Annotated in this window: 52 protein-coding genes and 1 tRNA gene (2 of these 53 only partly in view); 28 read left to right on the top strand and 25 right to left on the bottom strand. The window is 57.5% G+C overall.

Annotation, left to right across the window (positions count from 1 at the left end):
* The 4 genes from JOD69_RS03410 to JOD69_RS03395 all read right to left on the bottom strand — a co-directional run.
* Positions 1 to 2,069, bottom strand: partial view of a CRISPR-associated endonuclease Cas3'' gene (locus JOD69_RS03410; RefSeq protein ID WP_168183891.1) — the 5' portion only. Its footprint begins 229 nt before the window's first position; the window shows 2,069 of its 2,298 coding nt (coding positions 1-2,069); the start codon lies at positions 2,067 to 2,069; its stop codon lies beyond the left edge, outside the window.
* A gap of 77 nt (positions 2,070 to 2,146) precedes the next feature.
* Complete coding sequence (locus tag JOD69_RS03405; protein ID WP_077731142.1) at positions 2,147 to 2,569, bottom strand: type II toxin-antitoxin system VapC family toxin; 423 nt, start codon at positions 2,567 to 2,569, stop codon at positions 2,147 to 2,149.
* Positions 2,566 to 2,862: a type II toxin-antitoxin system Phd/YefM family antitoxin gene (locus JOD69_RS03400; RefSeq protein WP_077731143.1), complete on the bottom strand. Its 297-nt coding sequence runs from the start codon at positions 2,860 to 2,862 to the stop codon at positions 2,566 to 2,568. Before JOD69_RS03400 ends, JOD69_RS03405 begins: the two co-directional genes overlap by 4 nt.
* A gap of 373 nt (positions 2,863 to 3,235) precedes the next feature.
* Positions 3,236 to 4,231, bottom strand: coding sequence for a WYL domain-containing protein (locus JOD69_RS03395; RefSeq protein WP_348529942.1), 996 nt, complete (start codon positions 4,229 to 4,231; stop codon positions 3,236 to 3,238).
* Between the two features lie 184 nt (positions 4,232 to 4,415).
* On the opposite strand from JOD69_RS03395, the gene groES reads away from it, so the two are divergent.
* Both groES and groL read left to right on the top strand, forming a co-directional pair.
* Positions 4,416 to 4,706: a co-chaperone GroES gene (gene groES, locus JOD69_RS03390; RefSeq protein ID WP_077731211.1), complete on the top strand. Its 291-nt coding sequence runs from the start codon at positions 4,416 to 4,418 to the stop codon at positions 4,704 to 4,706.
* Positions 4,707 to 4,748: 42 nt separating this feature from the next.
* The gene (gene groL, locus JOD69_RS03385; RefSeq protein WP_077731146.1) at positions 4,749 to 6,386 is read left to right on the top strand and encodes a chaperonin GroEL; all 1,638 of its coding nucleotides are present in this window, start codon (positions 4,749 to 4,751) and stop codon (positions 6,384 to 6,386) included.
* Positions 6,387 to 6,769: 383 nt separating this feature from the next.
* On the opposite strand, the gene JOD69_RS03380 is transcribed toward groL, so the two are convergent.
* From JOD69_RS03380 to JOD69_RS03365, 4 genes are all read right to left on the bottom strand, one after another.
* Positions 6,770 to 7,608 (bottom strand): IS5 family transposase gene (locus JOD69_RS03380; protein ID WP_139841180.1). Its coding sequence is split into 2 segments (ribosomal slippage): positions 6,770 to 7,242 and positions 7,242 to 7,608, totalling 840 coding nucleotides; the frame shifts between segments, so codons are not numbered across the junction.
* A gap of 57 nt (positions 7,609 to 7,665) precedes the next feature.
* Complete coding sequence (locus JOD69_RS03375; RefSeq protein WP_077731147.1) at positions 7,666 to 8,868, bottom strand: fatty acid desaturase; 1,203 nt, start codon at positions 8,866 to 8,868, stop codon at positions 7,666 to 7,668.
* A 244-nt stretch (positions 8,869 to 9,112) separates the two neighbouring features.
* The gene (locus JOD69_RS03370) at positions 9,113 to 9,661 is read right to left on the bottom strand and encodes a Slp family lipoprotein (protein WP_348529941.1); all 549 of its coding nucleotides are present in this window, start codon (positions 9,659 to 9,661) and stop codon (positions 9,113 to 9,115) included.
* Between the two features lie 33 nt (positions 9,662 to 9,694).
* The gene (locus JOD69_RS03365) at positions 9,695 to 10,282 is read right to left on the bottom strand and encodes a Slp family lipoprotein (RefSeq protein WP_077731149.1); all 588 of its coding nucleotides are present in this window, start codon (positions 10,280 to 10,282) and stop codon (positions 9,695 to 9,697) included.
* Positions 10,283 to 10,469: 187 nt separating this feature from the next.
* Here JOD69_RS03365 and JOD69_RS03360 point away from each other — a divergent pair.
* From JOD69_RS03360 to JOD69_RS03295, 14 genes are all read left to right on the top strand, one after another.
* Positions 10,470 to 10,546: transfer RNA gene (locus tag JOD69_RS03360), tRNA-Val, on the top strand.
* 53 nt (positions 10,547 to 10,599) lie between these two features.
* Positions 10,600 to 12,516, top strand: coding sequence for a threonine--tRNA ligase (thrS, locus tag JOD69_RS03355; protein ID WP_210023791.1), 1,917 nt, complete (start codon positions 10,600 to 10,602; stop codon positions 12,514 to 12,516).
* A gap of 21 nt (positions 12,517 to 12,537) precedes the next feature.
* Positions 12,538 to 13,062 (top strand): translation initiation factor IF-3, encoded by a 525-nt coding sequence (infC, locus tag JOD69_RS03350; RefSeq protein ID WP_077731150.1) that lies wholly within the window; start codon positions 12,538 to 12,540, stop codon positions 13,060 to 13,062.
* A gap of 22 nt (positions 13,063 to 13,084) precedes the next feature.
* Entirely contained in the window at positions 13,085 to 13,282 is a 198-nt protein-coding gene (gene rpmI / locus JOD69_RS03345; protein WP_077731151.1) for a 50S ribosomal protein L35, read from the top strand.
* Between the two features lie 29 nt (positions 13,283 to 13,311).
* Positions 13,312 to 13,659 (top strand): 50S ribosomal protein L20, encoded by a 348-nt coding sequence (rplT, locus tag JOD69_RS03340; protein ID WP_077731152.1) that lies wholly within the window; start codon positions 13,312 to 13,314, stop codon positions 13,657 to 13,659.
* A gap of 84 nt (positions 13,660 to 13,743) precedes the next feature.
* Positions 13,744 to 14,769 carry a phenylalanine--tRNA ligase subunit alpha gene (pheS, locus tag JOD69_RS03335; RefSeq protein ID WP_086135270.1) on the top strand — a complete coding sequence of 342 codons (1,026 nt, stop codon included), beginning with the start codon at positions 13,744 to 13,746 and terminating at the stop codon, positions 14,767 to 14,769.
* A 21-nt stretch (positions 14,770 to 14,790) separates the two neighbouring features.
* Positions 14,791 to 17,169: a phenylalanine--tRNA ligase subunit beta gene (pheT, locus tag JOD69_RS03330; RefSeq protein WP_086135271.1), complete on the top strand. Its 2,379-nt coding sequence runs from the start codon at positions 14,791 to 14,793 to the stop codon at positions 17,167 to 17,169.
* 4 nt (positions 17,170 to 17,173) lie between these two features.
* Complete coding sequence (locus tag JOD69_RS03325) at positions 17,174 to 17,527, top strand: integration host factor subunit alpha (protein WP_077731155.1); 354 nt, start codon at positions 17,174 to 17,176, stop codon at positions 17,525 to 17,527.
* Positions 17,528 to 17,591: 64 nt separating this feature from the next.
* Positions 17,592 to 18,623: an N-acetyl-gamma-glutamyl-phosphate reductase gene (gene argC, locus JOD69_RS03320; protein WP_086135272.1), complete on the top strand. Its 1,032-nt coding sequence runs from the start codon at positions 17,592 to 17,594 to the stop codon at positions 18,621 to 18,623.
* Between the two features lie 171 nt (positions 18,624 to 18,794).
* Positions 18,795 to 19,718, top strand: coding sequence for a 50S ribosomal protein L3 N(5)-glutamine methyltransferase (gene prmB / locus JOD69_RS03315; protein ID WP_156879554.1), 924 nt, complete (start codon positions 18,795 to 18,797; stop codon positions 19,716 to 19,718).
* A gap of 225 nt (positions 19,719 to 19,943) precedes the next feature.
* Entirely contained in the window at positions 19,944 to 20,555 is a 612-nt protein-coding gene (locus tag JOD69_RS03310) for an arylesterase (RefSeq protein WP_210023790.1), read from the top strand.
* Between the two features lie 43 nt (positions 20,556 to 20,598).
* On the top strand, positions 20,599 to 21,699 hold the full coding sequence (gene aroC, locus JOD69_RS03305) for a chorismate synthase (protein ID WP_156879555.1): 1,101 nt from the start codon (positions 20,599 to 20,601) through the stop codon (positions 21,697 to 21,699).
* Complete coding sequence (locus JOD69_RS03300) at positions 21,669 to 22,883, top strand: MFS transporter (RefSeq protein WP_348529943.1); 1,215 nt, start codon at positions 21,669 to 21,671, stop codon at positions 22,881 to 22,883. Before aroC ends, JOD69_RS03300 begins: the two co-directional genes overlap by 31 nt.
* A gap of 69 nt (positions 22,884 to 22,952) precedes the next feature.
* Entirely contained in the window at positions 22,953 to 23,492 is a 540-nt protein-coding gene (locus JOD69_RS03295; protein ID WP_077731213.1) for a DUF2058 domain-containing protein, read from the top strand.
* Positions 23,493 to 23,750: 258 nt separating this feature from the next.
* On the opposite strand, the gene sufT is transcribed toward JOD69_RS03295, so the two are convergent.
* Genes sufT through JOD69_RS03270 form a run of 5 tightly spaced genes read right to left on the bottom strand, consistent with a single transcriptional unit; the run spans position 23,751 to position 27,744 of the window.
* Positions 23,751 to 24,305, bottom strand: coding sequence for a putative Fe-S cluster assembly protein SufT (sufT, locus tag JOD69_RS03290; protein WP_077731161.1), 555 nt, complete (start codon positions 24,303 to 24,305; stop codon positions 23,751 to 23,753).
* A gap of 5 nt (positions 24,306 to 24,310) precedes the next feature.
* Positions 24,311 to 25,033: an SDR family NAD(P)-dependent oxidoreductase gene (locus JOD69_RS03285; protein ID WP_077731162.1), complete on the bottom strand. Its 723-nt coding sequence runs from the start codon at positions 25,031 to 25,033 to the stop codon at positions 24,311 to 24,313.
* Positions 25,030 to 25,707 (bottom strand): HAD-IA family hydrolase, encoded by a 678-nt coding sequence (locus JOD69_RS03280; protein WP_168183892.1) that lies wholly within the window; start codon positions 25,705 to 25,707, stop codon positions 25,030 to 25,032. Before JOD69_RS03280 ends, JOD69_RS03285 begins: the two co-directional genes overlap by 4 nt.
* Positions 25,708 to 25,711: 4 nt before the next feature.
* A complete protein-coding gene (gene ubiG, locus JOD69_RS03275; protein ID WP_086135276.1) occupies positions 25,712 to 26,422 on the bottom strand; it encodes a bifunctional 2-polyprenyl-6-hydroxyphenol methylase/3-demethylubiquinol 3-O-methyltransferase UbiG in 711 nt (236 codons plus the stop codon).
* On the bottom strand, positions 26,419 to 27,744 hold the full coding sequence (locus JOD69_RS03270) for a TRZ/ATZ family hydrolase (protein WP_086135277.1): 1,326 nt from the start codon (positions 27,742 to 27,744) through the stop codon (positions 26,419 to 26,421). The genes ubiG and JOD69_RS03270 overlap by 4 nt, the downstream gene beginning before the upstream one ends.
* Before the next feature lie 125 nt (positions 27,745 to 27,869).
* Here JOD69_RS03270 and JOD69_RS03265 point away from each other — a divergent pair, with 125 nt between their 5' ends.
* Positions 27,870 to 29,048 carry a pyridoxal phosphate-dependent aminotransferase gene (locus tag JOD69_RS03265; RefSeq protein WP_205781135.1) on the top strand — a complete coding sequence of 393 codons (1,179 nt, stop codon included), beginning with the start codon at positions 27,870 to 27,872 and terminating at the stop codon, positions 29,046 to 29,048.
* A gap of 22 nt (positions 29,049 to 29,070) precedes the next feature.
* Here JOD69_RS03265 and JOD69_RS03260 read toward each other — a convergent pair whose 3' ends face one another.
* Entirely contained in the window at positions 29,071 to 30,891 is a 1,821-nt protein-coding gene (locus tag JOD69_RS03260; protein ID WP_086135278.1) for an EAL domain-containing protein, read from the bottom strand.
* Between the two features lie 127 nt (positions 30,892 to 31,018).
* A complete protein-coding gene (locus JOD69_RS03255; protein WP_168183893.1) occupies positions 31,019 to 32,635 on the bottom strand; it encodes a methyl-accepting chemotaxis protein in 1,617 nt (538 codons plus the stop codon).
* A gap of 300 nt (positions 32,636 to 32,935) precedes the next feature.
* On the opposite strand from JOD69_RS03255, the gene JOD69_RS03250 reads away from it, so the two are divergent.
* The 6 genes from JOD69_RS03250 (at position 32,936) to JOD69_RS03225 (ending at position 42,727) form a co-directional block, all read left to right on the top strand.
* Entirely contained in the window at positions 32,936 to 35,017 is a 2,082-nt protein-coding gene (locus JOD69_RS03250; protein WP_086135280.1) for a carbon starvation CstA family protein, read from the top strand.
* Between the two features lie 372 nt (positions 35,018 to 35,389).
* Complete coding sequence (locus JOD69_RS03245) at positions 35,390 to 37,177, top strand: assimilatory sulfite reductase (NADPH) flavoprotein subunit (RefSeq protein WP_240507110.1); 1,788 nt, start codon at positions 35,390 to 35,392, stop codon at positions 37,175 to 37,177.
* Between the two features lie 10 nt (positions 37,178 to 37,187).
* A complete protein-coding gene (gene cysI, locus JOD69_RS03240; RefSeq protein ID WP_245245446.1) occupies positions 37,188 to 38,885 on the top strand; it encodes an assimilatory sulfite reductase (NADPH) hemoprotein subunit in 1,698 nt (565 codons plus the stop codon).
* Between the two features lie 619 nt (positions 38,886 to 39,504).
* Positions 39,505 to 41,019, top strand: a complete 1,515-nt coding sequence (locus tag JOD69_RS03235; RefSeq protein ID WP_077731171.1) for a PAS domain S-box protein — start codon at positions 39,505 to 39,507, stop codon at positions 41,017 to 41,019.
* The gene (locus JOD69_RS03230) at positions 41,016 to 41,444 is read left to right on the top strand and encodes a response regulator (RefSeq protein WP_077731172.1); all 429 of its coding nucleotides are present in this window, start codon (positions 41,016 to 41,018) and stop codon (positions 41,442 to 41,444) included. Before JOD69_RS03235 ends, JOD69_RS03230 begins: the two co-directional genes overlap by 4 nt.
* A gap of 8 nt (positions 41,445 to 41,452) precedes the next feature.
* Positions 41,453 to 42,727: a hybrid sensor histidine kinase/response regulator gene (locus JOD69_RS03225; protein WP_077731173.1), complete on the top strand. Its 1,275-nt coding sequence runs from the start codon at positions 41,453 to 41,455 to the stop codon at positions 42,725 to 42,727.
* 225 nt (positions 42,728 to 42,952) lie between these two features.
* On the opposite strand, the gene JOD69_RS03220 is transcribed toward JOD69_RS03225, so the two are convergent.
* The 5 genes from JOD69_RS03220 to yegQ all read right to left on the bottom strand — a co-directional run bounded on the left by JOD69_RS03220 (position 42,953) and on the right by yegQ (position 48,694).
* Positions 42,953 to 44,854 carry a diguanylate cyclase gene (locus tag JOD69_RS03220; RefSeq protein ID WP_139841148.1) on the bottom strand — a complete coding sequence of 634 codons (1,902 nt, stop codon included), beginning with the start codon at positions 44,852 to 44,854 and terminating at the stop codon, positions 42,953 to 42,955.
* A 335-nt stretch (positions 44,855 to 45,189) separates the two neighbouring features.
* Positions 45,190 to 46,128 carry a 4-hydroxy-3-methylbut-2-enyl diphosphate reductase gene (ispH, locus tag JOD69_RS03215; protein ID WP_077731175.1) on the bottom strand — a complete coding sequence of 313 codons (939 nt, stop codon included), beginning with the start codon at positions 46,126 to 46,128 and terminating at the stop codon, positions 45,190 to 45,192.
* Positions 46,129 to 46,189: 61 nt separating this feature from the next.
* Entirely contained in the window at positions 46,190 to 46,756 is a 567-nt protein-coding gene (locus JOD69_RS03210) for a cob(I)yrinic acid a,c-diamide adenosyltransferase (protein WP_077731176.1), read from the bottom strand.
* Positions 46,757 to 46,758: 2 nt separating this feature from the next.
* Entirely contained in the window at positions 46,759 to 47,244 is a 486-nt protein-coding gene (rraA, locus tag JOD69_RS03205; RefSeq protein ID WP_077731177.1) for a ribonuclease E activity regulator RraA, read from the bottom strand.
* 103 nt (positions 47,245 to 47,347) lie between these two features.
* The gene (gene yegQ / locus JOD69_RS03200) at positions 47,348 to 48,694 is read right to left on the bottom strand and encodes a tRNA 5-hydroxyuridine modification protein YegQ (RefSeq protein WP_086135282.1); all 1,347 of its coding nucleotides are present in this window, start codon (positions 48,692 to 48,694) and stop codon (positions 47,348 to 47,350) included.
* 92 nt (positions 48,695 to 48,786) lie between these two features.
* On the opposite strand from yegQ, the gene cysM reads away from it, so the two are divergent.
* Genes cysM through JOD69_RS03185 form a run of 3 tightly spaced genes read left to right on the top strand, consistent with a single transcriptional unit; the run spans position 48,787 to position 51,525 of the window.
* Positions 48,787 to 49,677 carry a cysteine synthase CysM gene (cysM, locus tag JOD69_RS03195; RefSeq protein WP_156879565.1) on the top strand — a complete coding sequence of 297 codons (891 nt, stop codon included), beginning with the start codon at positions 48,787 to 48,789 and terminating at the stop codon, positions 49,675 to 49,677.
* Between the two features lie 2 nt (positions 49,678 to 49,679).
* Positions 49,680 to 51,014: a 23S rRNA (uracil(1939)-C(5))-methyltransferase RlmD gene (rlmD, locus tag JOD69_RS03190; RefSeq protein ID WP_210023788.1), complete on the top strand. Its 1,335-nt coding sequence runs from the start codon at positions 49,680 to 49,682 to the stop codon at positions 51,012 to 51,014.
* A 7-nt stretch (positions 51,015 to 51,021) separates the two neighbouring features.
* Positions 51,022 to 51,525: a L,D-transpeptidase gene (locus JOD69_RS03185; RefSeq protein ID WP_086135284.1), complete on the top strand. Its 504-nt coding sequence runs from the start codon at positions 51,022 to 51,024 to the stop codon at positions 51,523 to 51,525.
* Between the two features lie 194 nt (positions 51,526 to 51,719).
* Here the strand turns inward: JOD69_RS03185 and dtd are convergent, their stop codons facing one another.
* From dtd to JOD69_RS03160, 5 genes are all read right to left on the bottom strand, one after another.
* Positions 51,720 to 52,175, bottom strand: a complete 456-nt coding sequence (dtd, locus tag JOD69_RS03180; RefSeq protein ID WP_086135491.1) for a D-aminoacyl-tRNA deacylase — start codon at positions 52,173 to 52,175, stop codon at positions 51,720 to 51,722.
* Positions 52,176 to 52,177: 2 nt separating this feature from the next.
* Positions 52,178 to 52,501 (bottom strand): rhodanese-like domain-containing protein, encoded by a 324-nt coding sequence (locus JOD69_RS03175; RefSeq protein ID WP_245245445.1) that lies wholly within the window; start codon positions 52,499 to 52,501, stop codon positions 52,178 to 52,180.
* Between the two features lie 135 nt (positions 52,502 to 52,636).
* The gene (sucD, locus tag JOD69_RS03170) at positions 52,637 to 53,527 is read right to left on the bottom strand and encodes a succinate--CoA ligase subunit alpha (RefSeq protein WP_077731181.1); all 891 of its coding nucleotides are present in this window, start codon (positions 53,525 to 53,527) and stop codon (positions 52,637 to 52,639) included.
* A gap of 6 nt (positions 53,528 to 53,533) precedes the next feature.
* Complete coding sequence (gene sucC, locus JOD69_RS03165) at positions 53,534 to 54,703, bottom strand: ADP-forming succinate--CoA ligase subunit beta (protein WP_086135285.1); 1,170 nt, start codon at positions 54,701 to 54,703, stop codon at positions 53,534 to 53,536.
* A 105-nt stretch (positions 54,704 to 54,808) separates the two neighbouring features.
* A complete protein-coding gene (locus tag JOD69_RS03160; RefSeq protein WP_077731183.1) occupies positions 54,809 to 55,774 on the bottom strand; it encodes a CoA ester lyase in 966 nt (321 codons plus the stop codon).
* 429 nt (positions 55,775 to 56,203) lie between these two features.
* Here JOD69_RS03160 and JOD69_RS03155 point away from each other — a divergent pair, with 429 nt between their 5' ends.
* Together JOD69_RS03155 and pip are read left to right on the top strand one after the other, a co-directional pair.
* Entirely contained in the window at positions 56,204 to 57,112 is a 909-nt protein-coding gene (locus JOD69_RS03155; RefSeq protein WP_240507111.1) for a hypothetical protein, read from the top strand.
* Positions 57,113 to 57,366: 254 nt separating this feature from the next.
* Positions 57,367 to 57,671 carry the beginning of a prolyl aminopeptidase gene (gene pip / locus JOD69_RS03150; protein WP_086135287.1) on the top strand. It continues 646 nt past the right edge of the window, so 305 of the gene's 951 nt are visible here — the first part of the coding sequence; its start codon is at positions 57,367 to 57,369; the stop codon falls past the right edge of the window.

The following is a 57,671-nucleotide window of genomic DNA, read 5'->3' as shown; positions in this document are numbered from 1 at the left end:
TCCGCCATCCGGAGGAGTTCTTCGAACAAGGCCATTTCTCCCTGGTAGGGCACTATTACGTTAATGGCATCCTGTTCGATCAGGCGGTAAGTGCGAGCAACATCCGGAAAGGAGCCTTCCCGGACATATTGGAGGAGTTCCTCCGTTTTTTTCGAAGCCTCCGGTTTTCCGATGTCGTAAAGCTCCCGATAGTAGGCCGTGATGAAATCGGGGTTATCCAATGTCATGCCTTCCGGCCCGAACCGCTGTAACAGCATCTTGGTGATTTGCGCAGCTTGGCGGTAACCGCCCGGTGGATAGTTTTCGTCTTCGGGCATGAATATCCGCAGCTCTCCCAAATCGACGAGTCTTCCCTCTCGGTTGCAACGGCCTTCAGCTTGGATGATAGCTTCGAGCGGGCCATAAGCGCGAAAAACCGATGGGAAGTCCAGGTCCACACCGGCTTCCACGCATTGGGTGGCGATCAGGCGTACTGGTTTATCCGTGGCAAGCCGTTCACGGATATCCGCCAACAACACTTGCCGGTGCGCAGGGCAAAGATTTGTGGAAAGGTGAAAGGTATTCGGATCGTCGAACTCTTCCCAAAGCTTACGCGCGTGACGCTTGAGATTGACGATGCACAGGATTTGCTGTTTTTCACGGATTTGCTCGGCCAATTCCGGCCAAACTACGGGCTGGCTTGGATCAGCCCATATTCTTTTAACTCGCTGCATCGGTGTAAATAGGCGCTCCGGTGCCGGAACGACTTTTTGAGGCTGCCAGTCCGCTGGCGCATGCGTTCGAACATGGGCGTGCAAATGCTCGAACGCCGGCTGCGTTGCCGTCGCGAACACGACGCTGCTCTTATGGGCGTGAGCCAAGTGAGTAAGCGTCGCCAGCGTCGGTACTGCCAGCGGCGCGGGCAGCGTTTGGACCTCGTCAAACAGAATCACGGACCGGGGCAGGCGGTGAAGCTTGCGGCAGGCGGACGGCCGGTTCGAAAACAATGATTCCAACATCTGCACGCTGGTCGTAACGATGATCGGCGCATCCCAGTTCTCCGAGAGTTGTCGCCGTCGGCGTTCGTCGGAGTCACCAAATTCCCCCTCCGCATCGGACTCGCACTCTTCCTTCCCCAAACCGGCCAGCGAGTGATGTTCCAAGACATAGTCGGTACCGAAGTGCGGTTCGAACAGACTTCGGTAAATGGCAGCCGTCTGTTCGATGATCGAGAGATACGGGATGACGACGACCACCCGTCGTAATTCGTATTTCGCAGCATGCGCCAGGGCGAAGGCGAGCATGGCGAGGGTTTTTCCGCTGCCGGTCGGTGCCGTCAGTGTGAATAGCCCCGGCGGATGTTCCGCGGCGCTCAGGCAGTCGTCGCGCAGCCATTGTCGGACTTTTGCCACTCCGGGATCGGCCTTCGAACTGCGGCCGAGTTTGTCGATATGGGCCAGCAGAATTTCCAGCGCATCGCTAGCTTGCAACTTCGGCCCGTCCGGCCGGTGGCGCTTGCCGTCCGGTCCGCCTTGGAAATGTGCTTCGGTGTCGAGGAAATCGGCATCGACCAGGGCGGAGAACAGCAGGCGAATGTCGAGCATAAGATCGAAGCCCGATCTGATTTCCGTTCCACAGACAGTTTTCTCGGGCTTTGCCGGAGTCAGACCGTCGGCGAGGAGGCGTGATTTGAGGGTTGCCAGATCCGTTTCACTCAAACTGAGTTGTTGGGGATGGCTTTGAACGAGCTTGGTCGGGTTTAGTTTCGCCAACTCGGACCCGCGCAAGTATTGCAGGCCAATGTGATGACCTTGAATCGCCAGCGCCGCAGCGACGGCTTGATAGTCCTTTTGTAGCGCCAGCCAAGCACCTATCGACCAGTGATCCAGTCCATGGTCCTTTCCTTCAAGCCGTGCCTGAAACCGATCGCCATATTTCCCGAGGTCGTGCAAGAGCCCGGCAAGGCCGGCTTCGTCCGCGAAGCTGGAAGCTTCCGCGAATTTTCCTGCGAGTTTCGAAACGTCCCGCAAATGCTCTGCTAGTGGATGCTTGGATCCGGCCTTGTTATCGCTGTGTGCATAGTAGATCACCGCACCTCCATACATTTACATGGACTCCAATAAGGGATTTGGGCCTTTTACATCGTCTTCGGGCAATGTGATTTCCTTCAGCCCGCCAAACCGAAAACTTTGAGATAACCTTCCCGCGCATACTCGGCGATCTTCTCGTCGGCGGTCATCAGATGCAGCCCCTTGACTCGCGCAATAGCGATAAGAAAACGATCAGCGGGATCGCCGTGGATCGATCCGGGAAGCTGGGTGCTTTCCACCGCGCTTTCGGCATCCAGAGGCAGTGATCGAAGCCCCGGTAGAGCCGTTGCGTGCTCGACCCAAACATTGAACGCCGCCGAGAGCGTAAGTCTGCGTTTGTTCTGCAACATGCCGATTTCCCAAATGGAAATCGTGGAAACGAATAGTCTCGACTGTCGGCGCATGGCTTCGATATGTGCGACCGCATCCGCCGGCAAGCGCTCGGAATTGCCTTCCGCGTACCAAAGCCACGCGTGGGTATCCAGCAACAGTCCGTTCATTTATTTGCCCGGCATCCATCGTTGGGTTGTCCACCCGGCGCGAGATCACGGTAGAGATCATCCTCGTCGCCCGTTAACGCGCTCCAGGGTTCGTCGATAGGGGAAACGACATCGCCCAGAACGGTGACCGTGCCTTTCATGTAACCGAATTGGGTTTCCGACGGTTCTTCGATCGGTACCAGTTTGGCAATCGGTTTGCCTCGCTTGGTGATGACGACGGGCTCATGGGTTTTGCTGACCTCGTCCATCAGTTTCAAACATTTGGCTTTGAATTCCGCTGCGGTGATTTCCATGATTGATACCTCGATACTATATGACCAGTTAATATGGTCATTGTATCGAATTCTCGGCTTGGTATTTATCGTGCCGTTCCGTGCTTGTTTCTTAGTTCAAGCTGCTGAGTTTGATACCGCGTCGGATGTACGTCGGAATATCGTAGTTGACGCGCGCCGAAGCATCCGGCGTTTGGCGGGATAACGGGCTCGGCTGTAAAGGACAGGCGGGATGGCTGGTGGCGGAGCTTGCAGAAGCCCGAGCGTTCCGGATTTTGCGGATGGAAGAGAAGACGTTGAACATAATCGTATCTCCGATGGGTGTAACGACGGAGATACTCTACGACAGGTAGTCGCTCAGGGTGTGAGCCACTAACCCTATCGGTAAAAATTTTTATTCGTAGCGGGCCGCCATTGCCCGAACCGTTTCTTGCAGTTTGCTCCTGAGCGATTCGGGAGCGAGGACTTCGACGTCCGCGCCGTGTTTGAGGATGTCCATGATCAGTTCGCGGTCGTCGGCGTAGGGGATTTCGAGGGTGTAACTGCCGTCCGGCTCGAACCGGGTCTTTTGCTTGGGATGCCAGATTTCATGGCTGACCCAGCGCGCGCGTTCGGGCGTAAAACGCAATTCCGCCCAGTGGATTTCGGCGCCGGAGAAGATGCCGTAACCGGATGCCAGTTCTCGATCCAACTCTTCGTCCGGGATGTCTACGGCGGGTTCGTTCAGCGCCGATGCGGAGCGGAGCGCATCCACGGCGAAACTTCGGATCGCTTCACGGAGATGGCACCAGGCGTCCAAATACCAGTTTTCGCGGTAGTGGATCAGGCGCTGCGGCGACACCGTGCGTTCGGATGTTTCATCGGTGCTGCGGTTGTAATGGACAATTCGCAGCCGGCGGCGTCTGAGCAGAGCCGTCGCAACCACTTCGAAATGCTGTAGATCCACCGTTCGCCGTGCGACATGGAACACCCGGACCCGTTTTTCGACTTCCTGCCACTCGTGATCGCCGGCGCCGAGCAGGGCATTGAGGCGGGCGAGCAGCGGCTGGATATGCGGTTCGAGCAGCCCGGGCTGAAGGTCTGCGAGCAGTTGGCGCATGGTGAGGAGAGCATGGATTTCCGAGGCATTGAACCAAAGGCCGGGCAATTCGTAGGCCGCATCGCCGCTATGGGGCCCGAAGCGGTAGCCGCGGGTTTTTCGGTCCCAAACGATCGGCGCGTTGAATCGATTGCGCATATATTCGATATCACGCTTGAAAGTGGCTGCCGATATACCCAATTCTTCAAGGAACGCCTTTTGAGAGACGTTTTCCCGCTCGCGGATCAGTTGATCGATTTTGTAGAAGCGTTCGGTGCGGTCCATGTTCTTTTCTCGAAGCTGGTTGCGCACGAATCTTAACCCAGGAAAAACGCGGATTCGCGCAACTCTTTCACATGTGGTGGGGGAGCGTTGATCTTGACATGAAATATTCGACGGCTATGATTAGCACTCGTTTTAGTCGAGTGCTAACAAAGCTAGGGTCTGGTCGACCGCTCGTCAGTCAATACATCATCAGTAGGAACAGGAGAGTATGATGAAAATTCGTCCTTTGAATGACCGTGTTATCGTGAGGCGCCTCGAAGAGGAGCGGACTTCGCCGGGCGGAATCGTGATTCCGGATACGGCTGCGGAAAAACCGATGCGCGGTGAAGTTCTTGCGGTGGGTAACGGCAAAACTCTGGATAACGGGCAAGTGCGCGCGCTGCAAGTCAAAGCGGGCGACAAGGTGCTGTTCGGCAAATATTCCGGCACCGAGGTGAAACTCGATGGCGAGGATATCCTTGTCATGCGCGAAGACGACATCATGGCTGTGCTCGAAGACTGAGCACGCCCGGAATTCAACATCAACCAACGAAGGTAAATCGTAATGGCAGCGAAAGACGTAAGATTCGGTGATGACGCGCGGATCCGCATGGTTCGCGGGGTCAATATTCTGGCACAGGCGGTGAAAGTGACCTTGGGTCCGAAAGGCCGCAATGTCGTGCTCGAAAAGAGTTTCGGCGCGCCGACCGTCACCAAGGACGGCGTATCCGTGGCGAAAGATATCGAGCTCTCCGACAAGTTCGAAAACATGGGCGCTCAGATGGTGAAGGAAGTCGCGTCTCAGACTTCCGATGTCGCGGGCGACGGCACCACCACCGCCACCGTTCTGGCGCAATCGATTCTGGTCGAGGGCCTGAAGGCCGTGGCCGCCGGCATGAACCCGATGGATCTGAAACGCGGCATCGACAAGGCGGTCACCGCCGCCGTCGACGCCATCCACGAAATGTCCGTTCCCTGCACCGACAGCAACGCGATCGCTCAAGTCGGCACCATTTCCGCCAACTCAGACGAGAGCATCGGCAAGATCATTGCCGAAGCGATGGACAAAGTGGGCAAGGAAGGCGTGATCACGGTCGAGGAAGGTTCGGGCCTTGAAAACAGCCTGGATGTCGTCGAAGGTATGCAGTTCGACCGCGGCTATTTGTCGCCGTACTTCATCAACAATCAGCAGAGCATGAGCGCCGAGCTGGAAAACCCGCTGATCCTCATCTGCGAGAAAAAGATTTCCAATATCCGCGACATGCTGCCGGTACTCGAAGGCGTCGCTAAAGCCGGTCGTCCGCTGCTGATCATCGCGGAAGATGTCGAAGGCGAAGCGCTGGCGACCTTGGTCGTCAACAACATGCGCGGCATCATCAAGGTTTGTGCCGTTAAAGCGCCCGGTTTCGGCGATCGCCGTAAAGCCATGTTGGAAGACATCGCTATCCTGACGGGCGGCACCGTAATTTCCGAAGAAGTGGGTCTGAGCCTGGAGAAAGCGAGTCTGAACGATTTGGGCAATGCCAAGAAGGTTCAGATCAGCAAGGAAGAAACCACCATCATCGATGGCGCCGGCGCTAAGGAAAGAATCCAGGGCCGTATCACCCAGATCCGTAAGCAGATCGAAGAGACCACGTCGGACTACGATAGAGAAAAGCTGCAAGAGCGCTTGGCGAAGTTGGCCGGCGGTGTGGCAGTGATCAAGGTCGGCGCGGCCACCGAAGTCGAGATGAAGGAGAAGAAAGCCCGCGTGGAGGACGCGTTGCACGCGACCCGCGCTGCGGTTGAAGAAGGCATCGTGCCGGGCGGCGGCGTGGCTCTGGTCCGCGCTCTGCAAAAGATCAAGGATCTGAAAGGCGTAAACCACGATCAGGATGTCGGCATCAGCATCGCCCGCCGCGCGATGGAAGAGCCGCTGCGCCAGATCGTGGCCAATGCCGGCGACGAGTCGTCCGTGGTTCTGAACAAGGTAGCCGAGGGTTCCGGAAATTTCGGCTACAACGCAGCAACCGGCGAATTCGGCGATATGGTCGCCATGGGCATTCTGGACCCGGCGAAAGTGACCCGTACCGCGCTGCAGAACGCCGGTTCCGTGGCGGGTCTCATGATCACCACTGAGGCAATGGTTGCCGAAGAGCCGAAGGAAGAGACTCCGATGCCGGCAGGCATGGGTGGAATGGGCGGCATGGGCGACATGATGTAATCGCCGACCGATCATTTAAGTGTAAAAAAGCCCCATCTTCGGATGGGGCTTTTTTTTGAAGCATTTTCAGCTTTGGGCCCGTGTCCTTGGCATCGCTGTCCAAAGCTACATGGATAAACCCGCGGAAATGCTTATTCCGGCTTACAGCGCTGCACGACTTGTAAGTCGAAAATCCTTTTTCTACGCAATGGGTTTGTCGCTATGGATTGCCGACCTAAGGACCGGTGCGCCAGTAAATCGGGGATTCTTATCAATCGCAAATGATCGTTGCGGAAGGCCGAGAAAGCCTGATCCTGGATGAACAGGTCGCTACTTTCCCGACCATATCATGACTCACATGAGACGCCGCACGGCAGCATGTGAGTGGTGCTTGGCTTAAGAGCCTATCCCAATAGGCCGGTGGCTCGCCAGGTGATGATGCCCAGTGTCAGATGCAACAGAGCGAGATAGGTATCCGCCCGCTTTTCCCAGCGGATGAGAATGCGCCGAAAGCGGTTCATCCAACTGTGCGTGCGCTCTACGACCCAGCGCCGCGCTGCGAATCCCGCGTCCCGCTTGATCGCTTGGGCCTCCTCGCCACGGGTTCGAAGGTGGGCCGTGAACCCGAACGCGTGGACAATATCCCGCACCTCGTCATAGTCATACCCTTTATCCAAACATAATCCTTGGGGCTGTTCCGGGGTCGGTTCGGGCCGCTGGGCTTGAACCGCCGCCAGCGTCGAACGGACCAGTTTCATGTCGTGGCGGTTGGCACCCTCGACCACTACGGCCAGTGGGATTCCATCCGCCTCGGTCAACAGGCTGCGCTTGACCCCCTGTTTGCCCCTGTCCGTCGGATTTGGCCCCGTTTTTTTGTGCCGGCCAGGGGCGCCTTGGTCGTGGCGCCATCCAGGGATAGCCAACTCCAGTCGATGCCCTTGAGCCGCTCGTATTCGAGCAACCCCTCCTGCCAGAAACGCTCGAAAATACCCGCCTCAACCCATTCCAGGAACCGGCGGTGGGCACTACTGCTGGAGCAGATCCCCGTCGCATTCAGGGCATTCCATTGACACCCGGTACGCAGGACGAACACAATCGCATTCATCGCCACACGGTCGTCGACCCGGCGACGATGACATCCCAGGGGATGCGGCTTGGGCACGTGCACCGGAAGCAGGGGTGACATCTTTTCCCATAAGGCGTCGGGAATCCGCCAGCCATCGTCTTCGGTAATGAGTCCCATGGGTCTTCTCCTCGGTTACCGGTTAAAGACGCTTATTATCGCCTATTGGGATAGGCTCTAAGTGCTGGGTAAATAATTGACGGACAGCCGATTTGTAATGGTATAGCCGTGCAACAAGTCGGCAAACTCATGAAGTGATTGGATGCCAGTCTCCTTCGCTCGTTGGCACCACTCTCTGAGCGACTGCACACGTGCTTCGTAGCCGACTGAAGAGTTCGCCCAAAGCTGTTTCAATTCCTCCTTGAATTGGTAAACGGTGTGAAGTGTTTGGCTCAAGTTCAGTGCTCGATCAAGGATGTGGGTGGCGGCCTCATCGAATTGGATATCCTCTCGAACCAAGAGCGGCTTTGCATCGCGGAGCAGGCGTCGGGATGCCGGGAGGGCAGTCTTTAATTCTTGACGCAGGACCGGAAGCACCACGCTACGGCCATATAAAGCCAGCACATGGACCCGGTTACGCATTACGGCCTGTATTGTCGCCAAATCGATCAATTTCTTGTCGTGAAGAATGCGAATTTTTGGAGCAACCCGGCGAACCGTTGCTAACTTCAATAGTTCCATCAGGCGAATGTAGGCCCACCCGATGTCCAATTCCCACCAACGGGAGGATAGCCGCGCCGAAGAGGGATAGGCATGGTGGTTATTGTGAAGTTCCTCGCCGCCGATCAGTAAGCCTATCGGGAAGAGATTGGTGGACGCATCGCGGGTTTCAAAATTGCGATAACCGGAGAAATGCCCCAGGCCGTTGATTACGCCCGCTGCCCAAAAGGGAATCCAGAGCATTTGTACGGCCCAAATGGTAATGCCGAAGAAGCCGAACAGCGCAACGTCGGCGAGAAACATAAGCGCGACGCCAAGACCGGGGTGCGGCGAGTAAAGTTTTCGCTCCAGCCAGTCATCAGGCGTGCCGTAGCCGTATTGATCCAAGGTTTCCGGATTGGCTGCTTCGGTCCGGTAGAGTTCCGCGCCTTCCCATAAGACCTTGCTTATGCCAAACACGCGAGGGCTATGGGGGTCTTCCGGGGTTTCACATTTGGCGTGGTGTTTGCGATGAATCGCGACCCAGGCCTTGGTGCCCATGCCAGTTGTCAGCCACAGCCAGAGCCGAAAAAAATGGCTGACCGCCGGATGAAGGTCCAAAGCGCGATGCGCCTGGTGGCGATGTAGGAAAATCGTGACGCTGGCAATGGTGATGTGGGTCAGACCGAGCGTAACGGCAATAAGTCCCCACCAGGGGAGGTCGAGTAAACCGTTAATCATTTTTTCACTATAAAAATAAAAAATAAGAGATGGGCATTAACTAACGATCCTTAAGGGGCTGCAAATCTTTCCATAGAGTTGCCTCAAAGAGCACGAATTGGAAAAAGCATCCGCCTTGGCGAATGCACGCGACGCCATTTTGGATAGCATCGAATGGATTTTCAATCCGCACGTTTTCTAACTGGTTTATCAGGTGGGATTGAGTGTTGCAGGGACCGGCAAGACGCGAGGCTATGATCATCGATCAAAAGCCAAATCCAACGCCTAAGCCAATACCGATCCGAGGTCCGGTGTCATATTCGGATAACAGTTTGATCTCCAAAGGACGTAACAACGGAAATGCACGAGTCGCTTCGCTGGTTTCCGTCGTGCGTTCGCCGATGACGCGACCGGCTGCAACAATTCGCCGGCCTTGTTCGTAGATGAGTGTGTCTAAATAGCCGGGATACAATATTAAGAATCGGCCCAATGCGGGCTCACTGAGTTCCGGCTCGCCTCGTCTATCGGTGGGATAGGTCAGTACTTCGACTAACGTGCCTTCCTGTAGATTTTCGGCGCTAAGGATAGTTCCGCCGATGAGAATGGCTTGGCCGATAAACGCTTTTGGGTTATTCAGGACAGTTTCCGGCGAAAGTTTCGGATCGACCTGGTCCATGGTCGCTCGCGACAGTACCGAGCCGCAACCGCTGAGTTGTAGCGTGATCGCAAGTAAGGCGGCCAGGCCGAGAAAGCGGGGCCAGGATATTGGGTAGCCGGATCGGATGTCCTTTTTCGAGATCCGAGATTCTCTCACAGTAGCGTTGCAGCCTTTTGAGTTGAATGAGTCTTACCAATAAGGGTACCAATAAGGGTAATAGCCGGGCCAGCCTCGCCACCAAGGATCGTACCAGTATGGCGTCGGATAATAGGTGTAAGTCGGCCGGTTGGCCCAAAGATGAATTTCCTTGCAACCGATTACCGGGTAGGTGTAGTTGATTTGATCGAGAGGCTTGGTTTCCTTGCCTTGGACCTCTCCGGCGACCGTCACTTCGCGTCCCTTCGCATAGACCGCCGAATCCAGGAAGCGGTTGCAGTGAATCAGGAATCGTCCGGCGGAAGTGTCGACGTCTTCCGGGCGATCCGAACTTTCTAGCGGTTTTTGCAAGACTTCGATTTCGGTGAACTGTGGGCGGTTGCTGGTTTGGACGATCACGCCGCCCAGCATGACCGTCCTGCCTTTGTAGGCGTCGGGGCGGGCGCTGATTTCCGAGAACGATGGCTGCGTTTTCGTCGCCGTCCGAATGGGTTTCGAAAACGGGCTGGTTGCGCACCCCGCTATGCTTAAGAGCGTTATCCATAACAATACTAATCGGAACAACTTCGATCTACCCAAACAAACTTCCGAAATCGAGGTTTCGATCGGTGACATGGCCATGTTTATCACCCTTGCGGAACTGCTTTCCTCTTAATTGGACAGAACTGCTCCTGCCGAATTCACATCTAGTGGCCATCATAACCAATTCCCGTCGTTGCCACCCGTGAAATTTTGCCGCTTAAATGCGATGAGAACGAAAGGCTTTAATTAAACAAAAAATAGCTCTATAATTGCGTCTCTTGATTTTAGGCGCGTAGCTCAGTTGGTTAGAGCACCACCTTGACATGGTGGGGGTCGTTGGTTCAAGTCCAATCGCGCCTACCAATTCCGAAAAGCATCGCTGGGCGATGCTTTTTTTGTTGAAGAGGTTTCGACTGATGCCCGTGATACGTCTGCCGGATGGTTCCGCTCGCACATTCGATCACCCCGTAACGCTTATGGAGGTGGCGCAGTCCATTGGTCCGGGATTGGCTAAGGCGGCATTGGCTGGTCGAATCGACGGGAAACTGGTCGATTTGTCGACTCTTGTCGAACATGACGCCGCAGTCGAAATCGTCACGGGTAAGGACGCGGACGGGCTGGAGATTATTCGCCATTCAACTGCCCATCTGCTGGCTCAGGCCGTTAAGTCGTTGTATCCGAGCGCGCAAGTGACGATCGGTCCGGTGGTGGAAAACGGGTTTTACTACGATTTCGCCTTCGAACGTCCCTTTACGCCGGAAGACCTCGAGGCAATCGAAAAGAAAATGACGGAATTGGCGGCAAAGGCGATTCCCGTCAGGCGGGAAGTGATGCGTCGGGAAGAAGCCGTCAAATTTTTCCGTGACCAGGGCGAGCACTATAAGGCCGAAATTATCGAAGCCATACCTCAGGGCGAGCAAATCTCCCTCTACTCGCAAGGGGATTTTACCGATCTTTGTCGCGGTCCCCATGTGCCGGATACCGGAAAGCTTAGAGCCTTCAAGCTCATGAAGGTGGCGGGTGCCTATTGGCGGGGGGATTCCCGCAATGCCATGCTGCAGCGTGTCTATGGCACCGCCTGGGCCGACAAGAAGGATTTGGACGCCTATCTGCATCGGCTGGAAGAGGCGGATAAGCGCGATCATCGCAAGATCGGCAAGCTGCAGGACCTGTTCCATACTCAGGAGGAAGCTCCCGGAATGGTGTTCTGGCATCCCAATGGATGGGCGCTGTATCAGCAGGTCGAGCAGTACATGCGCCGGGTGTTCCGTGAGAATGGCTATCAAGAAATCCGCTGTCCTCAGATTCTGGACGTAAGCCTTTGGAAAGCTTCGGGCCACTGGGACAACTTTCACGAGAATATGTTTTTTACCGCGTCCGAGAATAGAGAGTATGCGGTAAAGCCCATGAACTGCCCCGGTCACATCCAGGTTTTCAAACAGCATCTGCATAGCTATCGCGAACTGCCGATCCGGTTCGGGGAATTCGGTTCCTGTCATCGCAACGAGCCCTCCGGCACCTTGCACGGGATCATGCGTGTGCGCGGTTTCAATCAGGACGATGGCCATGTTTTTTGTACCGAGGATCAAATTCAGGCGGAAGTTGTCGCATTCATAGGTGTCTTGCGTAAGGTGTACGCGGATTTTGGCTTTACCGATATCCAGTACAAACTGTCCACGCGCCCGCCCAAGCGGCTCGGCAGCGATGAAATTTGGGATAAGGCTGAAGCTGCGCTGATGGCTGCTTTGGCCGCGCAAGACATCGAATACCAATTGCAGCCCGGTGAGGGAGCTTTCTATGGCCCCAAGATCGAGTTCACGTTGAAGGATGCGATCGGTCGGGTATGGCAGTGCGGGACGATTCAGGTGGATTTCATGATGCCGGGGCGTCTCGGTGCCGAATACGTGGGCGAAGACAATGCCCGCCATACGCCGGTCATGCTGCATAGGGCGATCATAGGATCGATGGAACGCTTCATCGGCATTCTCATCGAGCATTACGCAGGGTATTTTCCGCTTTGGCTGGCGCCGGTTCAGGCGGTGGTGCTCAACATTACCGGAAATCAAGCCGAATATGCCGCCGAATTGGCTGCGGAGCTTGTAAAACAAGGCTTTCGGGTAAAGTCCGACTTGAGAAATGAGAAGATCGGCTTTAAAATCCGCGAGCATACCGTGCAGCGTGTGCCTTATTTATTAATCGTCGGCGATAAAGAACTGGATTCCCGTACCGTTTCTGTTCGTACACAGAAAGGCCAGGATCTAGGCGGTTTCAGCTTGCCGGATTTGATCGGCAAGTTTACCGACGAGGTGGCGAGTCGCGCTGCGTTTCAATAATTGCGTTCGGAGGAATAGGATATCACTGCTGAAAGAAAAGAGCCGCGCCTGAATGAAGAGATCACGGCGCCCACTGTCAGGTTGATCGGACCCGACGGTAATCAAGTAGGAGTCGTGTCGACCAGAGAAGCCAGGCAAATTGCTTATGATGCGAATCTGGATCTGGTCGAGATTTCGCCGGCAGCCGATCCTCCCGTTTGCCGGGTAATGGATTACGGTAAATTCCGTTTTGAGCAGAATAAGAAGCTGCAAGCGGCCAAGAAAAAGCAAAAGCAGATTCAGGTTAAGGAAATCAAATTCCGGCCAGGTACGGACGAGGGCGATTACCAGGTCAAGCTGCGCAATCTCATTCGCTTTCTATCGGACGGCGATAAGGCAAAGGTCACTGTTCGGTTTCGCGGTCGAGAATTGAGTCATCGCGAATTGGGCATTGACCTTCTGAAGCGGATCGAGACGGACCTCGTGGAGCACGCCGTCGTAGAGCAGTTTCCGAAAATGGAAGGTAAGCAGTTAAGCATGACGCTTGCGCCGAAGAGAAAAAAATAATCTTGAGTTGTTGGAGATTTATATGCCTAAGATGAAGACCAATCGCGGCGCAGCGAAACGCTTCAAGCGTACTGCGTCCGGCGGTTTCAAATGCAATCATTCGCATCGTCGTCACATTCTGACGAAGAAGAGCACCAAGAGGAAGCGCCAACTGCGCAATCCCGCTGCCTTACACCCTTCGGATGTGCGGAGCGCGACTCGCTTGTTGCCTTATAGCTGATTTTTTCTTGCCCATCGAGAGAGAAGCCCATGCCTAGAGTAAAACGAGGCGTCACTGCGAGAGCCCGGCACAAAAAGGTTCTCAAGCAGGCGAAAGGTTATTACGGCGCCCGTAGCCGAGTTTATCGCGTTGCCAAGCAGGCGGTTATCAAAGCCGGCCAATATGCTTATCGGGATCGCAGACAGAGAAAACGCCAATTCCGTGCGCTTTGGATCGTGAGAATCAATGCCGCGGCGCGGGAATTCGGACTGTCTTATAGCCGTTTTATGGATGGCCTAAAAAAGGCGTCCGTCGAAATCGACCGTAAAGTTCTGGCAGATTTGGCTGTTCGCGACAAAGATGCGTTCGCTGAATTGGCCAAGATCGCCCAGGGTTAGCCCGCGCCTGATCTTCACGGGAAAGACTCGCCCCGAGTTTTTCCCGTTCTTCATTTCAAAACCGTTGTCCAAGCGAGCAAGGCTGTGAGTACACCCCTTGAAGAGCTTCTCGTGCAGGCCAGAAAGCAAGTGGCCGAGGCCGATACGCTCGGAAAACTCGATCAAGTGCGAGTACATTATCTCGGCAAGAAAGGTGTATTTACCGAGCGCATGAAAGAACTCGGTACGCTTCCGGCGGAACAGCGACGGGAGGCCGGAGGCCGGGTTAATCGGGCCAAAGACCAGTTTATAGCCGATTTGGAGGCCCGAAAGAGTGTTCTGGAGGCGAGCGAGCTGGAAGAACGTCTCAAGCGGGAAACCATCGACGTTACCCTGCCGGGGCGCGGGCAGCGTACGGGAGGGCTCCATCCGGTCACTCTGACGTTGCGGCGCATTAGCCAACTCTTCAAGAACGTTGGATTCGACATCGTCGAAGGCCCCGAAGTCGAGGACGATTACCATAACTTCGAAGCGTTGAACATACCCGCCCATCATCCCGCGCGGGCGATGCACGACACTTTTTATTTCGACGAGCACACCCTCCTGCGTACCCATACCTCACCGGTGCAGGTGCGGATCATGGAGACCCAGAGCCCGCCGCTTAGGGTCATCGCGCCGGGCCGCGTCTATCGCTGCGATTCCGATTTGACCCACACCCCGATGTTTCATCAAGTGGAAGGATTCGTCGTCGATCGGGACGTCAGCTTTGCCGACCTCAAGGGTATTCTCTACGAGTTCCTGACCTTGTTCTTCGAAAAGGACATGCAGGTACGTTTCCGCCCGTCTTATTTCCCGTTTACCGAACCGTCCGCCGAAGTCGATATCGAGTGCGTCATGTGCGGAGGCGAAGGTTGCCGCGTTTGCAAGCAGACCGGTTGGCTGGAGGTAATGGGTTGCGGGATGATCCATCCGCGGGTTTTCGAATTCGTCAAAATCGATCCGGAACGCTATACCGGTTTCGCCTTCGGTTTGGGCGTGGAACGGCTCGCGATGCTGCGCTACGGCATCAATGACCTCAGGCTGTTTTTCGAGAACGACCTTAGATTTCTTTCACAATTCGCGGCATTTTAAGAACAACATACGGTCCTTCCCATGCGCTTCAGCGAAGCCTGGCTACGAGAATACGTCAATCCATCGATAGACACGCAAAGACTGGTTCATCAGTTGACGATGGCGGGTCTTGAGGTCGATAGCGCCGAACCCGCCGCTGCATCGTTCAGCGGCGTTATCGTGGCCGAAGTCCTCGAGGTCTCGCCCCATCCACAGGCCGACCGGCTGCGAGTCTGTCTGGTGTCCGGCGGTTCCGGTGAGCCTCTTCAAATCGTATGCGGAGCGCCCAACGTCCGGGTCGGGATGCGTGTGCCACTCGCCATCGAAGGGGCACGTCTGCCGGGGGATGTTTCCATTCGGAAATCGGAGCTTCGCGGCATCGCCTCGTTTGGCATGCTGTGTTCGGCCAAGGAGTTGGGAATAGACGATCCCCAAACAGGGCTGATGGAATTGCCCTCGGATGCTCCAGTGGGGACCGATGTTCGGGATTATCTGAAACTGGACGATTGCATCATCGAGGTCGATCTGACACCGAACCGCGCAGATTGTCTAAGCGTAGAAGGCATTGCGCGCGAAGTGGCCTCGCTCAACGCTCTGGATTGGGCAGTACCGGACGTTCCTGCCGTTCCTACAACGATTCGAGAAGAGCACCCGGTGAGCGTTTCCGCACCCGAAGCGTGCCCGCGCTATTTGGGGCGGCTGATCAAAGGCGTATCGCGTACCGTTCAGACGCCGCTATGGATGCGCGAACGTTTGCGGCGCGCCGGTATCCGATCCCTAGATGCGGTAGTGGACGTTACCAATTATGTGCTCTTGGAAATGGGACAACCCTTGCACGCCTTCGACGCGGCCAAGCTGGAGGGCGGCATCCACGTTCGCTATGCGGCGCCGGGCGAGAAGCTGCGCCTCTTGAACGGCGAGGAAATCGCGCTGGACTCCGATATTTTAGTGATCGCCGATCAACGAAAAGCCTTGGCATTGGCGGGCATCATGGGCGGCAGCGACTCCGCGGTGGGCGATGGCACTGCCGATATTTTCGTCGAATGCGCTTTTTTCACGCCGAGCGTGATCATGGGCAAGGCTAGGCGCTACGGGCTGAATACCGAATCGTCCCATCGCTTCGAGAGAGGCGTTGATCCCGAGTTGCAGACTCGTGCCATCGAGCGGGCCAGCGAACTTATATTATCCATTGCTGGCGGAGAAGCGGGACCCATCGTCGAAGCGGCCAGCCCCCCGCATTTGCCGCGACGCGCGCCGATTCCGCTGCGTTACGAGAGGATTACCCGTCTGCTCGGCATGAGCATCGAACGACCGAAGGTCGCCGAAATTCTCAAACGGCTGGGAATGACTCTCGCGGACCATCCGGAGGGATGGTCCGTGACGCCGCCCGGATTTCGTTTCGATATCGCCATAGAGGCCGATCTCATCGAGGAGCTCGGACGGGTCTACGGCTACGAATCGTTGCCGCGCTGCCATCCGGTCATGGCGACGGCGATGCGTCCGGTGTCCGAACGAATACTCGATCTGGACCGGGTTAAGAACCTCCTGGTCGATCGCGGTTACCAGGAGGCGATTACCTACAGTTTCGTGGACGAAGCTCGGCAGGCGCTGATCGAGCCGGAAATTCCCTATCTGGCCTTGAAGAATCCGATTTCCTCCGACTTGGCCGTCATGCGCACCGGCCTTTGGTGCGGTTTGCTGGACGCGGCTCTCAAGAACACGTTCCGCCAGCAGAACCGGGTGCGCCTGTTCGAAGCAGGTCTGCGTTTCGCGAGGCGGGGCAGCGGCATCGAACAGCGGAAATCTATCGCTGGCCTGGCGATAGGGGCGGTACATGAAGAGCAGTGGGGAGAAGCGGCTCGCTCCGTGGATTTTTACGACGTGAAGGCCGATGTCGAGGGCATCGTCAAACTGACCGGCCGGGAGGCTGGTTTGGAATTTGTCGCCGCTGCTCATCCGGCACTTCATCCGGGGCAATCGGCGGAAATCCGGCTCGACGGCGAACGGCTCGGTTGGATCGGAATGCTGCATCCTCGCCTGGAAAAGCAACTAAGCTTCGAACAGAGCGTGTTTATGTTCGAGCTCGATCAAGACGTGCTGCTCGGAAGGCATATTCCGGTATTCCACGGAATATCGAAGTTCCCGCAGGTGCGCCGGGATATCGCGGTCATCGTTGACGAATCCGTCACGATCGATCGTTTGATCGAGTGCGTGAAAGAAGCGGATAGCTCTATCTTGCGCCAGGTCGTGGTGTTCGACGTTTACCGGGGGCAGGGTGTCGAGACCGGTCGGAAGAGCGTCGCTCTCGGTTTGGTGTTGCAGGATGAGGCCGAAACCTTGACCGACGCCAGGGTCGATGAAACGGTAGGACGCGTTTTGGAACGTCTGAGCAGAGAATTCAATGCTAGGTTGAGAGATTGAAAAGATGGCACTGACCAAAGCAGATATGGTTGAGAGGCTTTTCGAGAACCACGGCATTAACAAGCGGGATGCCAAGGAGTTGGTCGACCAGTTTTTCGAAGAGATCAAGGCCGCGCTGGCGCAAGGAAATTCAGTGAAATTGTCCGGGTTCGGCAATTTCGATCTTCGCGACAAAAATCAGCGGCCGGGCAGAAATCCGAAAACCGGTGAAGAGATTCCGATCACCGCGCGCCGTGTGGTGACGTTCAAGCCGGGACAGAAATTGAAGGTCAGCGTGGAAGCGTATTCGAGACAAAACGCCGAGAACGTTCGGCTAGAAAGCGAAGCGCCGAGTGCGAAAAAATCTCGAGGGTCGTGAGTTTTCTTGACCTGCTTCCTTCGCGGAAATCGTCCCTAATTCGTTTCGAACGAGAGAGCCGAGAATGATCCGAGTCGGCATTGTAGGCGGTACCGGCTATACCGGTGTGGAGTTGCTGCGGATTCTCGCGCTTCATCCTGACGTCGCCATAACCATCGTCACCTCGCGGGCCGATGCCGGAAAACGAGTCGACGAGTTGTATCCGAACCTGCGGGGTTTCGTCGATGCGATCTTCGTCGAGCCCTCGGCGGATGCGCTAGCCGGATGCGACGTGGTGTTTTTTGCGACGCCCAACGGTACTGCGATGCGGACGGCCGAAGCCTTGTTGGCGCGGGGCGTCAAAGTTATCGACCTGTCCGCCGATTTCCGCCTCAAAAACCCGGATGTATGGGCTCATTGGTACGGAGAGCCGCACGTTTCTCCCCAGCTGTTGGAAGAAGCCGTTTACGGGCTGCCCGAAGTGAATCGGGCACTGATTCGGTCGGCGCGGCTGATCGCATGCCCCGGTTGTTATCCGACTTCGGTTCAACTGGCATTATTGCCATTGATTGAGGCGAGGGCGATTCGCTTGGACCGCATCATCGCCGACGTGAAATCGGGTGTTAGCGGCGCCGGGCGCAAAGCAGAAATTCCCATGCTTATGAGCGAAACGGGCGAGAGCCTCAAGGCTTATAGCGTCAAAGGCCATCGTCATTGGCCGGAAATCAAGCAGGGATTGGACCAAGCCGCAGGACAGGACGTGGGCCTCACCTTCGTGCCCCATTTGATCCCCATGATTCGGGGTATTCACGCCACGGTTTATGCCGAACTGAGCGCCGCGCACGGCGACTTGCAGGCGCTATTCGAGGAGCGCTATCGAGCCGAACCTTTCGTCGACGTTCTGCCGGCGGGTTCCCATCCCGACACTCGCAACGTGCGCGGCGTAAACCGATGCCAGATTGCCGTCCATAGGCCTATGGACGGCAATACGGTGGTAATTTTGTCGGTCATAGACAATTTGGTGAAAGGTGCAGCCGGCCAAGCGGTGCAAAACATGAACCTGATGTTTGGCCTGGAGGAAACGAAAGGGCTCAGAAATATCGGGCTTTATCCCTAAAGCGGTTTCAATGGTGACGGGCAGAGACTCAAGTAGACCGTTCGCGTAAACCGTAGCTCTGGTGGTAACGTACCCGTTGGTTCTAGTGCGTCCGTCGGCGGATTTTCCATAAGCCTCGTCGGTACGGGGCGATTTTCCATTACAATACCGGGTCTACCGGAATCTTCGGCCATGTCGACATCACCCCATCCGTCCGTAACCTTAACCACCATCCGCGATTACATCCGTTGGGCCGCCAGCCGTTTCGTGCAAGCGGAGTTGTTTTTCGGCCACGGTACCGCCAGCGCACTGGACGAAGCCGCCGCCTTGGTGCTTCATACCTTGCATATGCCTTACGATCTCCCGGGCGGCTATTTCGCGGCCACGTTGACCATGGACGAGCGCGAGCGTGTCCTCGCACTCATCCAGCGCCGCATCGTCGAGCGCAAGCCTCTGGCGTATCTCGTTCACGAGGCTTCTTTTGCCGGTTTGCCCTTCTATGTTGACGAACGGGTACTGGTGCCGCGTTCGCCCATCGCCGAACTGATCGAAAACCATTTCGCTCCCTGGATCGAGGCGGACCGGGTGCACGACGTGCTCGATCTTTGCACCGGCAGCGCGTGCATTGCCATCGCTTGCGCTTACGCCTTTCCGGAGGCACGGGTCGACGCCGTCGATATCTCGTCGGACGCGCTGGAAGTGGCGCGTATCAATATCAAGAAGCACCACCTGGAAGACCGGGTGAACGCCATCAAATCGGACGTTTACTCCGAGTTGGGCGACCGGCGTTACGATCTGATCGTCAGCAATCCTCCTTACGTAAACCTCGACGAGTGGCGCGGCTTGGCGCCGGAATATCACGCCGAGCCGAGGCTGGGCCTGGAAGCGGGCGAAGACGGCCTCGATTGCGTGCGCCGCATCCTCCGGGACGCCCATCGCCACCTTAAACCGGAGGGCGTTCTTGTCGTCGAAGTCGGCAGCAGCGCCGAAGCCCTGGAAACCGCCTACCCGGAAGTTCCCTTCTACTGGCTGGATTTCGAGCGGGGCGGCGAGGGTGTGTTCCTGCTGACTGCCGAACAGGTCGACCGGTGTAACAAGCTTTTTCAGAAGAGTTAGAAGAAGCTGACAAGTCCGCCAGCGCTGGGACAATATTGCAATCTCTCATGGAATCTCTGCTAGCAGCAATCCGAGGCACGACTATTCTTGTCGGGGGCGATGAGTACGCGAACCGTATGCTTCGTTCACTATGCGGTTCCTCGTAACCACAGCCCAGGATTTGTTGCACGTTGATTCAACGTGATCGACTCGTTACTAACGAACAAGATCAAGCAGAGGGAAACAATGAGAGTTCAGTTAAAATTCGCCGGTATGTCTGTTCTGCTGTTATGGCTGGTGGCCTGTGGCTCTAGCGCGAAACTGCCGAAGCTTCCGACGGAGGCGAAGGTGCTCGCGTTTGGCGACAGTCTGACTTTCGGAACCGGCGCCGGTTCCGAGCAGAGTTATCCATCCGTATTGCAAGGCTTGATCGGGCGAGAGGTCATCAACGCCGGCGTGCCGGGCGAAACCAGTGCGGAAGGTCTGGAGCGCCTGCCGGCACTGCTGGACGAGCATCAGCCCACGCTGTTGATTCTATGCCACGGCGGTAACGATTTTCTGCGCAACTTGGGCGAGCAGCAGGCGGCCGACAACGTCCGGGCCATGGTCAAATTGGCCAGGGACCGCGGCATCGGCGTGGTTTTGATCGCCGTGCCCAAGTTCGGGCTGATGTTCTCGCCGCCCGAGTTTTATGCAAAGATCGCCGAAGAGTTCGCGATTCCCTTCGAAACCGGGACGCTGAGCAAAATCATCCGGGACAATTCGCTCAAATCCGATGGGGTACACCCGAATGGGCCGGGCTATCGGATGCTGGCCGAGGCAGTGGCGGATCGGCTCAAGGTGGCGGGGGCGATTTGAACCTTAATAGCTCCGTCGTTTAGGAACGTTTGAAATCTTTACCATGTCCGGAAACACCCTAGGCAAACTCTTTACCGTCACTTCCTTCGGCGAGAGCCACGGTCCCGCCATCGGCTGCATCGTGGACGGCTGCCCGCCGGGCCTGGAGTTGTCCGAGGCCGACATTCAGGGGGAGCTGGAACGGCGGCGCCCCGGCAAATCCCGGCATACCACGCAACGCCGCGAGCCCGACGAAGTGAAGATTTTGTCCGGGGTGTTCGACGGGCGTACCACGGGCACCCCGATCGGTCTTCTGATCGCGAACGTGGATCAGCGTTCCAAGGATTACTCCACGATCGCCGACTCCTTTCGGCCGGGTCATGCCGATTACACCTACCATATGAAATACGGCTTCCGGGATTACCGCGGCGGCGGGCGCTCGTCCGCTCGCGAAACCGCCATGCGGGTGGCTGCCGGCGCCATCGCCAAGAAATATCTGAAAGAACGGGTCGGCGTGACGATCCGCGCTTATCTGGCCCAACTCGGCCCGATCAAGATCGATCGGGTGGTTTGGGAGGAGGTGGACAACAACCCGTTCTTCTGCCCAGACCCCGAGAAGGTCGCGGAGCTGGAAGCCTATATGGACGCTCTGCGCAAAGAAGGGGAGTCCATCGGCGCGCGCATCAACGTCGTCGCGACCGGCGTGCCGCCGGGCTGGGGCGAACCGATTTTCGACCGGCTGGATGCCGAGCTGGCTTATGCCTTGATGAGCATCAACGCCGTCAAAGGGGTGGAGATCGGCGACGGTTTCGCCTGCGTCGAGGCGAAAGGCACCGAGTTCCGCGACGAGATGAGTCCGCAAGGTTTCCTGAGCAATCATGCCGGCGGAGTATTGGGCGGCATTTCCTCGGGACAGGATATCGTTGCCAGCATCGCACTGAAGCCGACCTCCAGCTTGCGCCTGCCGGGCCGTTCCGTGAACGTCAGGGGCGAGCCCGTGGAGGTGATCACCACGGGTCGGCACGACCCCTGCGTCGGCATCCGGGCCACCCCCATCGCCGAAGCGATGACGGCCCTAGTGCTGATGGATCATTACCTGCGGCATCGCGCCCAGAATCCGGACGTGAAGACGGAATTGGCGCCGATTCCATCCAGGGCTCCGTAGCCCCGAACGATCTTCCGCCAGCCATGCTCTCGGCGCGTAAAGTGCCTTACGGCCGGTTGTCCGGCTTTTATTTTTTCTATTTCGCGGCGCTGGGCGCCTTTTTGCCGTACTGGGCGCTTTATCTCCAGGACACGGGATTCTCTGCGGCGGAGATCGGCCAGTTGATCGCCATTACCGCTGCGACCCGAGTCGTCGCGCCGAATCTTTGGGGGTGGCTGGCGGATCGAACGGGGCGGCCCCTGTACCTGGTCCGGCTCGCCGGGTTTTTCACCCTAGTCGCTTTCAGCCTGGTTTTAAGACTACAAGGATTCGCAGGATTCGCCCTGGTCATGCTGGTATTCAGTTTCTTCTGGAATGCCATGCTGCCGCTTTTCGAAACCGTCACGCTCAATCACCTGCGCCATGATACGTATCGCTACAGTTGGGTGCGGGTATGGGGCTCGATTGGCTTCATCGCGGCGGTCGTGTCGATCGGCAAGGCTTTGGAGCGCGTCCTTTCGATCGGTTGTCTACCGCAGTTGATCGTGCTGCTGTTCGGCGGGCTGTGGCTGGTCAGCCTGGCTGTGCCGAGAGGTCCGAAGGAAATTCATGGCCCGGAACCGAGCTCTTTGTCGAATATCTTGAAGCGTGGCGACGTCATTGCTTTTTTCCTGGCGTGTATGCTGCAACAACTCGCACACGGTCCTTACTACGTCTTTTTCTCGGTATATCTTCGGGATCACGGCTTCAGCAGCGGCGAGACCGGTCAGTTATGGGCACTCGGCGTCCTGGCGGAAATCGTGCTGTTCGCGTTCTTGCACCGTTTACTGGCGCGCTACAGTCTGCGCCGGATCTTTCTGGCGAGCCTCGCCCTGAGCGTTGTGCGCTGGCTATTGATTGCCTGGGGTGTCGATAGCCTTGCGGCGATTTTCTCCGGCCAACTGCTTCACGCGGCGAGTTTCGGCTCGGCCCACGTGGCCGCCATCCATCTGGTGCATCGCCATTTCCGCGGTCCGCATCACGGCAAAGGACAAGCCCTTTACAGTGCCCTCAGTTTCGGTTTGGGCGGCGCGCTGGGTAGTCTATACAGCGGATACTTCTGGACGGCGTGGGGGCCTCACTGGGTTTATACGGCGGCGGCGGGCTCCAGCTTATTGGCCTTACTGGTCGCCTGGCCGTCCGTTGGGAAACGGGATGTGGATTGACCGTTCTGCCGTCGGTATTGAAAGATGTGGGTGTGGCATTGAATATGAGACGAAACAGGAGCCATGGGCATGAGTAACTCCCTGAGAGATCAGCTTCTAAAGGCGGGCTTGGTCAACGACAAGCAGGTCAAACAGGCCAGCAAGGAAGTACGAAAACAGGAAAAGCAGAATCGCCACGGAAATGCTGCCGCAAAGGACGAGAGCAAGCGCGCGGCTCAGGACGCTATGGCGGCAAAAGTCGAGCGTGACCGCCAGCTCAATCTGGAAAAAGCCAAAGAAGCGGAAAGAAAAGCGCTTGCCGCGCAAATCAAGCAGCTGATCGAGATGAACCGCGTCTCGCCGGGGGAGGACGAGATCGCTTACCGGTTCGCGCACGACAACAAGGTCAAAACCCTCTATGTGTCCAAAACGGTACATCAAAGTCTTGTGGCGGGCAGGCTTGCAATAGCCAGCCTGGAGTCTCGGTATGAGATCGTCCCGCTGCCGGTGGCCGAAAAAATCAAGCAGCGGGATGAAACCCGAATCGTTCTGCTCAATCAGCCCGATCAAGCGCAAGATGCCGACGACGAATATGCCGATTACAAGATCCCCGACGATTTGATGTGGTAGGCGCGTCTGGCGACGTGTGATCAGTTGTAGGTCGGGAATCCCACCCCAATCGCAAACGGACGCTCCGGCAGCGCCAGGACGTCGGTTCTCAACACAGCGGGTTGTCGGCAAGGGATTGCCGACCTACAACGATGCGCCTGGGCGGCCGAGTAGGTCGGGAATCCTTTCCCGACGTTTACAGATCGGCCAGAGGTTTTGTTGGCAAAGGATGGCCGACTTACGGGCAGCCTGGGGGACCGTACCAAACCGGAAAATGGTCTAGATCATTCCCAGCTGAAGTTTCGCCACCTCGGACATCATGTCGCGCGACCAGGGCGGATCGAAGACCACTTCGACGTTCACCCTGTTCACGCCCGGGAGATTTCTTACCGCCGCTTCGGCGTCGTATTGCAGGACAGGGCCCATGCCGCAGCCGGGTGCGGTCAGGGTCATGATGATGTCGACATCGTTCTTGCCCTCTTCGACGGGAGTCACCTTGCAGTGGTAGACCAGCCCCAAGTCGACGATGTTGACCGGTATTTCCGGGTCGAAAATGGTCCTCAGCACTTCCCAAACGTTTTTTTCGACGGATTCGGGATCCGTGCCGCTCACGAGATTGCCCATGATCGGCGGTTCTTTCCCGAGGGCATCGGCGTCGTTTCCGGCGATGCGCACCATCTGGCCCATTTCGGTGACCACGGTGAAGTTGCCGCCCAAAGACTGATACAGACTTACTACGTGGCCTTTCGGCAGTGAACCGGGGGTGCCGTCGGGGATCTGGACGACGTTGACATCCCGCTGAAGGACGATGCTTTCGCGACCGTAACCGTACATAAGTGTTATGCGTTGTTAATCAGATAAGCGTTTGAAGGTGTTTCGTTTGGACTCAGCAGGCGGGCGATTTGCTCCGCATGGATGTCCGGCAAAGGCAGCCCCGCCGGGTTCTCGGCCGGATAGGCGCGCCGGCGAAGCGGGGACTGCATGGGACCCGGCGAATACAGGTGAACGCGAACCTTGCGGCTTTCCAGCTCGTCCGAAAGGATTCGCCCGAAGCCTTCCAGGCCGATCTTGGCCACCCCGTAAGCACCCCAATAGGCTTTTCCGGTTCGGGCCACCGAGTCGGTGATGAATACGATGCCCGAATCGGGAGATTTCGCTATCAATGGCAGGAGTTCCCGGGTCAGCAGGAACGGCGCGGTCAGGTTGACGTGAAGCAGACGTTGCCACAGTCCACCGCTGATATCGCTTACCGGTCCGAGTGCGCCGAGCTCGGCAGCGCAATGCACCAGTCCGTGCAGCGCGCCGAATTCCCGCTCGACCGAGGCTGCGAGATCGCGGTAATCGTCCTCGGTAGCGCCGGCCAAATCGAGTGGATAAATCGCCGGTTGCGGTCCTCCGGCAGCTACGATGGCGTCGTAGACCTTCTCCAGCTTCGGTATGGTCTTTCCGAGCAGGATGACCGTCGCGCCCTCGGCGGCGCAAGTCTTCGAAACCGCCGAGCCGAGCCCGCCGCCGGCACCGGTAACGAGAATGACGCGGTCAGCAAGCATCGAGCCGCTCATGACAGCGCTCCGTCCAGCCAGGGCAGCAGATCCCGAGGTGTCGCAAGCAGGCCGTCGGCGCCCCAGTCATGAGGCGCATGCTCCGCCGCGATATAACCGTACAGCGCCGTGAGGGTCGTCATGCCGGCTCGGCAGCCGGCTTCCACGTCGCCGGGAGCATCGCCGATGTAGACGCACTCTTCCGGGGGGTGATTCAAACGCCGGCTGGCTTCCAGAAGGGGAAGGGGATGCGGCTTTTTTTCGGCGGTGGTGTCGCCACTGATGACGCATCCGGCACGGTCGGCCAGATTTAGTTTTTTCAGCAAGGGATCGGTGAACCTGCTCATCTTGTTGGTGACGATGCCCCAGGGAATGCCGCGCCGTTCGAGCTCGCCGAGCACGGATTCGGTACCGTCGAAGAAGCGGGTGCGGTCGGCGACATGGGCGTGGTAAAGCTCCAGCATCCGTTGCTGCACTCGGCCGAAGAGCGCCGGCTCGTAATCCCCGTTGAACGCGCAGCGCAGCATGACGGCGGCGCCGCCCGAGATGCAGGGCTTGAGTTCGTCCACGGAACGCGGCGGAATATCGGCCTCGGCGAGCGCGGCGTTGGCGGCAAAGACCAGATCGGGCGCGGTGTCGAGCAGAGTTCCGTCCAGATCGAACAGCACGGCGGAAACCGTCGGGTTTGCTGCCATGCGTTTATTCCTCGGGTCTGGCGAATGCCGCCAGGTAATTGACATCCAAATCGCGGCTCAGGGTGAACTGCCCGGTGATCGGGTTGTAGGCGATGCCCTCCATGCCGAGAAGCTCGAGTCCCGCTTCCCGTGCCCATCGGCTGAGCTCGGACGGTTTGATGAAGGTCGCGTAGTCGTGGGTTCCCTTGGGAATCATGTTCAAGAGGTATTCCGCGCCGACGATCGCGAGGAGATAGGCTTTGAGCTTCCGGTTCAGCGTCGAGAAAAAGACTCGGCCGCCCGGCTTGACCAGTTTGGCGCAGGCTCTGACGACCGAAGCGGGGTCCGGCACGTGTTCCAGCATTTCCATGCAGGTCACGATGTCGAAGCTGCCGGGTTCCGCTTCGGCAAGCGCCTCGGCGCTGATCCGTCGATAATCTGCCTCGATCCCCGATTCGTCCGCATGGGATTTCGCGATATCCAAAAGCTCTTCGGCTAGGTCGATGCCGACTACCTGGGCGCCGGCCCGCGCCAGTCCCTCGCTCAGTATTCCACCGCCGCAACCGACATCGACGACACGCTTGCCTTCGAGTTCCGCGAAGGAGCGAATGAACTGAATGCGCAAAGGGTTGACCGCATGCAAGGTCTTGAATTCCCCGTCGAGGTCCCACCAGCGATCGGCCAGCACGCCGAATTTGTGGATTTCGTGTTCGTGGACGTTTTCGGTGCTCGTCATGGCCGTTCCTGTACGCTGATTAATTTCTCCCGCCAGGCGGCGGCTTTCTGGAAAAGTTCTTCGGTGTTCAGAGTCGTGAGCTCGCGGTTTTTCAGAAGCTGGCGTCCCGCCACCCAGACGTCAGTGATCTGATGGCGTCCGGCCGCATAGACGACATTCGAAATCGGGTCGTACAAGGGTTGGGTTTCGAGTTCGTCGAGATGGATAGCCGTGATATCGGCAGACTTTCCGATTTCCAGCGAACCGATCTCCGCCTCGAGTCCCAAGGCCTTGGCCCCGTTGAGCGTCGCCATCCGCAATGCGGTATGGGCCGGAACCGCGGCGGCATCTCCCGATACCGCCTTGGCGAGCAAGGCCGCGGCACGCATTTCACCCATCAGGTCGAGATCGTTGTTGCTGGCCGCGCCGTCCGTGCCGATGGCGACGTTGATACCCGCCTTAACGAGCTTGGCGACGGGACAAAAGCCGCTGGCCAGCTTCAGATTCGATTCGGGACAGTGCACGACGCTGCCGCCGGATTCGGCGAATTGGCCGATTTCTTCATCCGTGAGCTGGGTCATATGTACCGCAACGAAGGACGGGCCCAAAAGATCCAGCTGCTGAAGCCGCTTCATGGGGCGCATGCCGTAACGCTGGCGGCCCTGATCGATTTCGTCCCGGGTTTCGTGCAGATGCATGTGGATCGGGCGGTCGAGTTCCGCAGCCAAGGTACGAACCTTCAGCAAGGGCTCGTCCGAAACGGAATAGGGCGCATGCGGGGCGAACGCCGTGGTGATCAAAGGGTTGTGGCGAAGTTCGTCGTACAGCGCCAGTCCCTTGGATAAATACTCGTCGGGGCCGCTCGCCCATGCGCTCGGAAAATCGATAAGGATCAGGCCGACCACGGCGCGCATGCCGCAACGTGCCGCCTGGCGGGCAGTAACCTCGGGAAAGAAATACATGTCGTTGAAGCAAGTGACGCCCCCGCGAATCATTTCCGCCATCGCCAGATCGGTGCCGTCGCGCACGAAGTTCTCGCCGACCCATTTCTGTTCCAAGGGCCAAATATGGTCGAGCAGCCATTCCATCAGCGGCCGGTCGTCGGCCACGCCGCGCAACAAGGTCATGGCGGCATGGGTATGGGCGTTGACGAAGCCTGGGATCAGAGCATGACGATCGAGCGACTCCACCGACGCGGCTTGATATTTAAGTTCGGCCTCGGAAATCGGCAGGATGTCCACGATCCGCCCGCCGTCTATGGCGAGAGCATGATGTTCCAGAACAATACGATCGGGCTCCACCGGGATGATCCAGCGCGCCTTTAGCAGAGTGTCGATTTGCATTCGATAACCTAGTGTTTCACTAAACTTTATCATGGGGCGTCCGGCTTGTGCATCCTGCGCCGAGCGAGAGGCATTTTAACCGATGCGGGAAAGCGCCTTACAATTCGCGTTTTTGGCAGTGTGACATGACGAAGCATCGACCGAAGGTCAGCCGGCGCATGAGCGCCGTGCAAGCCCCCATCATTCCGGTAATTGCCGAGTTGATCCGAAGCCATCCCGGAACGGTTTCGCTGGGGCAGGGCGTGGTGTTCTACGGTCCGCCAGCGGCTGCCCACGAAGCGATCCGCGGTTTCTTCGCGAAACCGGAAAATCAGAAGTACGGCCCCGTCCAGGGCATGTCTCGGCTGCTCGAGTTGATCGAGCGAAAACTGGCGGCAGAGAACGGTATCCGCGTTGGCGCAGAGCGACGCATCGTAGTAACGGCCGGCGGAAACATGGGTTTTCTCAATGCCCTGTTCGCCATCGCCGATCCGGGCGACGAAATCATCCTGCCGCTTCCGTACTATTTCAACCAGGAAATGGCGATCCGGATGCTCAACTGCACGCCGGTGTTCGTGCCGACGGACGAGAACTATCAACTTCGGACCGATCTCATCCGGGCCGCCGTTAACGATCGGACCCGGGCAATCGTCACCATCTCGCCGAACAATCCCAGCGGAGCGGTTTATTCGGAAGACGCCTTGCGGGCGGTCAACGCGATTTGCCGAGAACACGGGATATACCATATCAGCGACGAGGCTTACGAATATTTCACCTACGGCGCGAAGCATTTTTCGCCGGCCTCAGTGCAAAATTCCGAGCCGCACACCATCTCGCTGTTCTCGCTTTCCAAGGCTTACGGTTTCGCGAGCTGGCGCATTGGTTACATGGTGATTCCGGAGCATTTGTACGAGGCGGTGCTGAAAGCCCAGGACACCAATCTCATCTGCGCGCCCTCGATTTCGCAGCACGCAGCGGTCGGAGCGCTCGAGACAGGTTCCGGCTATTGCCGCGAGAAACTGGAGACCATCGGCCGGGTTCGCGAGATCGTTTTGGACGGACTGCGGAATCTGGCCGATATCTGCCGGGTTCCGGAAGCCCAGGGCGCTTTCTATCTTCTGCTAAAGCTCGATACCGAGCTCGACTCAATGATGGTCGCGGAACGCCTGATCCGGGAGCACAAGGTGGCCGTCATTCCGGGCAAGGCTTTCGGGCTGGAAACAGGCTGTTATCTGCGGGTTGCCTACGGTGCTCTGGAGCCCGAGACGGCCGCCGAGGGAACTCGGCGGCTCGTGGGGGGATTGCGCGCCGTTGTCGATGCGTGAGTCTGGGTGAGCAGCATCTGGGCTAGACGATGCCGGATTCGAAGTTCATTCGGCAATCGGGGCGGCTTAGGAACCATGCGGCGAAATGATCGGGCGGCACGGGTTTGGAAATGTGGTAACCCTGCACCTCGGCACAATCGTTCGCCGCAACCAAGGCCAACTCTGAGTTGGTTTCGATGCCTTCGGCGATGATTTCCAGCCCCAGATTTTTTCCGAGCGCCACGATGGCGCGCACGATGGCAAGGTTCGCCGGAACCTTGTCGATATTGCGGATGAACGACTGGTCGATCTTGAGTCGATCCAGAGGAAACTCCCGCAAGTAACTAAGACTTGAATACCCCGTACCGAAATCGTCGATGGCAAGCCTCACTCCCAACCGCCTGAGTTGGGCCAGAGAATCGATCGTAGTTGGCGCATCGCCCATGACCACGCCTTCGGTAAGTTCAAGTTCGAGGTATTCGGGCTTGATGCCGCTCTCCTCGATGATGCCTTTCACCAGGCCATGAAAATCCCTCTGGCGGAACTGCACGGCCGAAATGTTAACCGCTATGCGGATTGGGGGCAGTCCCTCGCCTTGCCAGGCCATATGCTGTCGGCACGCTTCACGCAGCACCCATTCGCCGATGGGGACAATGAGTCCGGTTTCCTCGGCAATCGGGATGAATTTGGCTGGGGAGACCAGCCCTAACCGCGGGTGATGCCAGCGTAGGAGGACTTCCACCCCCAAGACTTCGCCCGTGACTGCATTGCATTGAGGCTGGTAATGGAGTCTGAATTCCTTGTCGTCGAGTGCCGTACGTAGCCCTTTTTCGATGGTCAACCGTTCCAGCACCCCGTTCTCCATGTGCTCGTCATAAACAAGGCACTGTCCTCCGTAGTTTTCCTTCGCCTTATACATGGCGGCATCCGACTTGCGCATCAATCCGTCGGTAGTTAGATCATGGTCGGGGAAAAGCGAGACGCCGATGCTAGAAGTGATATGCAAGTCATTGGTCAATACGGAAAAAGGCCTGGCCAAGGCAGCCGTTATCGATTCGGCCACCAAGACGGCATCGGAGGCGTTGTGAAGGTTCTCGAGGATGACGGTGAATTCGTCGCCGCTCAGCCGGGCCACTGTGTCGCTTTTTCTGACGCAGGCAACGAGCCGTTCGGCCACGCCCTTTAACAGCAAGTCTCCGCTGGCGTGTCCGAAGGTGTCATTGATGAATTTGAACCGGTCCAGATCGATGAATAGCAGCGCAACCTTGCTGCCGTGTCTTTGCGCATTGAGACATGCCCGTTGCAGTCGATCTTCGAAGAGCAAGCGATTCGGAAGTCCGGTGAGTTGATCGAAGTGGGCGAGATAATAGAGGTGAGCCTGTTTTCTTCGAGTAATCTCGTCGAGCAGGTCGTGTCCGGTGCCCATGCCGGCATAGATGCCGTTTTTGGTAACGATATAGCCGTTAACCATGTGCCGCATTCCAGCGTCGACGATGATGCTGGCCAGATCGTCGATGCCAGTATGCGCTTCGACGACGATGGGGCTGGGGTCCATGAACTCGTCGATCGTTTTCTTGTAGTTCAGGTCGCGTGCAAAGGGCTGAATAAAGATTTCGACCAGGGAATGGCGATCGACGATGCCGATCGGCACGAGGTTTTCGTCCGTTATGGCAGCCGAATAAAGCTCCTGATCCTTGATGAACAAGCTCAAAACATCAAGGCAGCCGGTATTCCGCGAAAGAGGAGGTACGTATTTCAAGAGGCGCGCCACCGTCCCTTGGTGAATGACCTCAGAGACGTCCATGTCCGGAAATTTCTGCTCCAAATATTTGTGTACTGCCGGAAAGGGATGCATTGGACGCATGGGATTATCTCGCTGAAGATGGATGCAAGATGGCTTCGGATCTCAGTTGCCCCGAGAAGCTGCCAAAGGCTTACAACTTTGGAGCGTTCTGGGTGGCGACTCCGAAGCTGAGCATCCGTCGGAAGTTTTAGACCTTGAACAACGCCGTCACGCGGTTCATCGAATCGGCGGTCAGCGACAAATCGCGGGCGGCCTGGGCGGACCGGGTCGCGCCCTCCGCGGTCGAATTGCAGATGCGTCCGATGGCAACGATGTTGCGATTGATGTCGCCCACGACCGCCGTTTGCTGCTCGGCGGCGCTTGCGACTTGCGTGTTCATGTCGGTGAGCTGGCCGATCATCTGGGTGATGCGCGCAAGGGCTTCGCCCGCTTTGCCGGCCTCGGTTATGGTCGCTTTCATTTGATTGCGGCCGTCTTCCATAGCTTGGACCGCGGATTTCGCTTCCGCTTGAAGCTGTTCGATAGTGGCTTGAATCTCGGCGGTCGATTGCTGGGTCTTGCTCGCCAGACTGCGGACTTCTTCGGCGACGACCGCGAAGCCGCGTCCCGATTCGCCGGCCCGCGCGGCCTCGATGGCGGCGTTCAAGGCCAGCAAGTTGGTTTGATCGGCGATATTGCGTATCACATCCAAGACAGCGCCGATGCGTTCGGTCTGCTTTTCCAGAATGCCGACGACCTCGGTGGCTTTGCCCATATCGATCGCCAAGACGTCGATAGCTTCCGTTGCCTTGTCTACGATCCGTTTGGCGTTCTGCGTTTCCCGATTAGTCGCCTGAACCGCTTCGGCTGTGGCATGTGCCGTACGGGCAACGTCTTGAATCGCGACCGTCATCTGCTCCACGGCCGCAACCAGTTGGTGTATTCCGTTTTGCTGCTGCTGGACGCCCTGACTTGCGGAATCGCTGACGTTCAGCAAGTGTTTTGATTCCTGGTTGATCCTTTCGCTGCAGGCCAGCAGCTGATGCAAGGTGTCCTGGAGCTTGGCCGCGAAGCGGTTGAAGCTGCCGGCAATCGACGCGACTTCGTTGCGGCCTTGATCGTTCAGGCGAATCGTCAAGTCGCTGGTACCTTGGCTGATGGTCGAGAAATGGTCGGCGACCTTCCGTAGGGGAAGATAAACACCTTGGTACAGGTAAACACAGGAAAGCATTGATAAGGTCAAGGTCACGAGTCCGAAGGAGAGTAGCATCGCCAGCGCTTTTTCCTTGGAACGGTCGGCTTCGGCACTGGCCTCGTCGGCGGTATTTTCGATCATGCTGGACAAGGACGAGAGCTTGGTCTCGATGTCCCGGAACGTGCCCAGGAAATCGGGAGGAAGATCACGGGACGTTTCTCCGTCCGACAAGGCCCTCGAAACCAGTACATTGGCGTCGAACTCGTAGATCTCGATCAGCGGCTTGACCACGTCCAGTTCGTGCAATGCCGCTTCGGGAAGATTGTAGGTGCTGAGCGATGAGATGGATTGCCGCAGTCGTTCGCTGGTGTCCCGCAACACGCCTCGAATTTCCTCACGTTCTTCCGAAGCAGCGTCCGGGTGCAGCAACAACGCGCGGCTGACTGCGCCGAACAAGCCGTGATGCAACCGATCCGCTTCGGCGCTGCTTTTCAGCGCTTGAACTTTCAAGTGCAGCTTGGTGACGCTTTCGGACTGCGCAAACAGCCCCCAGCAGGCGAGCCCGGTAATCAGACCGACACAGGAAAAGCCAATTACGGCAGAGAGAAAAATTTTTTGTTTGAAAGTCATGAGTGAGACGTCTGCTTGAAACAGTGTTGCTAGTGCCAAGAATTTTGTGACGAAGATGTCACAGAAATATGACAGTTTTGAGGACAAGGCCGAGCACAGCGTTCTGATCATGTTGATTGCAAATTTTGTCAGGTGCCGATGGGTTGTATGACCGCTAGTAAATGAGCGCCGGATTCGAAGATAGTGGAAAGCTTTCAGGAACAGGCATATCCCAAATTCACGCTTTGGCTGGATTTGGCTTTATCCTATGGCGCATTTTGACGACGTTTGCCTCGGCTATTTCGGAAAAGAGCGCAAGAAATGAGAGAACAGGGTTCGAGTATTCAAAAATTGGCGATTTGGTTCTTGGTGGCTCTGATCGGAGCGGCGGCGTTCGGCGGGATCGCCTTGAATCGGGGGGAGAGCGTCAACAGCCTTTGGTTCGTGACCGCGGCGGTTTGCGTCTACGCTCTGGGCTACCGTTTCTACAGCGCCTTCGTTGCGGCCAAGGTTCTGGGTCTGGACGGCACGCGGGCGACGCCGGCTGAGCGTTTCAACGACGGGCGCGATTTCGTGCCGACCAATCGCTGGGTAGTATTCGGCCATCATTTTGCCGCCATCGCCGGCCCAGGACCTTTGATCGGTCCGACCCTCGCGGCGCAGTTCGGCTATCTGCCCGGCACCTTGTGGATACTGATCGGAGCCGTCATCGGCGGCTGCGTGCAGGACTTCGTGATCCTGTTCTGTTCGATCCGGCGCGACGGGCGCTCCTTAGGCCAGATGGCGCGCGACGAGCTCGGTCCCATCGGCGGTAACGCGGCGTTGCTGGGCGTCATGTGCATCATGATCATCCTTATCGCGGTGCTGGGCCTCGTGGTGGTGAACGCCATGAAACACAGCCCCTGGGCTACATCCACGGTGGCGGCAACCATTCCCATCGCCATGGTGGTCGGTATCTACATGCGGCATCTCAGGCCGGGACGAGTGATCGAAGCGACGGTGCTTGGCGTTAGCCTGCTGCTGCTGGCGGTTTGGGGCGGCGGCGCCATCGACGAGGTGGCGGGCCTCCGTGGCTGGTTCGACTACGAGGGACCGCAGTTGGCGCTCATGGTTATCGCTTACGGCTTTGCAGCGGCCGTGCTGCCGGTATGGCTGCTTCTGGCTCCGCGCGATTACCTGTCCACATTCATGAAACTGGGAACGATAGCAGCCTTGGCGGTGGCCATCGTCATCCTTCACCCTGAAGTGAAGATGCCGGCCCTGACCCGGTTCGTCGACGGCAGCGGACCCATTTTCGGCGGCAAGCTGTTTCCGTTCGTCTTTATCACCATCGCCTGCGGCGCCATCTCCGGCTTCCATTCCCTGATTTCGTCGGGGACTACGCCCAAGCTTTTGGCCAATGAAGCCGACGCCCGATTCATCGGCTACGGCGCGATGATGATGGAGTCGTTCGTAGCCATCATGGCCATGGTGGCGGCGACCGTCCTTGATCCGGGTGTTTATTTCGCCATCAACAGCCCCGCGGGCGTGGTGGGCAAAGATGCGGCGGAAGCGGTAGCGAAGATTTCCGCCTGGGGATTTCCGGTAACCGTCGGGCAGATGTATGCGCTGGCTCAGCAAATGGGCGAATCTACCCTGTTCGCCCGCACCGGCGGAGCGCCATCGCTGGCGGTGGGCATGGCATCTCTTTTTGCCAGCGCTTTCGGGCAGGGCTTGCTCTCGCTCTGGTATCACTTCGCCATCATGTTCGAAGCGCTGTTCATTTTGACCACCCTGGATGCCGGTACCCGCGTTGCCCGCTTCATGCTACAGGACGTGTTGGGTAACTGGATGCCCGCGCTTGGGCGGACCTCCTGGTATCCCGGCGTGATTCTGACGTCCGGATTAGTGGTGGCCGGCTGGGGGTATCTCCTCTACATCGGCACCATAGATCCCTTGGGCGGTATCAACAGCCTGTGGCCTTTGTTCGGTATCGCCAACCAGATGCTGGCGGGAATTGCTCTCTGCGTGGCCACCACCATCCTGGTCAAAACGGGGAAGCTTCGTTTCGCTTGGGTAACCGGCGTGCCGCTCGCGTGGCTTCTGATCATCACCACTTCGGCGGCATGGGAAAAGCTGTTCAGCCCGGAGCTTCGCATCGGGTTTCTGGCGCATGCACGGGATTTAAGCGACAAGCTGGCGGCGGGGCTGCTGCCCGAGGATCAAGCCGCCAAGGCGTCACAGCTCATCTTCAACGATTATCTCGACGCCGGGTTGACTGCGCTGTTCCTGGCCGTTTCCTGGATCCTGGCCGGTGACACCTTGCGGGTGTGCGGGCTGATTCTGGCCCGGAAACCCCATCCGCCGCTCAGCGAATCGCCTCACATACCGAGCCGGCTGATCGAGGATTGGGTGAGGGATTGATACTCGGTCTGCCGGGAAGGATTAGAGCGCACCCCCGGGTTCTGCGGCATCTTTTTATTCCGAAATGGTTTAATGAAATGAATTAATATTCTTTATCGTTATTCATGCATTTTTGATATATTTTTTCCCAATGTATTCAAGCCATGCCGACAGGGTGGCCGAAAGCCAGTGCGTCCGTGCGGGTCACTGGCTTTCGTTTGTCTTGTAGGGCGTTGGATCCTCAGGTTTCCTGTGGCATGGCGTTTAGTGGCGATTCGAATCCGACCGCGATGCGGCAAGGCCGCCGGCTTTAGGTCCATGATCGTGGCGTAGCAGGCCATGTGGACCGGTCTAATCGCCAGTTCGGCAGCAACTTCTTCAAGAGACTATTCAGTGAGCACACTCAGCGGCCCCTTGAACCCACAACAATGGGATATCTTGAGACGCTTGGCAGAAGGGCTTTCCCACGAGCAGAGAGTTTGGGCCAGCGGTTATCTGGCGGGATTCGGCGATGCCGAGCAGAAACGCATTCCATCACCTCCGCTTCGATCTTCGGAGGCGTCCGCGGGGGTAACCGTGCTTTTCGGCTCGCAAACCGGAAACGCCGAAAAGATCGCCAAAGCGCTGCATGCTCGATTGCAGCAAAGCGGCATCGCGGCGCGGCTGGAGGACATGGGCAGCTACCAGAGCGCCCAACTCAGACGCGACCGTTGCCTCCTCGTGATCGCGAGCACCCACGGCGAGGGCGAGCCGCCGGACAATGCCCGCCCGTTTTATGAGTTCCTGCACGGGAAGAAAGCGCCCAAGCTGGAGGGTTTGCGGTTTTCCGTCCTGGCCCTTGGCGATACCAGCTACGAATATTTCTGCAAAACCGGGCGCGATTTCGACAGCCGGTTGGAAGACTTGGGCGCGACCCGCCTTCATCCCCGTGCGGATTGCGACGTCGATTACGAGGAAACGGCGGAAGGCTGGATGGAGGGCGTACTGGCGGCCTTGGCCCGATCTCGGGAGCCGCGGGTGGAGGTATCGACCCCGGCCGCGTCGGATCAGGTATCCGCGTACTCTAAGAAACAGCCGTTCCCGGCTACCCTGCTGGAAAACGTCCGATTGACGGGACGAGGCTCCACCAAGGACGTGCGGCATATCGAACTTTCCATCGAGGGCTCCGGATTGCGCTACGAGCCGGGCGATGCTCTGGGCGTGGTTCCCTCGAACCGGCCGGAGCGGGCGGCCGATCTTATGGAGAGCATCGGGCTCGATCCAAGCGCAGCCGTTCCCGGCTCCGACGGCGTCGAAACCACGCTGGAAGACGCGCTTCTGCATCATTTTGAAATTACCACGCTTACCCGTCCGTTTTTGGAGAAGTATGCAGAGCTGTCCGGTTCCGCCGAATTGGCCGAATTGCTCAAGGACGAAAACCGGTCGCGTTTTCGGGATTTTCTCGGCGGTCGGGAAATCATCGATGTGGTGCGGCGCTATCCGGTGCCCGGCATCAGCGCCGATCGGTTCGTCACCATGCTGCGCAAACTTCCGCCCCGGCTTTATTCCATCGCATCGAGCCTTAATGCCAATCCCGACGAAGTGCATCTCACCGTCGGTGTCGTGCGCTACGAAAGTCACGGGATGGAGCGTCATGGCGTCGCGTCGACATTTCTCGCCGATCGGGTGGCCGAGGAGAGGCAGGTGCCGGTATACGTCGATAGCAACACCAATTTCCGGCTGCCCGAGGACCCTGGCGCTCCGATCATCATGGTCGGACCGGGAACGGGCGTGGCGCCTTTTCGCGCCTTTCTGGCGGAGCGCGAGATCGCGGGGGCCAGGGGCAAGAGCTGGCTGTTTTTCGGCGACCGAAATTTCCACACCGATTTTCTGTATCAGCGGGAGTGGTTAGCTCATCGGAGGAACGGTCTCTTGAGCCGGATCGATGTGGCGTTTTCGCGTGATGACGACAATAAGGTCTATGTGCAGCACAGGATGCTCGAACAAAGCCGTCAGCTGTATGCGTGGCTGGAAGAGGGGGCGTATTTCTATGTCTGCGGCGACGCTAAGCGTATGGCCCCCGACGTTCACGAGGCTTTGATCGCCGTCGTGGCAAAAGAAGGGGGCATCGACCGTGAACGGGCCGAGCAATATGTCCGGAACTTGCAGTCCTCGAAGCGCTACCAGCGTGACGTGTATTGAGGAGGTGATGATGGAAGAACGCATGCAAGCCAGCGAAGACGAAGACCTCAAGGCGCGCAGCCTCTATTTGCGGGGAACAATCGAGGAAAGCCTGGCCGATCGGGCGACCGGCGCCGTATCCCCGGAAGACGCCAAGCTGCTCAAGTTCCACGGCACCTATCAGCAGGACGACCGGGATCTCCGCAACGAGCGCCAGCGGCAGAAGCTGGAGCCGGCCTACGGCTTCATGGTCCGGGTGCGGATGCCGGGCGGCGTCTGCACGCCTCGGCAATGGCTGCAACTGGACGAACTGGCGCGCCGTTACGGCTACGGTTCGCTGCGCATCACGACCCGCCAGACCTTCCAGTTTCATGGCGTCTTGAAACGGCACCTCAAGGCGACTATCGCCGGCATCAATCACGCCTTGCTGGATACCATCGCCGCCTGCGGGGATGTTAACCGCAACGTGGTTTGCCACAACAACCCCTATCTTTCCCCGCTGCACGAAGAACTTTACGACTGGAGCAAACGCCTTGGCGCGCACCTGCTCCCGAAGATGCGGGCCTACCACGAAATCTGGCTGGATGGGGAGCGCATCGCCGGGACGCCGGCCGAGGAAGAACCCTTGTACGGCAAGCATTATCTGCCGCGGAAGTTCAAGATCGGCATTGCGTTGCCTCCCCACAACGATATCGACGTCTTTGCCCAGGACTTGGGATTCATTGCCATCGCCGAACGCGGAGAGTTGCTCGGTTTCAATGTCGCTGTGGGCGGCGGCATGGGCATGAGCCATAACGAGCCTTTGACTTACCCGCGTCTCGCCGAAGGCATCGGTTTTTGCCGGCCCGATCGTCTCATCGAAGTCGCCGAAAACGTACTCAAGGTGCAACGCGACTTCGGCGACCGGAGTAACCGCAAACATGCCCGGCTGAAGTACACCCTGGACGACCGAGGCACGGAATGGTTCAAGGCCGAATTGGAAACTCGGCTCGGCTGGCGGCTCGAACCGGCGCGGCCGTTTCGTTTCGAAAGCACCGGCGACCGCTTCGGCTGGGTGCGGGACGACCGGGGGCAGTGGCACCTGACGCTCGGCATCCTCAGCGGGCGTCTGAGAGATACGCCCGAGGCCGCCTGGCTGACGGGTCTGCGCGAAATCGCCGAGTTCCATGAGGGCGACTTCCGCTTGACCGCCAACCAGAATCTGATTATCGCCAAGATCGGCGAATCCGCTAGACCTAAGATCGAAGCCTTGCTCGACCGGTATCGAATTCCGGACGCCGAGCGCTGGAGCGGCTTGCGGCGGCAAGCCTTGTCGTGCGTGGCCTTGCCCACCTGTGGATTGGCCATGGCCGAGAGCGAACGCTGGTTGCCGGCGCTTCTCGCGCGGCTCGAGCCGCTGCTGAAAAAGGCCGGATTGGAAAGAGACGCCATTACTCTCCGGGTCACCGGCTGTCCCAACGGCTGCGCGCGTCCGTATCTCGGCGAAATCGGACTGGTCGGCAAGAGTTTGGGAAAGTACAACCTTTATCTGGGGGCGGGCTCCGACGGCAGCCGCTTGAACTCCCTGTACCGGGAAGGGCTTTCGGAAGACGAAATTGTGGATGCACTGGGTCCTATCATCGCGCACTATGCGCGCGAGCGCCGGACGGGAGAGTCTTTCGGCGATTTCGTTATCCGGGCGGGCTATGTACTCGAAGTCAAGGCAGGACGCGAATTTCAGCGGACCTAGACGGCTGAATTCCGCTGCTGCCATCATTGCAATCTTCAACCGGCGTGCACAATCGCGCCCACAATCCTGCAACTATGACCACGCCGGGGCAACAGCCCCGCTAAACCATTTTCATTCCGCGTTAACAACATTCGGTGTTATTCCATTCGGCATTCGAATGCACGTTAATCGTAGGGTGGGTTAGCGCAGCGTAACCCACCGGTCCGAGGTCGCTCGGTGGGTTACGGCGCACGCGAAGCGCAGTGATTGGCGGTCGATCAGTGCTGATGTGCGCCTAACCCACCCTACAAAAATTAATTCCTGATTGAAAGCGATTTGGAATTAAATGCACGTACAGGGACGACTCGATTGCCTTTACACCCGAATTGAAAGAGCGCTGGCTCGAGATTTTCCATGCGTTCCCGGAACGCGAATGAAAATAAATTGTCAGCGCATAATGATCAGAAACGCATGCAAATTTGTTTTCTATCATTCGTAACATCTGGTTGACCTTTGGGCAAAAATTTGATTCCCTAACAGGTCACTTGTTATTGATGGTCGATGCGCTTTCGACCGGGCTTGGGGCAACATAAGTCCCGCAATCTGTGACGCTTTAAATTCTCACTTCTCGTTTCTCCTCATGGATGAAGCAGGCAACAGACCAGAATCCTTCTTCCGTATGATTACGGAGAGTGCGCCATATGCGCTGGTGCTGGTCGACCATGACGGCAGGATCGTTTTAGTCAATGCGTATTTGGAGCAGTTGTTCGGTTATTCAAGAGACGAATTGCTTGGATGCTCGATCGACGTTTTCATTCCCGAGCGGTTTAGAATCGGGCACGAGGCATATCGCCAAAGCTTTAACAAGGATCCCGAGCGAAAACCCATGGGCATGGGGCGGGACCTTTACGGTTTGTGCAAGAACGGCGAGGAAATTCCCGTCGAAATCGCTCTGAATCCGATACATGTCGATAAGAAAAACTATGTGTTGGCAGCCATAGCCGACATCACTCAGCGCAAGCAGGCCGAAGAGATTGTGCGGCAAAGCGAAGCGCGTTTGAATTTGGCTTTGAGCGCTGCAAGGGCGGGAACCTGGGACTGGGACATACTTCAGGACAAAGTGATGTGGTCGGATGGCTCTTATCATCTGCTTGGGCTCAAGCCGGGAGAGTGCGAGGCGTCCGCCAAGAATTGGCTCGAAAGAGTGCATCCCGATGATCGAGCCGTCGTAAAAGAGGCTGTGGATTCGGTGATCAAACGGTTTATGACGCAAAGGAAGCAGGATGCGTTCAATCTGGAATATCGCGTCTTGCACACCGACGGCAGCATTCGGTGGGTCAACGATCGAGGCCAAGTCTTGTACGGTCGGTACGGTCGTCCCGTCCGCATGATCGGTATCATGCTCGATGTGACCGAACGCAAGACGGCGGAGGAGCAACTTGCCGCGCAAGCGCAGGAGCTGGCGCGCTCCAATGCCGAATTGCAGGAATTCGCTTATGTGGCTTCCCATGATCTACAGGAGCCGTTACGGGCAGTGGCGGGTTGCGTGGAAATCATTCGGCGGCGATACCAGGGAAAGCTGGACGTGCGGGCGGATGAGGTGATTTCGCATGCGGTGGACGGCGCCGCACGCATGCAAAACCTCATCAATGATCTATTGGCATATTCGCGTATCGGCTCACGGGATCAACCTTTTGAACCGACGGACTGTCAAGCGATCTTAAACACAGTCTTGGCCAATCTCGAAGTCCCCATTAGCGAAAGCGGAGCCAAGATAACCCATGACCACCTGCCCACGATTTCCGCGGATTCCGGCCAACTCATCCAACTGTTTCAGAATTTGATCAGCAACGCCGTCAAATTCCGCGGTGACCGAACACCACAGATTCATATCGGCGTAAAAAAACAAAACAACGAGTGGGTATTTGCGGTCGCCGACAATGGCATCGGTATAGAATCCCCTTATTTCGAACGGATATTCAGGATTTTTCAGCGATTGCACGCGCGGAACGACTATCCCGGCACCGGGATCGGACTCGCGATTTGTAAGAGAGTCGTGGAGCGACATGGCGGGCGGATTTGGGTGGAATCCGAGCCCGGCCGCGGTACGACCTTCTTTTTTACTTTTCCTACCAAGCTCAGAGCGATCCGATGAGACCCGTCAATATCCTGCTGGTTGAAGATAGCCCCACCGATGTGCTTCTCACCCAAGAAGCGCTCGAATCCGCAAAGCTGCTCACCGAGCTGTTTATCGTGGAGGACGGCGTGGAAGCCACCTCGTTTCTCCGGCGGGAGGGTAAATACGCTGATGCGCCACGTCCGGACCTAATTCTTCTCGATCTTAATCTGCCGAAGAAGGACGGCCGCGAGGTTCTCGCCGAAATCAAGAGCGATGCGAATCTAAAAATGATTCCGGTAGTGGTGATGACGGTATCCAAGGCGGAGGAGGACATTCTTCGGGCGTACGGATTGCATGCCAACTGCTACATCACCAAGCCGGTCCATTTCGACAGTTTTGTTAAAGTGGTTCAGGCCATCGAGAGTTTCTGGTTTACGGTGGTGAGCCTTCCTACCCGGTAGTTTAGCCTATGCAGCAGCACTACCACGTTCTCCTGGTGGAGGACAGCCCGAGCGATGCCTTCCTGGTCGAAGATGCGTTAGGCCAGGTCGGCATGGTGTGTTTCGATTTGGAACGGGCTGCTCGGCTCAGCGAAGCGAAGGAAATCCTAAGGCGGCAGCGGTTCGATGTGATCCTTTTGGATCTCAATCTACCCGATGCCGAAGGCGTCGATACGCTGTTGAAGATCCGCGATATGGCGGGTTCGGTTCCCATCGTCGTCTTCACCGGTCTGGACAATGAGGCTGTCGGATTTCGCCTGATCCAGGAAGGGGCTCAGGATTTTGTCATTAAGGGGCAGTTTCAGGGTAACCTGCTCATCCGGTCCATTCGTTATGCCATAGAACGCAAGCGAATCGAGGAGGCGCTGAAAGAGGCCGACCGCCGCAAGGACGAATTTCTCGCCATGCTGTCCCACGAGTTGCGCAATCCGCTCGCGCCCATCCGCAATGCGGTCGAAGTCTTGAAACAACCGAATGTTACGCCGTTTCACGTGGATTGGGCGCAGGGCATCATCGATCGCCAGTTGAGCCAGCTTACGCGCTTGGTCGACGATCTGCTGGACATGTCGCGCCTCACCTGTGGCAAGGTAACGCTCAAGCCTCAAGTCCTGGAGCTCACGACGCCTGTTCTGCAAGCCGTCGAAGCAAGTCGTCCGCTTATCGAGGCCAGTCAGCATGAGTTGTGCATACAATTACCGTCCGCGCCGCTTTGGGTGGAAGCCGATTTCGCTCGATTGACGCAGGTATTTTCCAATCTTTTGGATAATGCGGCGAAATATACGGACGAGGGCGGTGTTATCCAGTTGCTGGTCGAGGCGGAGGAGCAAAAGGCGGTGATACGGGTGCAGGATAACGGGATGGGCATATCGCCTTCGAGTCTCCCGCACATCTTCGACTTGTTTACCCAGGAGCCGCGTTCCCTTGATCGGGCACAAGGCGGTCTTGGCATCGGTTTAAGCCTGGTCAAGCGATTGGTAGAAATGCATGGCGGAGAAGTGGAAGCCTACAGTGCCGGCACTGGCGCGGGCAGCGAATTCGTGGTGCGGTTGCCCTTGGTGGATACGAATTCATCTGAAGAAATTCCGCCGCCGCAGGGGGCTGGAGATACAAACGAACCCGGGAAGACACGTGAAACGAGGTTCGATCATCATTTTTCCATGCCATCAGATCGCAAGGCGCTCAAACCGTTTTCGAAGTATTCCAAACGAGTCCGTCGATTAAAGATTGCCGGTACTTCTCGCTGATCGCTCGCGGAAGCGCCAGACAGGCTGGTGCAAGTATTATCCTCCGTTCACCCTCTTTGAAGCCGAGTCTAATTCCGTTCGGCATTCGAGTGAACATTATGTAGAGTGAGTTAGGTCGTTCGGTGGGTTACGGCGCACGCGAAGCGCAGTGATCGGCGGTTGGTCAGTGCTGATGTGCGCCTAACCTACCCTCCGAAAATGAATTCCTGATTTGCTACGACATCTCTAAGCGGCTCGCTGCGGCGAGTAGAACCGAACGGCGTTGCGTCCGGCGTGCTTCGCGCGATAGAGGGCCTGATCCGCGCGGTGAAGCAAGTCGTTCTCATTGACCGTCTGGTCCGTCGAAACCGCGACACCGATACTTATCGTCACCAGTCTGGTCAACTTTACCGTCTGAATCTGATGCTTTTCGACATCGCCTCGCAGCCTTTCGCTTAAGGTTTTCGCAACGGCTACATCGGTGTTCGGCGCTATTACGATAAATTCTTCCCCGCCCAATCGACACACGACATCGGTGGAGCGCAGCATGGAGCGTATGATTTTGGCTGTGTGTACCAATACTTGGTCGCCGGCTTGATGCCCGAAGATATCGTTGATCTGCTTAAAATGGTCCAGGTCCAGGAGCATGATGGTTAAGGGCCTGCCTGTGCGGCGCCAAACAGACCATTCTTCGTCGAGCCTGGCGAATGCGTAGCGGCGATTAGGAACCTTGGTCAATGAGTCCGTCATCGCCATGACTTCCATTTTTCGCTTTGCGATCGCCAGTTCGCGGGCATATCGGCTGATTTCCTGCTGCTCGCGGGCCATTTCTTCCTGCAGTTGTATGATGCGTTGTCCGCCGCGCACTCGAGCGATAAGCACCCTGTCGTGGACCGGGGTTACGATGAAATCGTCGGCTCCCGCGTCGAAAGCTTGCACCAAGAACTCGTTGTCCGGCGCGGAGGTCAGAACGATCAAATAGATTTGACGCCCGAGCTCGGAGGCTCGAAGCGCTTTGCAGAACTGTATGCTGTCGATGGGGCATTTGTCGGAGGCTGCAATAATAAGCTGCGGCTTTTCCGTGACAGTGATCTGTATGCCTTCATCGGCGTTGCTCGTCGTGAGCACTTCGTGGCCATCGGCGTCTAATAGCTTTTCAAGATCGGATATGCGCTCGTAACCGCTATCCAGCAAGAGAATTTTGAGGCCAGCCGGTTTTGGATCGATGCCGATTTGATCGGTGTCGGGCGGTTTTATCAGCGGCAGTTCGCCGACCGGAATGCTCAGGAAACGGCTCGTTATCTGCCACTGTTGAGTGACTTGATCCCAAAGCTCCTCCAAATCGGATTCGTCCAGGCCGAGTGTCTGTGCCATGGCGATGATTTGCGGGAGCAGCGCGTTTCTAGCGTCCGCATCCACATCGCAACAGCGGCCGAGCAAAGTCGCCAGCCGCAATTGCGCCGCAAAGCGCTCGGCTCTGGTGCTCTCTGATGTCAATGGCCCCGCGTCGGTATTACTAAGCGCTAACGCTTCGAGCATAACGGCAGGGAAGCCCCACTCTTTCAATAAACCGAGCGTGATTTGGCGATGGTCTATGGAAAATCGTTCCTGTTCCGACTCGATTAACCCATCGTCATCTCCGGGCCTGCATGCGGCTAGGCACTGAGCGTATTCATCCGGGTACACGCTGGCCAATGCCAGTTGGCCGATCTCGGACAAAAGAGCGCAAGTAAACGCTTCTTCCGGAGCGAAAGTACGATCACGTGTCGCTATGGCTTGGATGGATAGGGCCCGGGCTAAAGAATCGGACCAGAAAACCCGGTAATCGAATGATCCGCAGGCCCCTCTCAGATTCCCTTGGATTACTGAAAGGCTAAGCGCGAACTGACGTACGGTATTCGTGCCCAAAAGCCCAATGGCATCGACGACCGCTACAACCGGCCGACGTGCACCGATGTGTGCCGAGTTCGCAAATTGGATCACTCTGCCCGTCAAGGCCGGATCGATTTGCACGAGTTGGGCGATTTCCTGTGCGGTTGCGTCTTTCTTGTGGGTCAGGCGCATGATTTCGAGTGCGACGCCGAAAGGGGAAGGCAGCTTCCCTGTGGTCTTCAGTTCTTCGAAACGATTTTCCTGGGCTCTTAACATCTGGCGCTCAATCCCGATTCCGCATGCTTGAAAAGCTCCAAAAAGAGCATTTTCGGTTCCGACTTCCTGTAGTCTCAACGGTCTCGACCGGAATCCGGTCGAATGAGCGACTCTACACCAAGATGGAGGCACTCTAGAAGTAAGTCTAGCTTCCCAGTGTTGAATTGCAGTGAATAGATTGCTGAGGCGGTGCCAACTCGATTGTTAGAGTGAGGTACGAGTCAGGCGGGACGCGGGGAGAGGAGGTGCACCTTCTGGTCCGCCGCGGATCAGAAGGTGCTAAAGGAGTTTTATCCGCCGGTCTTGCGACGCGATTTACCGGCGGATAACGATTCTTAGGCCGTGCGCCGAAGATCTTTGGGCAGAGAAAATACGACTTTTTCCTCGATGCCTCGGGTCTCCATTACCGTCCGTCCGCCCCATTCCTTAAGCTTGGAGATGACTTTGGTTACGAGAATTTCAGGAGCCGAAGCGCCGGCTGTAACGCCGATTTTCTGAGCGCCGTCTATCCAATTTCGTTGAAGCTGATCGGCATCATCGATCAAGTAGGCCGCACGCCCGAGCTTCTCGGCGATTTCTCTCAGCCTGTTGGAATTGGAGCTATTCGGGGAGCCGACCACTAGAATGACGTCGCAATGGGTGGCGAGCTTCTTCACCGCATCCTGGCGGTTTTGCGTGGCGTAGCAGATATCGTCTTTTCTTGGGCCGATGATATTCGGGAAGCGCTTTTTCAAGGTATCCACGACGGCTTGAGTGTCGTCAATGGAGAGGGTGGTTTGGGTAACATAGGCCAGATTGTCCGGATTCGTGACTTGAAGCGTGTCGACATCTTCCGGCGATTCCACGAGATAAATCCCGCCGTTCGGATTGACGTACTGTCCCATGGTGCCTTCCACTTCGGGGTGTCCGGCGTGGCCGATGAATATGATTTCCCGCCCTTCGTTCGCGTGTTGATGTACTTCGATATGCACTTTGGTGACCAAGGGACAGGTGGCGTCGAACACCTGGAGACCGCGTTCCTGAGCTTCCTCCTGAATGGCCTTGGAAACTCCATGTGCGCTGAAAATCACGGTGGAGTTTTCCGGAACTTCCGAAAGCTCTTCCACGAATACCGCTCCCCGATCGCGCAAGCCGTCGACGACATAGCGGTTATGGACCACTTCGTGCCGTACGTAAATCGGAGCTCCGAAAACCTCGATGGCGCGTTCGACGATTTCGATGGCGCGGTCGACGCCAGCGCAAAAACCGCGGGGATTGGCGAGTATGATTTCCATAGGCGTGTGGGTAATTTCTGACTAAGAGGGTGGGAGATTCTTACATTTTAGGCAAGCCGAATCAATGTGGCGGCTGCGGAGCGGGACGACGAGGCTGCCACAGCGTTTCCGTTCCGTCGCCCTGCCGAGCCAAGATACGCGCGACCACGAACAAGAAGTCCGATAGACGGTTGAGATAGGCGAGGGCAAACGTATCTACAGGCTCTGCTTTTCCCAGCGAAACCAGCACCCGTTCGGCCCGGCGGCAGACGGCACGGGCGACATGGCAATGTGCCGCGGGCGGATTTCCGCCGGGCAATATGAAATTCTGCAACCAAGGCAGTTGGTTATTGAAATGATCCAACCACTGTTCCAGCCAGTCGATATGACTTTGGTCGATGGAGCGGCGTCCGGGAATGCACAAGTCTCCGCCGAGGTCGAATAGAACTTGTTGAACCTCGGTCAGGCAGTCCGCCACCTTGGGCGGTGCGGTATAAGCTAGGACCAATCCGATATGACTGTTGAGTTCGTCGAGCGCGCCATAGGCCTCGACGCGCGGGGCATCCTTGCCGACGCGGGTTCCGTCGCCGAGCCCGGTAGTGCCCTTGTCGCCGGTCCGCGTATAGATCTTGGTGAGTCGGTGTCCCATGGTCAGGCCAACTGATCCTCGGTCACGACGATGCCGTCTTCGTCGGCGTAGACGTAATAACCGGTCCTGAAATTGATGCCGGCAAAAGTGACGAGGATGTCCCGATCACCGCCGCCTTTTTTGTGGCTTTTCAAAGGATGGGTATGCAGCGCCCGGATGCCGATGGGTAGCCGGTTGACTTCCACCGAGTCCCGGATACAGCCGTAGACGATGATGCCCTGCCAGCCGTTGTCGCAGGCGAGCCTGGCTAGATTGCTCCCAAGCAACGCGCAGCGGTGGGAACCGCCTCCGTCGACGACGAGAACCCGGTCCTCGACCTTCTCTTCGAGCACCGCTCGAAGCAGGATATTATCCTCGAAGATCTTGAGCGTCGTGACGCGACCGCTGAAGGCGCTCTTGCCGCCGAAAGGGCGAAACATCGGTTCGGCGATCTGCAAATGATGAGTGCCGGAGTATCGATCGCAAAGATCGGGGGTGGTAAACGTCATAAGCAGTCTCCGCACTGTAAGATTCAGGAGGCGTTATGATACCCGACCGAGCTTTGCGGGTGGACCATTCGAGGAGGCCGCCTTTCCGAAGCTTACAGGAAGCTTACAGATACCGGGCGATCAATCCGTTACGGCAATCGCCGACCGGCACCGGTATCCTGACGTTATAGCCGCCGCCCGGTGCTTCCTGCATGGGGTTGCCGCGTTCGTCTTCCATGTGCTGCAACACGATGTCGCGGTTGCCCTGCGGCAGAATCAGTTCGAGCCGGTCGCCCACGGCAAATTTGTTTTTCACCAAGACGGCCGCGAGTCCGGAGTTCTCGTCGAAATCGGCGATTTCCCCCACGAATTGCTGGCGGTGGCTTTCCGAATGGCCGCGGATGTAGTTTTGATAGTCTTGGGTGTGGTGGCGCACGTAAAAGCCGTCGGTATAGCCGCGCTGTGCCAGGTTTTCCAGCACGCCCAGCAGCGTGGGATCGAATTTCCGCCCGGCCAGGGCGTCGTCGATCGCTTGCCGGTAGACCTGCGCGGTGCGCGCCACGTAATAGTAGGATTTGGTGCGCCCTTCGATCTTGAAGCTGTCGACGCCCAACGCCACCAGGCGCTGCACGTGCTCCACGGCGCGCAGGTCCTTCGAGTTGAGAATATAGGTGCCGTGCTCGTCCTCCATGACCGGCATGAGTTCGCCCGGCCGCGTTTCTTCTTCGAGAAAATAGACCTGGTCGGCCAAGGGATGGCGGGCCTGATCGCCGCAAGCCGAGAGATTTTGATTGAGGTCGGACAACGACAGGCGGAGTTGTCCGGGAATGTAATCGCCTTCGGCGTTTTCTTCCGCCGGCGCCAAATCGTACTTCCAGCGGCAGGCGTTGGTGCAGGTGCCCTGGTTCGGGTCGCGGTGATTGAAATAACCGGACAGCAGGCAGCGTCCCGAGTAGGCAATACATAGGGCGCCGTGCACGAACACTTCGAGCTCCATGTCCGGGCACTGTTGCCGGATTTCTCCGATTTCATCCAGAGAAAGCTCGCGCGACAGAATGATCCGCTCGATCCCGACCGATTTCCAGAAGCGCACCGCCGCGTAGTTGAGCGTATTGGCCTGGACCGAGAGATGGATAGGCATGTCCGGCCATGCCTCCCGGGCCAGCATGATCAAGCCGGGATCGGCCATGATGAGGGCATCCGGCCCCATGGCGACGATCGGCGTCAAATCCTTGATGAAGGTTTTCACCTTGGCGTTGTGCGGGAGGACGTTGGTCGCGAGATAGAAGGATTTGCCCTGTTCATGAGCCTCGGATATGCCCATTGCGAGATTCCTTTCCAGGAAATCGTTGTTCCGAACCCGCAGGCTGTAGCGCGGCAGGCCGGCGTAGACCGCATCGGCGCCGTAAGCGAAGGCATAGCGCATGTTTTTGAGGGTGCCTGCCGGAGACAGCAATTCGACTTTTTGCATGGCACAAAACGTGAAATGGTAAAATTTGAACTTTTCCTATTATCCCATAGTTGAGCGTATCGCTCAGGAATATCAACCTCTCGAGAACGGCCATGATTTTCCCCACCATAGAATCCTTTGTCGGAAATACGCCACTGGCCAGATTGCAACGTCTTCCGGGCGAGACTAGCAACATCATCCTGGCTAAGCTGGAAGGCGATAATCCCGCGGGATCGGTGAAGGACCGGCCGGCGATCAGCATGATCAAGCGTGCCGAAGAACGCGGCGAGATCAAGCCGGGCGATCGGCTGATCGAAGCGACCAGCGGCAACACCGGCATTGCCCTGGCGATGGCGGCGGCCATCAAAGGTTATCGGATGACTCTGATCATGCCGGAAAACATGAGCGCGGAACGGCGCGCCGTGATGAAAGCGTTCGGCGCCGAAATCATCTTGACTCCCGCCGAAGGCAGCATGGAAGCGGCCATCGATCTGGCCCGGGACATGGAGCGAAAGGGTGAAGGTCGAATCCTCGATCAGTTCTCCAATCCGGATAATCCGCGCGCTCACTACGAAGGTACCGGCCCGGAGATTTGGCGCGACACGCAGGGCACGGTGACCCACTTCGTCAGCTCGATGGGAACCACCGGCACCATTATGGGTACGTCGACGTTTTTGAAAGAGAAAAATCCGGCGGTGCAGATCATCGGCGTTCAGCCCAAGGACCAGGCCAAGATTCCCGGCATACGCCGCTGGCCCAAGGAATACCTGCCGAAAATCTGCGATTTCAGCCGAGTCGATCGCATCATGGACGTAACGCAAGAAGAGGCGGAGGAAACGACTCGCCAACTGGCGGCGCGCGAAGGCATTTTTGCCGGCATCTCGTCCGGCGGCGCGGTGTCGGCGGCCCTGCGCCTGTCTAAAGAAGTCGAAAACGCGGTGATCGTCGTTATCATCTGCGATCGCGGCGACCGCTATTTGTCCACCGGCGTATTTCCGGACTGACCATGGCCGCACGAGCACGCAAAAAAAACCTTCCCCAGGAAGCTTTCCGGGCGCACATCGATTCCTTCGCTCATGACGGACGGGGCGTCGCCCGCGTCGAAGGCAAGGCCGTTTTCATCGACGGCGCGCTGCCGGGCGAGGACGTGACCTTCGTCTATACGTCCGTTCGCCGCGATTATGCCGAAGGCAAGGTCGAGGAGGTCATAACGCCGGCACCGGGACGGGTTCAACCCCGTTGTCCTAGCTTTGGCGTCTGCGGCGGTTGTAGCTTTCAACATCTGACCGACGCGGCGCAGATCGAAGAAAAGCAAAAGCTTTTGGCGGATCAGTTCCGGCGCATCGGCAAAATCGACGAGGTGCCGCTGTGGCCGCCGTTGACCGGCCCCCACTGGGGTTATCGCCACAAGGCCCGTCTCGGCGTGAAATACGTGCCGAAGAAAGGGCGGGTGCTGGTCGGATTTCGCGAACGCTCCAGCCCCTTCATCGCCGATTTGGAATCCTGCCCCGTGCTGCATCCAAAGGTCGGCGAGCGCCTCCGAGAACTGTCGGAATTGATCGGTTCGCTGAGTATCAAGGATAGGCTTCCGCAGATCGAGGTCGCCGTGGGTGATGAGCGTACCGCGCTGGTGTTTCGCATCCTCGAGGATGCTTCCACGGACGATTTGGAACGGCTGAAGGCGTTCGGCATGCGTTTCGATTTTGATATTTACGTGCAGAGGCACGGCCCCGATTCGGTCATTCCGCATTATCCGGAACATCCGCCGATGCTGAGCTATGCGCTGCCTAATCAGGACATCGAGTTCCGGTTCAAGGCCACCGACTTCACGCAAGTCAACGTCGACATCAACCGCAAGATGGTGGATCGCGTGATGGCAGTGCTCGATCCGGCGCCTCACGACGCGGTACTCGACCTCTTTTGTGGAATCGGCAACTTCACCCTGCCGATCTCGAAGCGCGCGAGCTGCGTGGTCGGTGTCGAAGGCAGTTCCGAATCGGTGAAACGCGCCCGCCAGAATGCGGAAGCCAATGGTCTCGGCAATGTCGAGTTTCATGTCGCCGATCTGAGCCAAGCCCTGAACGATGCCGAATGGGCGACTCGGCGTTACGACAAGATATTGCTCGATCCCTCCCGAGCGGGTGCCGAAGAGGTTTTGTCCTATGTGCCGCGCTGGGGGGCGCGCCGTATCGTCTACGTTTCGTGCAATCCCTCCACGTTGGCGAGGGATGCCGGCATCCTGGTTCACCAGCACGGCTACCGTCTGATTCGCGCGGGCGTTATGGATATGTTTCCGCAGACGGCACACGTGGAATCCATCGCGCTCTTCGAGAAGGCGTAGAGGCACCGTGGGCGACGACCGGCCTGAACCGCCGTTCTACCTTCGGGTCAGTATTCCCCGCCAGGAGCTCGATCTTGTCGAGAACGGCGAGGTGATCCGCACCTGGCCCGTTTCCACCGCCAAGAACGGTCCCGGCGAACGCATGGGCAGCGGCTGCACTCCGCGCGGCTGGCATAGCATCCGGGCCAAGATCGGAACGGGGTTGCCGCCCAATACCGTATTCGTCGGACGCCGGCCGACCGGGGAGATTTACGATGCGGTTCTCGCCGCCCGATTTCCGGAAAGGGACTGGATTTTGACCCGCATCCTCTGGCTCGGCGGTCTGGAACCCGGCTTCAACCGCTACGGGGCAGTCGACACCACCTGGCGTTACATCTATGTCCACGGCAGCCCCGACGAAGGCGTCAACGGAACCCCGGCCTCCCACGGTTGCATCCGCATGAAGAGTTCGGACGTGGCCGATTTATTCGAGCGGGTGGAAGTGGGAATGCGGGTGTTGATTGAACCGTAGAAGGTAGAGGGGTGGGTTAGGTGCGCATGAGGAGCACTTTTCCATTTGCCGCTGAGTTGGAAGCGCACCGTAACCCACCGAAATGGGGCATCGATGCCGCTCCGGTGGGTTACGACGCGCGTCAAGCTTGGAGCAGGTTGATGGCACGACGGGTATGCGCGTCTAACCCACCCTACGAAGCTACAAAGCGGCCATCACTCGGCTGCGGCCGGTGGTACGTTTAGAGTGAAAGTCACCGGTCCGTCATTGACGAGTTCGATCTGCATATTGGCGCCGAACCGTCCGGTTTCCACGGGCGAGTGCCGGGCCCGCACCTTTTCCACGAAATAGTCGAACAGACGTTTTCCGGTCTCAGGATCGGCGGCGGGAGTGAAGCTCGGGCGCATCCCCTTTCGGGTATCGGCTGCCAGAGTGAACTGGGAGACCAGCAAGACCCCGCCGCTCACGTCCGTCACGTTGAGATTCATCTTGTCCTCGGCATCTCCGAAAATCCGGTAACCCAGAATCCGCTCGGCCAGACGGACGGCTTGAGCTTCCGTATCGCCCCGTTCGATGGCGATCAAAGCGAGTATCCCCCGGTCTATTTTTCCGACGCTTTCGCCGGCCACGGTCACTTCGGCCCGCGTCACCCGCTGAATGACGGCGATCACGATCAATACCGCGGCATATCGGGTGCGACTTCCCTAGCCCAGGCATCGATGCCGCCCCGTAGGTTGGCGATATCGCTGAATCCTTGGCGCTCCAGATAATCGCCCACCATGCGGCTGCGCATGCCGTGATGGCAGATGACGACAATTTCCTGCGCCGGATCGAGTTCGGCGAGCCGGTAGGGAATATCGTTCATGGGAATGTGTATGCTGCTTTCGATATGGCAGTGGGCGTATTCCTGTGGTTCGCGCACGTCGAGCAGGAGAGGTTTGGGGTTGGCGGTCTCGAGATAGCTTCTAAGTTCCAAGGGCGAGATATCGCGCATCATGATTTCCATACGTATGAAAAAAGCGAATCGGTGCGGTTCTTACCTCGCCGCACCCTATGTCTCGTAGGTCGGCAATCCCTTGCCGACCCGCTATGTCGGGAAAGGATTCCCGACCTGCACTAGGTCACGATCCGATTATTTAACGGCGATGCCATTTTCCTTCATCGCCCTCAGCACGGTTTGGCCGATGTGGGCCGGGTTTCGCGAGACATACAGCCCTAAGGCTTCCATGGCGTCCATTTTGGCGCTGGCCGTGTCGTCTTCGTTGGAAATGATGGCGCCGGCATGCCCCATGCGCCGGCCGGTGGGGGCGGCGATGCCGGCTACGAAGCCGACGACGGGCTTTTTCATATTTTCCTTCGCCCAACGAGCTGCCGCCACTTCCTGGGGGCCGCCAATCTCGCCGATCATGACCACGATTTCGGTTTCGGGATCGGCTTCGAAGGCGCGCAGCACGGTCATGAAGTCAGTGCCGTTGATGGGGTCGCCGCCGATGCCCACCGACGTGGTGATGCCGAGTCCCAGGGCTGCCATTTGCTCGGTGGCTTCGTAGTTGAGCGTTCCCGAGCGGGAGACGATGCCGATGTTGCCCTTTTTGTAGATGTGCGAGGGCATGATGCCCACCTTGCATTCGCTCGGCGTGATGATGCCGGGAGTGTTGGGGCCGACGATGATCGTATTCTTGCCGGTGCGGTAGCGCTGGAGTCGGATCATGTCGTGCACCGGAACGCCGTCGGCGATGGTCACCGCCACTTTGATTCCTGCATCGACGGCCTCCATCAAGGCGTCGGCGCTGAACGGCGGGGGCACGAATACGGCGGAAACGTCGGCTCCGGTGGCGGCCACGGCTTCGGCCACGGTGTCGAATACCGGTAGACCCAAATGAGTGGTGCCGCCCTTGCCGGGCGTAACGCCGCCGACGACATTGGTGCCGATTTTCATCGCGTCTTCGGCATGGAAGGTGGCGTGTTCGCCGGTGAAGCCTTGGAAGATGACCTTGGAGTTTTTGTTAACGAATACGCTCATTGATGCTTACCCTCTCACCGTTTCGACCGCTTTGGTCGCCGCGTCGTCCAGATTTTCGGCGGTAATGAAGGAGAGGCCGGATTCCGCCAGGATCTTGCGGCCTTCTTCCACATTGGTGCCGGCCAGGCGCACGATCAGCGGAACCTTGATCTGGAGGCTGTTGCAGGCTTGGATCAAACCTTTGGCGATCCAGTCGCAGCGGTTGATGCCGGCGAAAATGTTTACCAGGATGCACTTGACGTTGGGATCTTCCAGCACGATACGGCAAGCGTTGGTGACTTTTTCGGGAGAGGCGCCGCCGCCGACATCGAGGAAATTGGCCGGACGTCCGCCGTGCAGGGTGATGGCGTCCAACGAAGCCATGGCGAGACCGGCACCATTGACGATGCAGCCGATGTTGCCGTCGAGCGCGATGTAGTTGAGGCCGTGGCCGGAGGCTTCGACCTCTTTCGGGTCTTCCTCGGCCAGGTCGCGCATTTCCGTGACGGCTTTCTGGCGGTAGAGGGCGTTGTCGTCGAAGCTGAACTTGGCGTCGAGCACCATCAGTTTGTCGTCACCGTTCCCGACGATGGCTAGGGGATTGATTTCGGCCTGCAGGGCGTCCTTGTCGCGCATGCAGCGGTAGATGGATTTCATCAGCTTGACGGCTTGCGGCATCAGCTTGCCCTTGAGGCCGATGGCGGTGGCGACTTTACGGCACTGAAAGTCCAGAAGGCCGATTGCGGGGTCGATGACTTCCTTGACGATCTTTTCGGGGGTCGCTTTGGCGACCTCTTCGATTTCCATGCCGCCTTCGCTGGATGCGATGATGGTGATGCGCTGAGAGCCGCGGTCGATCACGAAGCCTAGGTAGAATTCCTTTTTGATGTCGCTGGCTTGCTCGATCCAGACACGCTGGACGATGGAGCCTTCGGGGCCGGTCTGATGGGTGACCAGGTGGGTGCCGATCATGGCATCGGCGGTTTTTTGCACCTCGGCGATGGAGTCGACGACCTTCACGCCGCCCGCCTTGCCGCGGCCGCCGGCATGAATCTGTGCTTTGACGACCCACTTATTGCCGCCGATTTCCTCGGCCACCTGAGCCGCCTGCTGGTCGGAGTAGGCGACGCCGCCAACCGGAACCGGCACACCGTATGATTTCAGCAGTTCCTTCGCTTGATATTCATGGATGTTCACTGATTGCTTTCCTCTCTTCAATGTAGGTCAGGCTGGGCCGGCAGACCGTAACCCGACGATAGGAATGTCGGGTTACGATTCGGTAACCCGACCGACGGAAATCCCCTACGACTGGCGGGCCTCTATTTGTTCGATCTGTCTGACCACATTTTCGGCCATGCGGATAGAAGCAGCGTCGATCAGGCGGCCGTCCAGGGACACGGCGCCCTTGCCTTCCTTCGCCGCCTTTTCCATTTCGACCAAGATGCGGCGGGCGCGATTCACTTCCTTTTCGGTAGGGGTAAAGACTTCGTTCGCCAGGGCGATCTGGGACGGGTGAATGGCCCACTTGCCTTCGCAACCGAGAGCGGCGGCACGGCGCGCGGCGACCTTGTAGCCTTCAGGGTCGCCGAAATCGCCGAACGGACCGTCGATGGGCCGCAGCCCGTAGGCGCGGCAGGCAGCGACCATGCGGGAAATGCCGAAATGCCACTGATCGCCCCAATGGAAATAACGCTGGCCGTTTTCGTCGGGATCGGTGAGCATGCCATACTCGGGATTGGCTCCGCCGATCTGCGTGGTGCGGGCGCGAACTGAGGCGGCGTAGTCGGCCACGCCGAACACCATGGCCTCCATGCGCTCGGGGCAGCTTTTCGCGATCTCTTCCACGTTCGCCATGCCCATTGCGGTCTCGATCAATACGTGGATGTTGATGGGCTTGAAGCCTTTATAAGCCTCGATTTGGGACAGCATGGTGGCGACGAAATACACGTCGGCGGCGCTGCCCACTTTGGGGATCAGAATGGTGTCGAGCTTGTCGCCGCAGGCTTCGGCCACTTCTACGAGATCGCGGTAGGCGTAATGGGTGTCGAGTCCGTTGATTCGGATGGAAACGGCGCATTTCGACCAGTCATAGGTATTCAAGGCCTCGATGATGTTGGCCCGCGCCTGCTCTTTATCGTCCGGAGCGACGGCATCTTCCAGGTCGAGAAAGACTACGTCGGCGCCGGATTCGGGCGCTTTTTCCAACATACGCTTGTTGCTGCCCGGAACAGCCAACTCGCTACGGTGTAATCGATTTTTTACGGCCATGTCGTGTCTCTGTATTTATTTTGGACCAGTGAATGTTGCATCCGGGCGAATATCCGTCATATCCCGATTAAAACAGGCAATGTCTTAAATTCTTATGGATTGATTCGCCGCGGGCAAGGAGCAAGGGAGGGCCAGGCATTCGCTTGATATCCAGGCGGTCGTCCTCGTGCTCAGCGATATCACGCGGCGATAGCCTGAGCCGTGGCCCCACAAACTGTCTGTTGCAGCCTAACTCGCCATTATAACCGCAAGGCTGTATGTTTCGGCTAGCCCAAGAAAAGCAACGGTCCAAATAGCCACAATTAGCAAAAATAATGAAATAGACTAATTGTTGTATGGAGATTTTTTTGTTAGGATCGTGCCGACATGCAACTTTTTGTTGCTGGCATGCAACGGATTTAGGTTCAACTCGCACGAGGGGGAATAAGAATGATCAAGAAATCGACTGGTATGGCAGCAATGGTTACTGCCGCTGTCGCGGTGGCCGGCCTGGCGCCGCAGCAGGCTATGGCGGAGAGCCACTACAAAGGTACGTCTGCTCAGGCCGATATCGAAAGACGTTTGCAGATGATGGAAGACGAGATGCGCGCGTTGCGTTCGGAATTGGCGAAGGCGCGTTCCGATGCCAAGGCCAATGCGGAACGGATGGACGCGCAGCAGCAGAAGGTCGAACAGCAACTTGCCGAAGCCGAGGAGCATGAGAAAGAGCATCATGATCTGCTCTTCTTCCGCGGCGGTTATGCCAAAATGGAGCATGGTCGGGGCTATAAGAACGCACCTCTCCAGGAGACGCTGCTGGATAACAAGACCGAGAACGACAACGATGGTTGGTATGTCGGCGCCGGTTTCGATCATCAGTTGACCGACGATTTCTGGGGCCTGACCGACATCGCCTCGCTCGACGGCGAAGTCATGTTCGAATACAAGAACTACGGTACCGGTACCAATACTTTGGTTGGCGCGGCTAATCTTGCGGATGCTCCTGCTGGCGCTGTTGTCGGGACCATCGAAAATAAGATTACGCAGTTCACTCTAACGGCCGCACCGAAAATCAAGTTCAACAATATGGGCAACTTCCGGCCGTGGATCATTCCGTTCGGTCTCGGCATCCACGTCATCAGCCCGCCGTCCAGCGGCGTAACCGTGCTCAATCCCGGCCTGATGCTGGGCGCCGGCGCCGAATACAAGATCTGGGGCGATCTGTGGGCGGGTCTTGATTTCCGTTATCACTTTACTGGCGACGATTTGGATTTCAAAAGTAAGGGCGGTGCATATTCGGTCAAGGGCGTAGACACCGACGGCCTTACCGCCGGCGCTTATCTCGGTTTCGGCTTCTAAGAGCCTTTCAAGCCGAAAAGAAAAGGGGGATGAGAATCCCCCTTTTTTCTTGCCGAGAAAATACGTCCGATTGTCCGATGCAGGTGTAGAATTTTTCGACATCGTCCGCATCGAAACACGATATGAATATTGCTCTGAAATGCTGCCATCAATCGATGGCGGTTTTGTCTGCGTTCCGGATTGGCAGTTAGGTTCTCCGCTGGTTCATTATTCCGTTACGCCAGGTCCAAATTCCTGCCCGACCTGAGCCTGTCATGAGAATTCTCTACCCCGAAATCGAACCCTACGCGGTCCATCAATTCAAACGGAATAAGCATCAGATCTATGTGGAAGAATGCGGGAATCCCTCCGGAATGCCCGTCGTGTTCTTGCACGGTGGACCGGGTTCCGGCTGCAGGGCTTATCACCGCTCTTTTTTCAATCCCAACAAGTACCGGATTATTCTTATAGATCAGCGAGGCGCTGGGCGTTCGCTTCCCCATGGAGAGCTCCACGGCAACACCACGTCCGACTTGATCCGTGATTTGGAGTATATCCGCCATGCGCTTCGAATCGATCG

The sequence above is a fragment of the Methylocaldum sp. RMAD-M genome, assembly GCF_017832375.1.
Classification (GTDB): domain Bacteria; phylum Pseudomonadota; class Gammaproteobacteria; order Methylococcales; family Methylococcaceae; genus Methylocaldum.
Note: the sequence above shows the minus strand (reverse complement) of the source record. Positions and strands in the feature narration are given on the sequence as shown.

Coding starts and splice junctions, on each gene's coding strand:
- JOD69_RS03405 (WP_077731142.1), bottom strand. CDS start 2,569: ATGAACGGACTGTTGCTGGATACCCACGCGTGGCTTTGGTACGCGGAA.
- JOD69_RS03400 (WP_077731143.1), bottom strand. CDS start 2,862: ATGGAAATCACCGCAGCGGAATTCAAAGCCAAATGTTTGAAACTGATG.
- groES (WP_077731211.1), top strand. CDS start 4,416: ATGAAAATTCGTCCTTTGAATGACCGTGTTATCGTGAGGCGCCTCGAA.
- groL (WP_077731146.1), top strand. CDS start 4,749: ATGGCAGCGAAAGACGTAAGATTCGGTGATGACGCGCGGATCCGCATG.
- JOD69_RS03375 (WP_077731147.1), bottom strand. CDS start 8,868: ATGATTAACGGTTTACTCGACCTCCCCTGGTGGGGACTTATTGCCGTT.
- JOD69_RS03365 (WP_077731149.1), bottom strand. CDS start 10,282: ATGGCCATGTCACCGATCGAAACCTCGATTTCGGAAGTTTGTTTGGGT.
- thrS (WP_210023791.1), top strand. CDS start 10,600: ATGCCCGTGATACGTCTGCCGGATGGTTCCGCTCGCACATTCGATCAC.
- rpmI (WP_077731151.1), top strand. CDS start 13,085: ATGCCTAAGATGAAGACCAATCGCGGCGCAGCGAAACGCTTCAAGCGT.
- rplT (WP_077731152.1), top strand. CDS start 13,312: ATGCCTAGAGTAAAACGAGGCGTCACTGCGAGAGCCCGGCACAAAAAG.
- pheT (WP_086135271.1), top strand. CDS start 14,791: ATGCGCTTCAGCGAAGCCTGGCTACGAGAATACGTCAATCCATCGATA.
- JOD69_RS03325 (WP_077731155.1), top strand. CDS start 17,174: ATGGCACTGACCAAAGCAGATATGGTTGAGAGGCTTTTCGAGAACCAC.
- argC (WP_086135272.1), top strand. CDS start 17,592: ATGATCCGAGTCGGCATTGTAGGCGGTACCGGCTATACCGGTGTGGAG.
- prmB (WP_156879554.1), top strand. CDS start 18,795: ATGTCGACATCACCCCATCCGTCCGTAACCTTAACCACCATCCGCGAT.
- JOD69_RS03310 (WP_210023790.1), top strand. CDS start 19,944: ATGAGAGTTCAGTTAAAATTCGCCGGTATGTCTGTTCTGCTGTTATGG.
- aroC (WP_156879555.1), top strand. CDS start 20,599: ATGTCCGGAAACACCCTAGGCAAACTCTTTACCGTCACTTCCTTCGGC.
- JOD69_RS03295 (WP_077731213.1), top strand. CDS start 22,953: ATGAGTAACTCCCTGAGAGATCAGCTTCTAAAGGCGGGCTTGGTCAAC.
- sufT (WP_077731161.1), bottom strand. CDS start 24,305: ATGTACGGTTACGGTCGCGAAAGCATCGTCCTTCAGCGGGATGTCAAC.
- JOD69_RS03285 (WP_077731162.1), bottom strand. CDS start 25,033: ATGAGCGGCTCGATGCTTGCTGACCGCGTCATTCTCGTTACCGGTGCC.
- JOD69_RS03280 (WP_168183892.1), bottom strand. CDS start 25,707: ATGGCAGCAAACCCGACGGTTTCCGCCGTGCTGTTCGATCTGGACGGA.
- ubiG (WP_086135276.1), bottom strand. CDS start 26,422: ATGACGAGCACCGAAAACGTCCACGAACACGAAATCCACAAATTCGGC.
- JOD69_RS03270 (WP_086135277.1), bottom strand. CDS start 27,744: ATGCAAATCGACACTCTGCTAAAGGCGCGCTGGATCATCCCGGTGGAG.
- JOD69_RS03265 (WP_205781135.1), top strand. CDS start 27,870: ATGACGAAGCATCGACCGAAGGTCAGCCGGCGCATGAGCGCCGTGCAA.
- JOD69_RS03260 (WP_086135278.1), bottom strand. CDS start 30,891: ATGCGTCCAATGCATCCCTTTCCGGCAGTACACAAATATTTGGAGCAG.
- JOD69_RS03255 (WP_168183893.1), bottom strand. CDS start 32,635: ATGACTTTCAAACAAAAAATTTTTCTCTCTGCCGTAATTGGCTTTTCC.
- JOD69_RS03250 (WP_086135280.1), top strand. CDS start 32,936: ATGAGAGAACAGGGTTCGAGTATTCAAAAATTGGCGATTTGGTTCTTG.
- cysI (WP_245245446.1), top strand. CDS start 37,188: ATGGAAGAACGCATGCAAGCCAGCGAAGACGAAGACCTCAAGGCGCGC.
- JOD69_RS03235 (WP_077731171.1), top strand. CDS start 39,505: ATGGATGAAGCAGGCAACAGACCAGAATCCTTCTTCCGTATGATTACG.
- JOD69_RS03230 (WP_077731172.1), top strand. CDS start 41,016: ATGAGACCCGTCAATATCCTGCTGGTTGAAGATAGCCCCACCGATGTG.
- JOD69_RS03225 (WP_077731173.1), top strand. CDS start 41,453: ATGCAGCAGCACTACCACGTTCTCCTGGTGGAGGACAGCCCGAGCGAT.
- JOD69_RS03220 (WP_139841148.1), bottom strand. CDS start 44,854: ATGTTAAGAGCCCAGGAAAATCGTTTCGAAGAACTGAAGACCACAGGG.
- ispH (WP_077731175.1), bottom strand. CDS start 46,128: ATGGAAATCATACTCGCCAATCCCCGCGGTTTTTGCGCTGGCGTCGAC.
- JOD69_RS03210 (WP_077731176.1), bottom strand. CDS start 46,756: ATGGGACACCGACTCACCAAGATCTATACGCGGACCGGCGACAAGGGC.
- rraA (WP_077731177.1), bottom strand. CDS start 47,244: ATGACGTTTACCACCCCCGATCTTTGCGATCGATACTCCGGCACTCAT.
- yegQ (WP_086135282.1), bottom strand. CDS start 48,694: ATGCAAAAAGTCGAATTGCTGTCTCCGGCAGGCACCCTCAAAAACATG.
- cysM (WP_156879565.1), top strand. CDS start 48,787: ATGATTTTCCCCACCATAGAATCCTTTGTCGGAAATACGCCACTGGCC.
- rlmD (WP_210023788.1), top strand. CDS start 49,680: ATGGCCGCACGAGCACGCAAAAAAAACCTTCCCCAGGAAGCTTTCCGG.
- JOD69_RS03175 (WP_245245445.1), bottom strand. CDS start 52,501: ATGATGCGCGATATCTCGCCCTTGGAACTTAGAAGCTATCTCGAGACC.
- sucD (WP_077731181.1), bottom strand. CDS start 53,527: ATGAGCGTATTCGTTAACAAAAACTCCAAGGTCATCTTCCAAGGCTTC.
- JOD69_RS03160 (WP_077731183.1), bottom strand. CDS start 55,774: ATGGCCGTAAAAAATCGATTACACCGTAGCGAGTTGGCTGTTCCGGGC.
- JOD69_RS03155 (WP_240507111.1), top strand. CDS start 56,204: ATGATCAAGAAATCGACTGGTATGGCAGCAATGGTTACTGCCGCTGTC.